General features: G+C 64.7%; 50 protein-coding genes and 2 rRNA genes (1 of these 52 running past the window's edge). 36 read left to right on the top strand and 16 right to left on the bottom strand.

Going from position 1 to position 57,671, the window contains the following annotated elements; all coding sequences use genetic code 11:
* From BM193_RS27135 to BM193_RS27120, 4 genes are all read right to left on the bottom strand, one after another.
* A protein-coding gene (locus BM193_RS27135) for an efflux transporter outer membrane subunit (protein ID WP_092804225.1) crosses the window boundary here: on the bottom strand, positions 1-680 show its 5' end (the start). Its footprint begins 829 nt before the window's first position; the window shows 680 of its 1,509 coding nt (coding positions 1-680); it begins with the start codon at positions 678-680; its stop codon lies beyond the left edge, outside the window.
* Positions 681-844: 164 nt separating this feature from the next.
* Positions 845-4,066 carry an efflux RND transporter permease subunit gene (locus BM193_RS27130; protein ID WP_092804222.1) on the bottom strand — a complete coding sequence of 1,074 codons (3,222 nt, stop codon included), beginning with the start codon at positions 4,064-4,066 and terminating at the stop codon, positions 845-847.
* 3 nt (positions 4,067-4,069) lie between these two features.
* Positions 4,070-5,239, bottom strand: a complete 1,170-nt coding sequence (locus tag BM193_RS27125; protein WP_092804219.1) for an efflux RND transporter periplasmic adaptor subunit — start codon at positions 5,237-5,239, stop codon at positions 4,070-4,072.
* 241 nt (positions 5,240-5,480) lie between these two features.
* The gene (locus BM193_RS27120; protein WP_092804217.1) at positions 5,481-5,906 is read right to left on the bottom strand and encodes a divergent PAP2 family protein; all 426 of its coding nucleotides are present in this window, start codon (positions 5,904-5,906) and stop codon (positions 5,481-5,483) included.
* A gap of 241 nt (positions 5,907-6,147) precedes the next feature.
* Between BM193_RS27120 and BM193_RS27115 the strand changes: the two genes are divergently transcribed.
* From BM193_RS27115 to BM193_RS27065, 11 genes are all read left to right on the top strand, one after another.
* On the top strand, positions 6,148-7,227 hold the full coding sequence (locus BM193_RS27115; RefSeq protein ID WP_092804214.1) for a DUF475 domain-containing protein: 1,080 nt from the start codon (positions 6,148-6,150) through the stop codon (positions 7,225-7,227).
* Between the two features lie 99 nt (positions 7,228-7,326).
* Entirely contained in the window at positions 7,327-7,902 is a 576-nt protein-coding gene (locus tag BM193_RS27110; protein ID WP_092804211.1) for a TerD family protein, read from the top strand.
* 133 nt (positions 7,903-8,035) lie between these two features.
* A complete protein-coding gene (locus BM193_RS27105; protein ID WP_092804208.1) occupies positions 8,036-8,755 on the top strand; it encodes a TIGR00266 family protein in 720 nt (239 codons plus the stop codon).
* Positions 8,756-8,985: 230 nt separating this feature from the next.
* Complete coding sequence (locus tag BM193_RS27100) at positions 8,986-10,023, top strand: ATP-grasp domain-containing protein (RefSeq protein ID WP_092804205.1); 1,038 nt, start codon at positions 8,986-8,988, stop codon at positions 10,021-10,023.
* Positions 10,020-11,177 carry a phosphoribosyltransferase domain-containing protein gene (locus BM193_RS27095; RefSeq protein WP_092804202.1) on the top strand — a complete coding sequence of 386 codons (1,158 nt, stop codon included), beginning with the start codon at positions 10,020-10,022 and terminating at the stop codon, positions 11,175-11,177. The genes BM193_RS27100 and BM193_RS27095 overlap by 4 nt, the downstream gene beginning before the upstream one ends.
* The gene (locus BM193_RS27090) at positions 11,155-11,907 is read left to right on the top strand and encodes an HAD family hydrolase (RefSeq protein WP_092804199.1); all 753 of its coding nucleotides are present in this window, start codon (positions 11,155-11,157) and stop codon (positions 11,905-11,907) included. Before BM193_RS27095 ends, BM193_RS27090 begins: the two co-directional genes overlap by 23 nt.
* Positions 11,904-13,010 (top strand): cysteine protease StiP family protein, encoded by a 1,107-nt coding sequence (locus tag BM193_RS27085; RefSeq protein ID WP_092804196.1) that lies wholly within the window; start codon positions 11,904-11,906, stop codon positions 13,008-13,010. The genes BM193_RS27090 and BM193_RS27085 overlap by 4 nt, the downstream gene beginning before the upstream one ends.
* Positions 13,003-13,989 (top strand): HpcH/HpaI aldolase/citrate lyase family protein, encoded by a 987-nt coding sequence (locus BM193_RS27080; protein WP_092804193.1) that lies wholly within the window; start codon positions 13,003-13,005, stop codon positions 13,987-13,989. Before BM193_RS27085 ends, BM193_RS27080 begins: the two co-directional genes overlap by 8 nt.
* Complete coding sequence (locus BM193_RS27075) at positions 13,986-15,233, top strand: TerD family protein (protein ID WP_092804190.1); 1,248 nt, start codon at positions 13,986-13,988, stop codon at positions 15,231-15,233. The genes BM193_RS27080 and BM193_RS27075 overlap by 4 nt, the downstream gene beginning before the upstream one ends.
* A gap of 33 nt (positions 15,234-15,266) precedes the next feature.
* Positions 15,267-15,641: a hypothetical protein gene (locus BM193_RS27070; protein WP_092804187.1), complete on the top strand. Its 375-nt coding sequence runs from the start codon at positions 15,267-15,269 to the stop codon at positions 15,639-15,641.
* A 268-nt stretch (positions 15,642-15,909) separates the two neighbouring features.
* Positions 15,910-16,863, top strand: a complete 954-nt coding sequence (locus BM193_RS27065) for a hypothetical protein (RefSeq protein WP_092832574.1) — start codon at positions 15,910-15,912, stop codon at positions 16,861-16,863.
* A gap of 82 nt (positions 16,864-16,945) precedes the next feature.
* On the opposite strand, the gene BM193_RS27060 is transcribed toward BM193_RS27065, so the two are convergent.
* Together BM193_RS27060 and BM193_RS27055 are read right to left on the bottom strand one after the other, a co-directional pair.
* Entirely contained in the window at positions 16,946-19,384 is a 2,439-nt protein-coding gene (locus tag BM193_RS27060; protein WP_092804185.1) for a coiled-coil domain-containing protein, read from the bottom strand.
* A 249-nt stretch (positions 19,385-19,633) separates the two neighbouring features.
* A complete protein-coding gene (locus BM193_RS27055; RefSeq protein ID WP_092804249.1) occupies positions 19,634-20,647 on the bottom strand; it encodes a serine/threonine protein kinase in 1,014 nt (337 codons plus the stop codon).
* A gap of 103 nt (positions 20,648-20,750) precedes the next feature.
* Here BM193_RS27055 and BM193_RS27050 point away from each other — a divergent pair, with 103 nt between their 5' ends.
* The 6 genes from BM193_RS27050 (at position 20,751) to BM193_RS27025 (ending at position 27,143) form a co-directional block, all read left to right on the top strand.
* Positions 20,751-21,449, top strand: a complete 699-nt coding sequence (locus BM193_RS27050; RefSeq protein WP_076570639.1) for a UPF0149 family protein — start codon at positions 20,751-20,753, stop codon at positions 21,447-21,449.
* Between the two features lie 80 nt (positions 21,450-21,529).
* The gene (locus tag BM193_RS27045) at positions 21,530-22,465 is read left to right on the top strand and encodes a LysR family transcriptional regulator (RefSeq protein WP_092804182.1); all 936 of its coding nucleotides are present in this window, start codon (positions 21,530-21,532) and stop codon (positions 22,463-22,465) included.
* A gap of 190 nt (positions 22,466-22,655) precedes the next feature.
* The gene (locus BM193_RS27040; RefSeq protein WP_092804180.1) at positions 22,656-24,179 is read left to right on the top strand and encodes an MFS transporter; all 1,524 of its coding nucleotides are present in this window, start codon (positions 22,656-22,658) and stop codon (positions 24,177-24,179) included.
* 26 nt (positions 24,180-24,205) lie between these two features.
* Positions 24,206-25,276: an HlyD family secretion protein gene (locus tag BM193_RS27035; protein WP_092804177.1), complete on the top strand. Its 1,071-nt coding sequence runs from the start codon at positions 24,206-24,208 to the stop codon at positions 25,274-25,276.
* Positions 25,273-26,712, top strand: a complete 1,440-nt coding sequence (locus tag BM193_RS27030) for an efflux transporter outer membrane subunit (RefSeq protein ID WP_092804174.1) — start codon at positions 25,273-25,275, stop codon at positions 26,710-26,712. The genes BM193_RS27035 and BM193_RS27030 overlap by 4 nt, the downstream gene beginning before the upstream one ends.
* A complete protein-coding gene (locus BM193_RS27025; RefSeq protein WP_175533436.1) occupies positions 26,709-27,143 on the top strand; it encodes a hypothetical protein in 435 nt (144 codons plus the stop codon). Before BM193_RS27030 ends, BM193_RS27025 begins: the two co-directional genes overlap by 4 nt.
* A gap of 19 nt (positions 27,144-27,162) precedes the next feature.
* Here BM193_RS27025 and BM193_RS27020 read toward each other — a convergent pair whose 3' ends face one another.
* The 5 genes from BM193_RS27020 to BM193_RS27000 all read right to left on the bottom strand — a co-directional run bounded on the left by BM193_RS27020 (position 27,163) and on the right by BM193_RS27000 (position 32,151).
* Positions 27,163-27,951 carry an ATP-binding cassette domain-containing protein gene (locus tag BM193_RS27020; protein ID WP_092804171.1) on the bottom strand — a complete coding sequence of 263 codons (789 nt, stop codon included), beginning with the start codon at positions 27,949-27,951 and terminating at the stop codon, positions 27,163-27,165.
* Positions 27,952-27,962: 11 nt separating this feature from the next.
* Positions 27,963-29,015 carry a FecCD family ABC transporter permease gene (locus BM193_RS27015; RefSeq protein ID WP_092804168.1) on the bottom strand — a complete coding sequence of 351 codons (1,053 nt, stop codon included), beginning with the start codon at positions 29,013-29,015 and terminating at the stop codon, positions 27,963-27,965.
* The gene (locus BM193_RS27010; RefSeq protein WP_092804165.1) at positions 29,012-29,947 is read right to left on the bottom strand and encodes a heme/hemin ABC transporter substrate-binding protein; all 936 of its coding nucleotides are present in this window, start codon (positions 29,945-29,947) and stop codon (positions 29,012-29,014) included. The genes BM193_RS27015 and BM193_RS27010 overlap by 4 nt, the downstream gene beginning before the upstream one ends.
* Positions 29,935-31,026: a hemin-degrading factor gene (locus tag BM193_RS27005; protein WP_092804162.1), complete on the bottom strand. Its 1,092-nt coding sequence runs from the start codon at positions 31,024-31,026 to the stop codon at positions 29,935-29,937. Before BM193_RS27005 ends, BM193_RS27010 begins: the two co-directional genes overlap by 13 nt.
* A 213-nt stretch (positions 31,027-31,239) precedes the next feature.
* Positions 31,240-32,151, bottom strand: a complete 912-nt coding sequence (locus BM193_RS27000) for a DMT family transporter (protein ID WP_092804159.1) — start codon at positions 32,149-32,151, stop codon at positions 31,240-31,242.
* Positions 32,152-32,453: 302 nt separating this feature from the next.
* Here BM193_RS27000 and gcvA point away from each other — a divergent pair, with 302 nt between their 5' ends.
* The gene (gcvA, locus tag BM193_RS26995; RefSeq protein WP_092832572.1) at positions 32,454-33,398 is read left to right on the top strand and encodes a transcriptional regulator GcvA; all 945 of its coding nucleotides are present in this window, start codon (positions 32,454-32,456) and stop codon (positions 33,396-33,398) included.
* A complete protein-coding gene (locus tag BM193_RS26990; protein WP_092804153.1) occupies positions 33,395-33,739 on the top strand; it encodes a hypothetical protein in 345 nt (114 codons plus the stop codon). The genes gcvA and BM193_RS26990 overlap by 4 nt, the downstream gene beginning before the upstream one ends.
* Before the next feature lie 138 nt (positions 33,740-33,877).
* On the opposite strand, the gene orn is transcribed toward BM193_RS26990, so the two are convergent.
* Complete coding sequence (orn, locus tag BM193_RS26985; RefSeq protein WP_175533435.1) at positions 33,878-34,474, bottom strand: oligoribonuclease; 597 nt, start codon at positions 34,472-34,474, stop codon at positions 33,878-33,880.
* A 56-nt stretch (positions 34,475-34,530) separates the two neighbouring features.
* Here orn and BM193_RS26980 point away from each other — a divergent pair, with 56 nt between their 5' ends.
* The 15 genes from BM193_RS26980 to BM193_RS26910 all read left to right on the top strand — a co-directional run bounded on the left by BM193_RS26980 (position 34,531) and on the right by BM193_RS26910 (position 52,478).
* Entirely contained in the window at positions 34,531-35,811 is a 1,281-nt protein-coding gene (locus tag BM193_RS26980; RefSeq protein ID WP_092804150.1) for a M48 family metallopeptidase, read from the top strand.
* Positions 35,808-36,173: a 4a-hydroxytetrahydrobiopterin dehydratase gene (locus BM193_RS26975; RefSeq protein ID WP_092804147.1), complete on the top strand. Its 366-nt coding sequence runs from the start codon at positions 35,808-35,810 to the stop codon at positions 36,171-36,173. The genes BM193_RS26980 and BM193_RS26975 overlap by 4 nt, the downstream gene beginning before the upstream one ends.
* On the top strand, positions 36,170-37,075 hold the full coding sequence (gene rsgA / locus BM193_RS26970) for a ribosome small subunit-dependent GTPase A (RefSeq protein ID WP_092804144.1): 906 nt from the start codon (positions 36,170-36,172) through the stop codon (positions 37,073-37,075). Before BM193_RS26975 ends, rsgA begins: the two co-directional genes overlap by 4 nt.
* A 276-nt stretch (positions 37,076-37,351) precedes the next feature.
* Positions 37,352-37,801: a hypothetical protein gene (locus BM193_RS26965; RefSeq protein WP_092804141.1), complete on the top strand. Its 450-nt coding sequence runs from the start codon at positions 37,352-37,354 to the stop codon at positions 37,799-37,801.
* Positions 37,802-37,977: 176 nt separating this feature from the next.
* Positions 37,978-40,824 carry an ATP-binding protein gene (locus tag BM193_RS29330; protein ID WP_092804138.1) on the top strand — a complete coding sequence of 949 codons (2,847 nt, stop codon included), beginning with the start codon at positions 37,978-37,980 and terminating at the stop codon, positions 40,822-40,824.
* A gap of 285 nt (positions 40,825-41,109) precedes the next feature.
* On the top strand, positions 41,110-42,030 hold the full coding sequence (gene argF, locus BM193_RS26955; protein ID WP_092804135.1) for an ornithine carbamoyltransferase: 921 nt from the start codon (positions 41,110-41,112) through the stop codon (positions 42,028-42,030).
* 69 nt (positions 42,031-42,099) lie between these two features.
* A complete protein-coding gene (locus tag BM193_RS26950) occupies positions 42,100-43,335 on the top strand; it encodes an argininosuccinate synthase (RefSeq protein ID WP_034759383.1) in 1,236 nt (411 codons plus the stop codon).
* A gap of 190 nt (positions 43,336-43,525) precedes the next feature.
* Entirely contained in the window at positions 43,526-45,337 is a 1,812-nt protein-coding gene (locus BM193_RS26945) for a methyl-accepting chemotaxis protein (protein ID WP_092804132.1), read from the top strand.
* Positions 45,338-45,340: 3 nt separating this feature from the next.
* Positions 45,341-45,796: a chemotaxis protein CheW gene (locus BM193_RS26940; protein ID WP_092804129.1), complete on the top strand. Its 456-nt coding sequence runs from the start codon at positions 45,341-45,343 to the stop codon at positions 45,794-45,796.
* Positions 45,793-47,034: a CheR family methyltransferase gene (locus tag BM193_RS26935; protein WP_092804126.1), complete on the top strand. Its 1,242-nt coding sequence runs from the start codon at positions 45,793-45,795 to the stop codon at positions 47,032-47,034. The genes BM193_RS26940 and BM193_RS26935 overlap by 4 nt, the downstream gene beginning before the upstream one ends.
* A gap of 9 nt (positions 47,035-47,043) precedes the next feature.
* Entirely contained in the window at positions 47,044-47,730 is a 687-nt protein-coding gene (locus BM193_RS26930; RefSeq protein WP_092804123.1) for a chemotaxis protein CheW, read from the top strand.
* Positions 47,727-50,039 (top strand): hybrid sensor histidine kinase/response regulator, encoded by a 2,313-nt coding sequence (locus tag BM193_RS26925; protein ID WP_092804120.1) that lies wholly within the window; start codon positions 47,727-47,729, stop codon positions 50,037-50,039. Before BM193_RS26930 ends, BM193_RS26925 begins: the two co-directional genes overlap by 4 nt.
* Before the next feature lie 10 nt (positions 50,040-50,049).
* A complete protein-coding gene (gene cheB, locus BM193_RS26920; RefSeq protein ID WP_092804243.1) occupies positions 50,050-51,102 on the top strand; it encodes a chemotaxis-specific protein-glutamate methyltransferase CheB in 1,053 nt (350 codons plus the stop codon).
* A gap of 10 nt (positions 51,103-51,112) precedes the next feature.
* On the top strand, positions 51,113-52,138 hold the full coding sequence (locus tag BM193_RS26915; protein WP_092804117.1) for a diguanylate cyclase: 1,026 nt from the start codon (positions 51,113-51,115) through the stop codon (positions 52,136-52,138).
* 25 nt (positions 52,139-52,163) lie between these two features.
* Positions 52,164-52,478 carry a pyrimidine/purine nucleoside phosphorylase gene (locus BM193_RS26910; RefSeq protein ID WP_092804114.1) on the top strand — a complete coding sequence of 105 codons (315 nt, stop codon included), beginning with the start codon at positions 52,164-52,166 and terminating at the stop codon, positions 52,476-52,478.
* Between the two features lie 70 nt (positions 52,479-52,548).
* Here BM193_RS26910 and murB read toward each other — a convergent pair whose 3' ends face one another.
* Entirely contained in the window at positions 52,549-53,577 is a 1,029-nt protein-coding gene (gene murB / locus BM193_RS26905; RefSeq protein WP_092804111.1) for a UDP-N-acetylmuramate dehydrogenase, read from the bottom strand.
* 185 nt (positions 53,578-53,762) lie between these two features.
* Here murB and BM193_RS26900 point away from each other — a divergent pair, with 185 nt between their 5' ends.
* Together BM193_RS26900 and BM193_RS26895 are read left to right on the top strand one after the other, a co-directional pair.
* The gene (locus BM193_RS26900; protein WP_034759416.1) at positions 53,763-54,248 is read left to right on the top strand and encodes a YajQ family cyclic di-GMP-binding protein; all 486 of its coding nucleotides are present in this window, start codon (positions 53,763-53,765) and stop codon (positions 54,246-54,248) included.
* 186 nt (positions 54,249-54,434) lie between these two features.
* Positions 54,435-55,700: a nitronate monooxygenase gene (locus BM193_RS26895; RefSeq protein ID WP_092804108.1), complete on the top strand. Its 1,266-nt coding sequence runs from the start codon at positions 54,435-54,437 to the stop codon at positions 55,698-55,700.
* Between the two features lie 55 nt (positions 55,701-55,755).
* On the opposite strand, the gene BM193_RS26890 is transcribed toward BM193_RS26895, so the two are convergent.
* The 3 genes from BM193_RS26890 to BM193_RS26880 form a co-directional block, all read right to left on the bottom strand.
* A complete protein-coding gene (locus tag BM193_RS26890) occupies positions 55,756-57,054 on the bottom strand; it encodes a leucine-rich repeat-containing protein kinase family protein (RefSeq protein WP_092804105.1) in 1,299 nt (432 codons plus the stop codon).
* Positions 57,055-57,164: 110 nt separating this feature from the next.
* Positions 57,165-57,277: ribosomal RNA gene (rrf, locus tag BM193_RS26885) — 5S ribosomal RNA — on the bottom strand.
* Between the two features lie 136 nt (positions 57,278-57,413).
* Positions 57,414-57,671, bottom strand: a 23S ribosomal RNA gene (locus BM193_RS26880); the annotation flags it as partial.

The following is a 57,671-nucleotide window of genomic DNA, read 5'->3' as shown; positions in this document are numbered from 1 at the left end:
AACTGGAATTGCAGCTCGATCACGTCGAGCTGCTTCTGCTGCGCATCGAGCACCTCGCCCGTCGCCTGCAGTTGTCCGCGCAGCGACGCTTCACGGATCGCCGTCGTCACCAGGTTGGCCGTCAGGGCCAGGTAGGCCGCTTCGAGCTGGTACTGCTGATAATCGACCAGCGCCTGCAAGCCTTCCAGTTGGCGCTTGTTGCCACCAAACACGTCCAACGCATACGATACATTCACCGAGGCGTTGTACAAATTGAAGACGCCGCCCTGTCCCTCCAGGCGGCTGGTCTTTTCGCGGCTCACGCCCAGCCGGGCGTCCACCTCGGGATACAGCAGGCTGCCGGCCAGGGCCCGATAATTTTCATCGGCCTGGCGCAGCGCCGCCTGGGCCGACGCCAGGCCGGGGCTGCGCGTCAGGGCATCGCGCACCAGCCGGTCCAGGGCCGGCGATTGAAACAGCGCCCACCACTGCGCGGGAATATCCTGGCCCGGCACAAAGCGCTGCGCCTCGCCGCCGGGGCCCGGCGCCGACGCCGTTTCCAATGGCAAGGGCGCCGGCGTGTAGCGCTCGTCACCAGCCGGCGCCGCGGGATGCCGGAAGTCAGGCCCGACGGCGCAGCCAGCCAGCAGGCACAGCGTGAAGACGATGCCGGGACGGGGCTGCCGTTTGCTGGAGAGCATGATTCTTATCCGATACCTTGCAGTAGCACAGCGTGAGCGGATGGAAGAACATCGCGGAGGCGCCGCCATCCGCTCTACGATTGTAGAGCACCAGACGTAAAAAGAGCCTTCCGAAGAAGGCTCTTTGACTTGGCACAAGGATTGCGCAGCCGAGGCTGCCTGGCTTACTTTTGCAGGCTGACGGAGCTTGCCTTCGGCGCGCGGCGTCCCATCAGGAACAGCACGGCTTTCTTCAGCATGCGGTAGACGAAGCGCACCATCAGCAAGGTCAGCACGCATTCGAGCAAGGTCAATATCATGGCCACGGCCACGGGCATGCGCGCGGCGCGGCGGTGGAACTTGGCCACGGCGGCATCGCGCGCGATCTCGATGCTGTCATAGAAGGTCGGCACCACCAGCAGGGTCAGGATGGTCGAGGTGATGGTGCCGCCGATGATGGCGATCGCCAGGGGACGGTAGAACTCGCCACCCTCGCCCAGGCCCAGCGCCACGGGGAACATGCCGGCGATCAGGGCAAACGTGGTCATCAGGATGGGGCGCAGACGCATGCGGCCCGCATACATCAGCGCGTCTTCGCGGCCATGTCCCTCTTCCTCGCGCTTGCGCGCCGCGTCGAGCAGCAGGATGGCGTTCTTGGCGACCAGGCCCATCAACATGATGATGCCGATAAAGCTCATCAGGTTGAGGGTGTTCTCGGTGATCACCAGCGCCACCACCACGCCGATCAGGCTCAGCGGCAACGACATCATCACGGCCACGGGCGCCGTGAAGGAACCAAACTGCATCACCAGGATCAAATACATCAGGCCGATACCCATCACCAGCGCGATCAGCATTTCCGTGAACAGCTCTTGCTGGTCCTGGCCGGCACCGCCCAGCGCCAGGCCGTAGCCGGGCGGGAAATCGATGGAGTTGGCCAGCTTCATGGCATCGGTGGTCACTTCGCCGTTCGAGCGGCCCTGCGCATTGGCCGACACGGTGATCGTGCGCTTGCCATTCTTGTGCTCGATGCCGGAGGGTCCCTTGCCCATGGTGATATTGGCGATCTGGTCCAGCGGCACCATTTGCGACGTGCCCGTCACGCTGATCGGCAGGCGCTCGATGTTCTCGGACGCCACGCGGTCGTCGGGATGCAGGCGCACGGCCACGTCGCGCGTTTCGCCCGTCGGATCGACCCAGTCGCCCACTTCCACGCCGGCAAAGGCCACGCGCAACGATTGCGCCGCATCATTGACGGAAATGCCCATCGAGTTGGCCAGGCCACGGTTGAGCTCAATCTGCAGCTCGTTCTTCGGATCCTGCTCGGACAGGCCCACGTCGACGGCGCCGGGAATGGCGCGCAGCTTGTCCATGTAGGCGTTGGTAATTTCCATGAGCTTGCGCGAATCCGGGCCCGTGAATTCCACCTGGATCGGCTTTTGCGCGCCGTTGCTCAAGTCGTCGAGCACCACGTATTCGGCGCCCACCAGGCGCGACATCTTCTCGCGCAGTTCGGTGGCGATTTCCTTGGCCGAGCGCTTGCGCGTGTTGCGCTTGCCGATGTCGACATACACGCGGCCACCGCCCGCATTGATGGAGCTGTTGGTGTCCTTGGTTTCAGGCAAGGTGCGCGCCAGCACGGCCGCCGCTTCCAGTTTCAAACGCGAATACTCGATGCTGCTCGACGACGGCGTGCGCACATTGATCATCAGATTGCCTGAATCCGATGCCGGCAGGAAGCTCGTGCCGCCGTGCGTGGCGTGCAGGGCGATGGCGCCCACCAGGCTGCCGAAAGCGATCACGGCCATCCAGCGGCGGTGATGCAGGGCCCAGGCGATGACCCTGCCGTAGCGGTCGGCCTGGTGGTCGAACCAGTGGTTGAATTTCTCCAGCACGCGGCCGATGCCCTTTTTCGGCGCCGCATGCTCCTCCACCGGGTCGCCCCAGTAGGCCGACAGCATGGGGTCGAGCGTAAACGAGATGCCCAGGCTGACGAGCACCGAGCACGTCACGGTGAGAGCGAACGGACGGAACCATTCACCGGAGATCCCCGGCATGAAGGCCACGGGAATGAACACGGCGATGATGGAAAACGTCGTCGCCGCCACGGCCATGCCGATCTCGGCCGTGCCTTCCAGCGCCGCCGTGCGGCGGTCCTTGCCCATCTGCATGTGGCGCACGATGTTTTCGCGCACCACGATGGCGTCATCGATCAGCACGCCGATGGCCAGCGACAGGCCCAGCAAGGTCATGAAGTTCAGGGTGAAGCCGCACAGCCATACGGCGATGAAGGCGGCGATCACGGACGTGGGCAGGCTCAGCGCCGTGATCAGGGTCGAACGCCACGAGTTCAGGAAGGCATACACGACGAAGATCGTCAGCACGGCGCCCAGCACCAGCGATTCGATGACGTTGTTCAGGCTATGCTGGGCATTTTCGCCCCCGTCGCGCGTCACTTGCAGGATCGTGCCTTTTGGCAAAGTCTTGTTGATCTCCGCCACCATGTCGCGGATCTTGTTGGCCACGCTGACGGTGGACGCGTCGCGCACGCGGGTGATCGAAATGCCCACGTTCGGCTTGCCGCTGCGCACGCTCAAGCTGTTGACTTCGGCAAAGCCATCCTCGATGGTCGCCACTTGCGCCAGGCGCACGATTTCCTCGCCGCGGCGCTTGATCACCACTTGCTCGAAGTCCGATGGCGATTCGATGCGGCCCACCAGGCGGATGCTTTTCTCGTCCAGGATGCCGCGCACCTTGCCCACCGGCGCATTGGTGTTCTGGTTGCGCAAGGCGGTGACGACGTCGCTGACGGACACGTTGTATTCGCGCAGCTTTTCCGCGCGCAGCAGCACGGACAGCTCGCGCTTCAGCGAGCCGCCCACGTTCACCAGCGCCACGCCATCGACGGCGCGGAAGCGGTCCGACAGCACGTCTTCGGCCAGGCGCGAGATTTCCGCATGGCTTTGCACGCTCGACGACAGGGCCAGCTGCATGATCGGCTCGGCGCCCGGATCGATGCGCTGCAGGATCGGTTCGCGCATTTCCAGCGGCAGCTTGTAGCGCACGGCGGCGATGGCGTTGCGGATATCGTCGGACGCTTCGATCAGATTCGTCTTGAAGGAAAACTTCAGGAAGATGCTGGCCGAGCCTTCGTTCGAATCGCTGTTGATTTCCGTTACGCCGGAAATGCTCTGCAAGGATTTTTCCAGGCGGTTGACCACTTCGCGCTCGACCGTGTCGGGCGAGGCGCCAGGGTAGGGAATGCTGACGACGATGAACGGTACTTCGACGTCGGGATTCTGGTTGACGCGCAGTTTCTTGAGCGCCAGCAAGCCGACGCACATCATCGCCAGGATCAGGACGATGGTGGCCGTGGGCCGCTTGATACTGAAATCGGACAGGAACATGGCTTAGTTTCCTTTACCGGCAACGGCGGTGCTGCTGCTGGCGACGGCTGCGGCCGGCACGGCCTTGGCCGCCGTCAGCTCCACTTTCTGGCCATCCTTGAAGGTCGAGCCCGGCGTGCGCAGCACGGTGTCGCCACTGGCCAGGCCGCTTTGCACTTCCCACTGGCCCGTGCGCACGTCGCGCGCGCCGATGCGCAAGGTGGCTTTATGCAGGGCCTTGTCCTTGACTTTCCACGTGTACGTCACGTCGCCAGCCTTCACCAGGGCCGAGTCGGGGATCATCAGCGCGCTGATGGTTTCCGTCTCGATGCGCCCTTCCGCATACAGGCCGGCCACGCGCGGCTGTTGCTTGTCGTTGAAATCGACGAGCACGGCCACCTGGCGCGTGACGGCGTTGGCGGCCGGATCGACGCGGCGCACCTTGCCCGCGAAATCCTGTCCCGGATAGCCATTGATGCGGAACAGCACGGGCTGGCCCACCTTGACGACGCCGATCTTGTCGGCCGACACCAGGCCCTCCAGACGCATGCTGGTCGGGTCGATGACCTTGATCAATTCCTTGCCGATCTGCGCCGTATCGCCATTCGATACCTTGCGCTCGCTGACGATGCCATCGAACGGCGCGCGCACGAGCGTGCGCTGCAACTGCTGGCGCGCCTGGGCGGCACGGCTCTTCGCGGCCGACAGGTCGCTCTGCGCATTGTTGCGGCGGATTTCCGCGTCTTCCAGCGCCTGCGTCGAGGTCATGCCCGAGGCGCGCAGGGTTTTCATGCGCTGGAACATGCGTTCCGACTGTTCCAGCACCTGGCCCGAGGCGCGGCTGGCTTCCTCGGCCGAATTGAGGCTGTCGCGGATGGCCGTCTCATCCAGGCGCACCAGCACGTCGCCGCGCTTCACGGCTTCGCCATTTTCCTTCATGACCTGGATCACCACGGCCGAGACTTCGGCGCGCAAGTCCGCATTGCGCTCGGGCTGCACCGAGCCGGTGATGACGGGACCCGACGCCAGCGCATTGCTCTGAATGGTCAGCACGTCTTCCGGGGATACCAGCAAATTGACGGCGGCGCTGGCCTTCTCGTCCTTGCCGCCGCCCTTGCCAGGATCTTTGGACTCTTTGCCACAAGCGGCCAAGGCAGAAGCGATTGCCAGAACGAACAGGGTTTTGCGCAACATGGGTAATTCTCCGGATAGATAGCACCGCCACCAGCCCGGCCACCCGGATAGGGCAGTCAGGCAATAGCAGGTAATTATTTTTATTAAAACCACAAGCGCCAAAGTATCCATGAGCGCCTCTGGCCATGTCAATCGGCGGTTTCCTGTAATGCTTTAATCGGTGGATGAAACGTAGTTTTTCCGCCCTGAAACGCAAAACCCCGCCTTCCGGCGGGGTTTTGCGTTTCAGCAAGAATGAAACTTAACGGCCAAACACATAGTTGACCAGGAAACCGATCGCCACGCCCGTGCACAGGCCGCCGGCGATTTCCACCAGGGTATGGCCCATGCGCTCGCGCAAGGTCTTGTGCGCGGCGCTGGACGCTTCCCCGGCCAGGCGGTTGATGGCGGCGGCCTGCTTACCCACGTGCTGGCGCAGGCTGTTGGCGTCGATGATGACGATGAAGGCCAGGGTCACGGCCACGCCGAAGGCGGGATGGCCGATGCCTTCGCGCAAGGCGATCAGGGTCGCCATGCTGGAAACGACGGCGCTATGGTTGCTGGGAAAGCCGCCATTGCCGACCAGGCCAAATGCCCATTGGCGCGTGCGGGCGCTGTTGATCAGGAATTTGATCGGTCCGACCAGGATCCAGGTGATCAGGGGCGTGACGAGGTAAGCGATATCCACGGGGTATTCCTTCTTATAGGTAGAGTGTGTGTCAGGGGCTGCGGCAGCCGAACTGGCGCGCCGCAATTATCGCAGATCGGCCGCGCCAGCAGAACTGTCCCTCAGCGCCGTATAAAACGCCGTCCCCGGCGGCAAGTAATATAAAATCATGGCATATACAACAATTGACGTATATCAACACTGGATGCGGCGCCAAGCGCCGCGCCGATAGTCAAACGTCTTTCCACACAACGGGGTATCCATGCGGCATTTCAGAATTTCTTTCTTCGTTACCTTCATCCTCATGGCGGTGTCCGGCTGGTGGGGTTACAGCCATGGCGGCACGGCGGGCATGATCCAGGCGCTGTGGATCACGGGCGTGCTGGGCATCATGGAAGTCTCGCTGTCGTTCGACAATGCCGTCGTCAACGCCTCGGTCTTGCGCCACTGGAATGAATTCTGGCAAAAACTGTTTTTGACGGTGGGTATCCTCGTGGCCGTGTTCGGCATGCGCCTGCTGTTCCCGCTGGTCATCGTTTCCGTGGCCACGGGCCTGGGCCTGGTCGATGTGTGGACCATGGCCACCACCACGCCCGACGTGTACGCCAAGCACCTGACGGACAACCACGCGCAAGTGGCGGCCTTCGGCGGCGCCTTTTTGCTGCTGGTGTTCCTGAACTTCCTGTTCGACGATGAGAAGGAATTGCACTGGCTGGGCTGGGCCGAGGAAAAAGTCAACGCGCTGGGCACCGAAAGCCTGGCCGTGCTGATCACCATGGGCGCCGTGGCCGCCTGCGTGGCCATGGGCCCTGCGGAAGCCAAATACAGCGTGCTGGCGTCGGGCATCGTCGGCATCGCCGTCTACATCGGCGTGAACTGGATCAGCGGCTTGCTGGAAGAAGGCGAACCGGACCTGCAAGGCGATGACGACGATGCGGCGCCGGCGAAAAGCGGCAATGGCGACCTGGTGAAAACCGTGGCGCGCGGCAGCATCGGCGGGTTCTTGTACCTGGAAGTGCTGGATGCCTCGTTCAGCTTTGACGGCGTGATCGGCGCCTTTGCCATCACCAACGACGTCGTCATCATCATGCTGGGCCTGGCCATCGGCGCCATGTTCGTGCGCTCGATGACGGTGTTCCTGGTGCACAAGGGCACCCTGGACGAGTTCGTCTACCTCGAGCACGGCGCCCATTATGCGATCGGCATCCTGGCCTTGATCATGCTGGGTTCCGTCAAGTACCATATTCCAGAGTGGTTCACGGGCCTGTCGGGCGTGGCCTTCATCCTGGTCTCGCTGTGGTCATCCTTGCGTTATCGCAAGCGGCACGCGGCACAAGCTTGAAATCGGGGGTTCCGCCCCCAATTGAGAGAGTGATGGCACGAGCGCCTTGCGCTCATCCCATGAAGGCATGATTAAGTTTAATTATTTAAGGAGCACCACATGGCAATCAGTTTGCAAAAAGGCGGCAACGTCAACCTGAGCAAGGAAGCACCGAACCTGAAGAAGATCATCGTCGGCCTCGGCTGGGATCCTCGTTCGACCGACGGCGCCACCTTCGACCTTGACGGCAGCGCCTTCCTCCTGAAAAGCGACGGCAAAGTCCGTGGCGACTCTGACTTCATCTTCTACAACAACCTGAAGTCGACCGACGGTTCCGTCGTCCACACGGGCGATAACCAGACCGGCGAAGGCGAGGGCGACGATGAGCGCATCGAAATCGACCTGACCCGTGTGCCGGCCGACATCGACCGCATCAGCATCACCGTGACCATCCACGACGCCGACGCGCGCCGCCAGAACTTCGGCATGGTCTCGAAAGCCTTCATCCGCTGCCTGAACGCGGAAGGCGAACGCGAAATCGCCCGCTACGACCTGTCCGAAGACAGCTCGACGGAAACGGCGATGATCTTTGGCGAGATCTACCGCTACAACGGCGAATGGAAGTTCAAGGCCATCGGCCAGGGCTTCAACGGCGGCCTGGGCCCCCTCGCCCGCTCCTTCGGCGTGAACGCTTAAATTCACGCCCGGTAAACCTGCCGCGCCGCGCATGCGGCGTGCCCGCGACGGTTTTCCGAGGTGAATGGTACTTTTGTCATATCATTACTGCCGCCTGCACAGTTCAGGCGGCTTTTTTTTTGGGAGATTTATCATGCCGGTATTTAGTGTCACGGGCGACGTCGATCCTTTCCTCCACGTCAGCATGAAACAGGGCGAAACCATCTATTGCGAATCCGATGCGATGGTGATGATGGAAACGGCGCTCGATTTGAAGGGCAAGATGACAGGCGGCCTGGGCAGCGCCATCATGCGCCGTTTCGCGAATGGCGAATCGTTCTTCCAGCAGCACATCGAAGCGGTGCGCGGCAGCGGCGATTGCCTGCTCTCGCCCACCCTGCCGGGCGCCATCGAAGTGGTCGACGTGGGCGCGCGCCAGTACCTGCTCAACGACGGCGCCTTTGTCGCCGCCACTTCGGGCACGGAAATGAAGGTGCGCACGCAAAGCATCGGCAACGCGCTGTTCGCCCAGTCGGGCGGCTTCTTCGTCATGGAGACGGCCGGCACGGGGCAAGTGGTGGTGTCGGGCTTCGGCTCCATGTTCCAGCTCGACGTCGAGCCGGGCAAGGACGTCGTGATCGACAATTCCCACGTGGTGTGCTGGGACAATAGCCTGAAATACGAGATTTCCGTGACCACGGGCGGCGGCGCGGGCGGCGGCGGCGGTATCGGCGGCTTCCTCGGCAATATCGTCAACAGCGTGACCAGCGGCGAAGGCATCGTGCTGCGCTTTTCCGGCTCGGGCAAGGTCTTCATCTGCTCGCGCAACCGCGACGCGTTCTTAAAATGGACGGCCAGCGGCAAGGCTGGCTAGAGGCACCTGACCAAACCTACTACGCGTCGGCATAGGCGGCCTGCGATGCTCACCGTACTTTAGTACGGTTGCGCTTCTCGGCCACCTCTTCCTTCCGCTCGCTACGGTTTTGTCAGGCGCTGTCAGTTTTTTGTTCAAAAAACTTCTAAGGCCAGGTTAAGTCTGCCTGGCTAGAATCCCCGCGCGCGCACCTGCGCGCGGCTTCCCCTTTCTTTACCCGGTCCCCGTACATGCAAAGAGTCTGGTTCAACAAAACATTTTCCTCCGTCGGCACGGCCATGCGCCTGATCCGCGAAGCCGACAGCGCCGCCACGGGCGGTGCGCCCCGCTACCACATCGTGTGCAGCAATACGAACGCGCATGCGGCCGCCTTTTTGTCGGCGCATGACTATGCGGTTGAACCGGCGGGGCTGACGGGCCTCAATTATGTGGAATGGTGCCTGGAATTTTGCCGCGACCGCGAGATCACGATTTTCTGGCCCGGCAAGGAAGCGGGCCTGATCGGCAGCGCCAGCGCGCGCTTCGCCGCCATCGGCACGCGCGTGCTCAGCGTGGCCAGCGAAGATACCCTGGCCCTGATGCACGACAAGGCGCGCTTTTGCGACGGCCTCGACCTGCCCATGGCGCGTCCGGCCGACTACCGCGCCGTCACCACCATCGCAGAATACGACGCCGCCTACGCCGAACTGCGCCCACTGCACCGCAAGCTGTGCATCAAGCCATCCGAGTCCGTGTATGGCCTGGGCTTTGCCGTACTCGATGAAGAGCGTTCCAGCGCGCAACTGCTGCTGGCCGGCGCCGCCTACCAGGTCAATGCGCAGGAGCTGCGCAGCGGCCTGGCGCAGATGGGGACATTTAAAACCCTGCTGCTGATGGAATACCTCGATGGCCACGAATACAGCGCCGACTGCGTGGCCGACCAGGGCACGCTCATGTGTGCCGTGCCGCGCAAGAAGCTGCACGCGGGCGGCAGCGGGCAATTGATCGAACTGCGCGCCGACTTGCTGGCCGCCTGCGACAAGCTGGCGCGCGACTACCGCTTGAATGGCGTCTTCAACATCCAGTTCCGCGAAGGCGCGAACGGCCTGGCGCTGCTGGAAATCAATCCGCGCATGTCGGGCGGCATCGGCATGGCCTGCGCGGCCGGCCCCAACCTGCCTTACCTGGCGCTGGCCGGCTTCGACCAGGGCTACGACAAGCTCAGCGTGCCCGCCATCCGCGAGGGCATGCGCGTGGCGGAAGCCGCCTACGCCGTGGAGCTGCCATGAACCTCGTCAAGCAGCAGATGCCCACGGGCGAACTGACCCTGAAGGTGGACGAGGCGCGCTTCCCGCTGGACTGGCTGATCGGCTTTGCCGCGCGCGCCAACGCCAAGCGCGGCTTTTTGTTCCTGTCCAAGGTGCTGGGCAAGCATTGGCCCGTCACGCCGCGCGCCATGGAAGCCATCCACGACGACCTGGCCGCGCAGATTCCCCCCAGCCTGCCCGGCCCCGTCGTCTTCATCGCCATGGCGGAAACGGCCGTCGGCCTGGGCCAGGGCGTGTTCGAAGCCTGGCTGCGCGCCAACCCGAATGGACAAGCGCTGTTCCTGCACAGTTCGCGCTACCGCGTCGGCAGCGTGCCCTTCTTCGAATTCGAGGAATCGCACAGCCACGCGCCGCGCCAGTTTTTGCATTTGTCGGACGCGGCCAGCGCCCTGTTTTCCACGGCCCGCAGCCTGGTGCTGATCGACGATGAAGCATCGACCGGCAACACCTTCGGCAACCTGGTGCAAGTGTGCCGCGCGCGCTATCCGCAGCTGGAAAAGCTGCACCTGGGCGTCATCACCAATTTCATGGGCCAGGCCGCCAACGGGGGCCTGAGTGAGCGTTTCGGCCTGCCCACGACCATCGGCGCGGCGCTCTCCGGCCACTACGCCTTCCAGGCCGGCGCCGCGCCCGCTCCAGTGGCGGCCAGCGCGCAGCGTTTCGAGGCGAACGAGGAACGGGGCGCCAGTCCCGCCTTCGGGCGCATCGGCGTAGGCCGCGCATTGAGCCCGCCGCAAGGGCTGGCGGTGCAGCTGGCGCAGGAAATCGGCGCCGGCGACTCCGTGCTGGTGCTGGGCACGGGCGAATTCATGCACCCCTCGTTCCTGCTGGCGCGCGAACTGGAAAACCTGGGCAAGAACGTCGTGGTGCAATCGACCACGCGCTCGCCTATCCTGTCGTGGGGCGCCGTCGGCCATATCGTCCGCTGCGACGACAATTACGGCGAAGGCATCGCCAACTACCTGTACAACGTGGCGCCTGGCCAGTACCAGCACGTCTTCATCTGCCATGAAACCCCGGCCAGCCCGGCCCTCATGCAACTCGCCGGCCAGTTGAACGGCCGCCTGTTCCACTTTCAGTCAGAGACCAAAATTGAAGAAATTCCTGTTTGTTGATCTGGACGACACACTGTTCCAGACCCCGAAAAAATGCCCTGGCGAGACCGATCTGCAAGCGGCCGCCTATTTGAAAAATGGCGACGCCTGTTCGTTTACGACGGCGCGCCAGCGCGCCTTCTTTGAATTCGCCCAAAGCGGCATGACCCTGATCCCCGCCACGGCGAGGAATGGCGACGCGTTTCGCAGAGTCGACCTGCCGTTTACCAGCTACAGCGTGCTCGATTACGGCGGCATCGTGCTGCAGCCGGGCGGCGCGCTCGACGCGGGCTGGCTGGCCCTGATGCAGGACGACATGCAGACGGCCCTGCCCGGCCTGCGCGACGCCATGCGCATCATCGACGATTTCCAGGCCAAGGCCGGCATGCCTTCGCGCGCGCGCCTGATCGAAGACTACAACACGCCGTTCTACATCGTCGTCAAGGACCATGAAGCGCGCGGCGAGCGCCTGGCCGACATCGAGGAACAGGTGCTGCGCGAATGGATCGCCGGCGAAGGCGCCGACTACTTCATCCACCGCAACGGCAACAACCTGGCCGTGCTGCCCAAGACCTTGAACAAGGCGCGCGCCGTCGCCTACCTGCGCGCGGAGCTGGAAGCCGAACATGGCCCCATCCTCAGTTTCGGCATGGGCGACAGCCGCTCGGACGCGCGCTTCATGGCCGCCTGCGACTACGCCATCATCCCCAACGGCACCCAGCTGGCGGCCCTCACGGTGGCGGCGCTATGAGCGAAGCCACGCAGCATTTCAGCGGCAGCTACCGCCAGGAAGACGTGGAGTTTCTGCTCACGCCGATGGCGCTCGAACCCATCCTCGACCTGGCTGAAAAAGAGCGATTGATCCAGTCGGGCCAGCGCCACTACAGCGAGATGCTGTCGCCCGAGTCCCTGCCCTCGCCCGCCTACCTGGCGCTGTTCCAGAGCGCGTTCGCGGCCAACCGCCTGCAGATGGCGCGTGACTGCCTACGCCTGGCCGCCCTGATCGCGGCGCGCCGCACGGGCCCCATCACGCTGGTGTCGCTGGCGCGGGCCGGCACGCCCGTGGGCGTCATCCTGGGCCACCTGCTGCGCCAGGTGTTCCAGCGCGAGTGCAGCCATTATTCCGTCTCCATCATCCGCGACCGCGGCATCGACGCGAATGCCTTGAAACACATCCTGGCGCAGGGCCATGCAGCTGAATCCCTCGTCTTCGTCGACGGCTGGACGGGCAAGGGCGTGATTTCGCGCGAACTGCGCCAGACGGTCCACGATTTCAACGCGGCCAATGGCACGGTCATCGACGGCGGCCTGTTCGTCCTGTCCGACCTGGCCGGCACGGCCGCCTGCGCCGCCTCGTCGGGCGACTACCTGATCCCGTCGAGCATCTTGAACGCCACCGTCTCGGGCCTGGTCAGCCGCTCCGTATTGAATGATGCCATCGGCCCGGACGACTTCCATGGCTGCGTGTATTACGCGCAGTTCGAGCAGCACGACCAGTCGCGCGCTTTCGCCGACGGCCTGGTGGCCGACGCCATGGCGATCGCCGCCAGCAGCGGCATCCCGCTGGCCGAGGCGAGCGATGCGCCGGCCATGGCGGCCCGCTCGCAAGCCTACATGGCGCAAGCGCGGCAGCAGTACGGCATCAGCGACATCAACCTGATCAAGCCAGGCATCGGCGAAGCGACGCGCGTGCTGCTGCGCCGCGTGCCCGAGCGCCTGATCGTGCGCGACACGAATGCCCCGGACGTGGCACATTTGCTGCTTCTGGCGCAGGAAAAAGCCATACCCGTCACCGTAGAACCGGCGCTGCCTTACCAGGCGGTCGCCCTTATCAGGAGCGCAGTCGATGGATAACAACTCCCTACATCCACAAAGTGAACACAAGGCGGCGCTGGGCGCCTCCATGTATGTGCCGACCACGCACAAGGATCTGCTGGCGATCGCCAACGGCGACAAATTCAGCCATCTGCGCTCGGTCATCCTGTGCACCGAAGACGCCATCGCCGAACGCGACCTCAGTTATGCGCTGTTCAATCTGTCGCTGGCGCTGCAAAACATGGCCGCCGAATCGGATACCCTGCGCTTCGTGCGCGTGCGCAATCTCGACGTGCTGGCCCGCGTGCTGGGCATGCCCGGCGCCGACAAATTGAGCGGCTTCGTGCTGCCGAAATCCACGCGCCACAACTTCGCCGCGTATTTCGAGCTGGTGCGCCACACGCATCACTTGCTGATGCCGACGCTGGAAACGGCGGAAGTGTTCGACGACGAGGAAATGAAGCAGTTCCGCATCGTGCTGTCGGCGCCCGAGGTGCGGCGCCGCATCCTGGCCTTGCGCATCGGCGGCAACGATTTATTGGCCCTGCTGGGCCTGCGCCGCCCTACCAGCGGCACGATTTATTCAACGCCGCTGGGCCAGGTCATCGGCCGCCTGGTGACGATCTTCAAGCCGCACGGTTTCCAGCTGACGGCGCCCGTCTTCGAGCACCTGTCGCAAGGCGCCTGGCTCGATGCGGAAGTGGCGCAGGACATGGCGCACGGCATGATCGCCAAGACGGCCATCCACCCGGACCAGGTGCCGCAGATCGAGCGCCACTACCAGGTGGCGCAGTCGGACATCGAACTGGCGCTGCGCATCATCGACCCGGACAGCCCGGCCGTGTTCCGCATGCAGGAATCGATGTGCGAAGTGGCCACGCATAGCAGCTGGGCCCTGCGCATCATCGAGCAGGCGCGCCTGTTCGGCATCCGCCATGCGGCCGACGCGGCGCCGCCGCACCTGGCCACTACCTCATTGACTCAACTCTCAAGCGACGAAGGGATTGCACGACCATGACCAATTTCACACGCGGACAAAAAGGCAAACTGGCTGACCTGGGCTTGAATGGTCCGTTTGCCGTCACGCTCGATATCGTTTCGGGCTCGATGGAAGTGGACGTCAGCTGCTTCGGCGTCGATGCGGCCGGCAAGCTGTCGGACGACCGCTACATGGTGTTCTACAACCAGAAAAGCGCGCCGGACAACGCCGTCACGGTGGAGCTGAACGGCCCCCGTTCCACCTTCCAGGTGGACCTGGCGCGCCTGCCCGCCTCGATCGACAAGCTGGTGTTTACGGCGGCGACGGAACAGGGCAGCATGCGCGCGCTGGGCAACTCCAGCCTGACGCTGGGCCAGGCCGCCACCTTTGCCTTCACGGGCAATGACTTCCAGGACGAGAAAGCCGTCATCATCGGCGAACTGTATCGCCGCGACGGCAGCTGGCGCTTCGGCGCCGTGGGCCAGGGGTTCGCCGGCGGCCTGGCGGCGCTGCTCAAGCACTTCGGCGGCAGCGAGGCGGCGCAATCTGCCCCGGCGCCGTCTCCGGCACCGAGTCCCGTGCCCACGCCAGCGGCGCCGCCGGCGAACAAAATCTCGCTGTCGAAAATTCGCCTGGAAAAGCGCGGCGACAAGATCTCGCTCGACAAGCGCGACAGCGGCGGCTATGGCCGCATCCGCGTCAACCTGAACTGGAACCAGAACGCGTCGCAAGGCCAGGCGCCCGCCTCGAAGCTGGACACGGGCTTCCTCGGCAAATTGTTCAACAAGCCGGCCAGCCGTGCGGGCGGCATCGACCTCGATATCGGCTGCCTGTTCGAGATGAGCAATGGCGCCAAGAGCGCCGTGCAGGCGCTGGGCAACAGCTGGGGCGCGTATGACAGGCCACCGTACATCCACCTGGAAGGCGACGACCGCACGGGCAGCGTCAGCAGCGGCGAAAATATCTTCATCAACGGCACCCATTTCGACCAGATCAAGCGCGTGCTCGTGTACGCCTTCATCTACGAGGGCGTGCCGAACTGGGCCGCCACGGATGGCGTCGTGACGATCGAAATTCCCGGCCAGCCCACCGTCGAAGTGCGCCTCGACAGCGACAGCCAGCACGCCATGTGCGCCATCGCCATGCTGGAAAACCACGGCGGCAACCTGCAGGTGACAAAATTGGTGGAATACTTCGGCGGCCAAGGTAAAATCACGGCGCACCAGGCCATGGACGAGCGATACAGCTTTGGCCTGAACTGGAAAGCCGGACGGAAAGACTAACTCTTTCTCCAACTAAACAATTCACCCCTTAACATGACCCCTACGACCAAAAAAGTCACCTTCGCCTTCGTCATCTTCCTCGTGGCCGGCTTCCTGCTGCTGGCGGCCTACACGTGGATGGCCCTCAGCTTCTCGTACTCGGAAGGCGAACGGGCGGGCTACCTGCAAAAGTTCTCCAAGCGGGGCTGGATTTGCAAGACCTGGGAAGGTGAATTGCTGCTGACGGCGCTGCCGGGCACCATCCCGGAGAAATTCCAGTTCAGCGTGCGCGACGAGGAAGTGGCGAAGCAGCTGACGGCCGCCGCCGGCAAGCGCATCCTCGTCACCTACAGCCAGCACAAGGGCGTGCCGACGCAATGCTTCGGCGAGACGGAATACTATGCCGACAAGGTCGTGTTGAGCCAATAATCACCAGCATCTGCCAGCAGTACCGCGCCGGCCGGCCATTCCAGCCGGCGCGCTCCTCCCCTGCCGTTTCCTCCCCGTCGCTTGCCCCTCCCGTAATAAATTTCTAGCAAGAATTGTTACGCGCCTCACACATTCTCACTTTCTTATACACTGCAGAGTGTATTTCTGAATGAAATAATTTACGAATGTAAGCAATGTGCCGGATTCCTGCCTGATCGCATGACGCCCAGCCCACTTTCCGCGTGCCTCACCTCCATTGGGAAACACCATGCGCCTACGCCTCCCCCTCCTGGCCCTGCTGGCCGCCATCGCTCCCCTGTCCGCCCAGGCGCAGGATCTGTCCGGCATGGCCGGCGCCCTGAAAGTCAACTCGACCAATGAGCGCACCTTTGTCGCCGCCATCAGCTACACGCAGCCGGTCGGCACTTACAACGCCGTCAGCCTGTCGTACATCAATGAAGGCCACCCGGAAAACCACCACCGCGACGGCATGGGCGGCCAGTTCTGGCTGCGCACGCAAAACGTGGAGCGGGGCCTGATGCTGGGCGCCGGCGCGGGCCGCTATTTTTTCTTCGACACGGCCAAGACGGACCTGGCGCCGCACAATTTTGACAATGACCACGGCTGGGGCTCCATCGTCAGCCTGCAGGCGCGCTGGCAGTTCGACAACCGCTGGTATGCGCAAGCGCAGATCAACCGCATCAAGCCCGACGGCAAGGACAACACCACGCATTTCCTGCTCGGTGCCGGCTACCGCTATGACGGCATACCGGGCGCCAAGCTGCATCTGCAGAACTGGGCGCACGACGATACGCTCACCGTCTCGACGGGCCACACCATCGTCAACAGCTTCCGCTCGGAGACATCGACGCCCCTGACCCTGGAATACCGCCGGGCCATCGGCAAATACGTGGACTGGACGGTGACGGGCCTGAATGAAGGCAGCACCGACATCACGCGCCGGCGCGGCGTGGCCAGCCAGCTATGGCTGATCCGCTCGCTCACGGAAAAAGTGGAATTCGGCATGGGCCTGGGGCCCTACCTGGCCTTCGACCCGGAAAACAATGAAGAACCCCGCGCGCGCATGGCCGGCCTGCTGTCGGCCGTGGCCCGCTACCACGTCAACCGCCGCTGGGTGGCGCAAGTGGCGTGGAACCGGGTCATCACGGATTACCACCGCGATGCGGATGTGATTTTGGTGGGGGTGGGCAGGAAGTTTTGATCGGCATACAGGCGCAAGCCAACCCTGGGAGCGGGGTCGCGCCTTGAGGTCCGACCCCGGCTGTTATCGGGTTTTCAGGCTCTCAGCGCGAACGCCAGACGGCACCCACCGGGGCGTCATTCGGCTGCGTCAGGCGCTCGATCACTTCGCGCGTCAGGCTGGCCGAACTGACCTGCTCGGCCTTGGCGCGGGCGGCGACCAGCGAGCTGGCAAAGGCGCTGGACGGCTGTTCCAGGCTGGCGCGCAAGGCGGCCAGTTCGCTTTCCTGCTGCTGCGCGCGGGCCACGTCCAGCGCCAGCAATTGCTGCTTGGCGGCGGCCATGGCGCGCGTCGTGTCGGCGGCCTTGCGCTGCAAGGCGGCGTGGGCCTGGGCACTGGCCAGCAAGGCTTGCTGCGCTTCCAGCTTGTCGCTGGCGGCCTGCTGCGCCGCCAGTTCCAGCTGCTCGCGCTGGCGCATGGCATCGAGCGCCTGCTGCTCCATCGCGGCGCGCGCTTCGGCGGCGGCCGTCGCCTGCTTTTCCGCGTCCAGGCGGCCGGCGATGGCGTTCGATGCGCGTTCCTCGGCCGCCGTGGTCTGGCGCTGCTGCACCAGCTTTTGCGCGATCAGCGCCAGCGACTCGCGCTCGGCGGCGACGAAATCGCGCTCGGAGGCCAGCAGCGCTTCCGCTGCCTGCGCCTTGTCTTCCTCCACGCGGGCCCGCTCGCTGTGCACCTGGCCCAGTTCCACGGCCAGGCGCGCCTGCGCCTGCACGGCTTGCGCGGCCGCCGCTTTCTGTTCGCCTTCGACCAGCGCCTGATCCATCAGGATGCGGATGGCGTTGGCTTCTTTTTCAGCGGCTTCCTTCAAAGCCTGTTCGGCCGCGTGCTGGCCGCGCAGCAGTTCCGCTTGCGCCGCTTCGGCATTGATGCGTTCCTGCGCCGCGTTGAAGGCCTGCGCTTCCGCTGCGAGCTTGTCTTTCAAGGCCGCGATGGCGGCCTGTTCGGCGGCCGCGCGTTCCTGCTCCGCCTGCAGCAAGCGCGCTGCCTCATGGGCTTTTTCCTGCGCCAGTTGGGCCGCCTGTTCCTGCGCTGCCAATGTGGCCGCGCCGGCATGGACCGCTGCCTGCTCGGCGTCGTTCTGGCTGGCGGCCAGCTGCGCCGCCTGGCGTGCCTGTTCGGCGCGTTCGTGCGCCAGGCCGGCGGCGCGGCGCTGCTCGTCCAGTTCCAGCGCGGCGGCAATGGCGGCAGCCTGCTCGGCCGCTTCGCGCGCCCTGGTTTGTTCCAGGGCCGCCGTTTCCGCTTCCAGCTTGGCGTGGCCGGCGATTTCCGCATCCTGTTCGGCGCTGACGCGGGCCAGCGCCACGGCGCGCAGCTGGCGGTCCACTTCGATGCGCGCTTCCGTGGCGGCCAGGATGCGCACGTCGGCATCGCGGCGCGCCTGGGCGCTGGCCACGGCCACCATCTCCAGGCGTTCACGGTGGATCGCCGCGTCGCGCAATTCCTTTTCCGTCTGCAGGCGCAGGTGCAGCGATTGCGCCGCATGGCGTTCCGATTCCGCCTGCGCCAGGGCGATGGCTTCGCGTTCCTGCTCCAGGTGCGCCAGCGCGCGCGCTTCTTCCAGGGCGCGCACTTCGGCGGCGGCGCGGTTGAAGGCCGATTCCAGCGCGATCTGGTCGGCGCGCTCGCGCTGCACCGTCAAGTCCAGCGCCTCGCTTTCCGCTTCGGCCAGCATCTGCGCCGTCTGGCGCGCTCCGTGGGCGTGGCGCTCGCGTTCGCGGGCCAGCACGGCGACACGGGCATCGGCCGAGGCGATGCCCACCATTTCATCCTTGGCCGCCTGTACGGCGGCGACGCGCTCGACGGCCTGCAGGCGCGCCTGCTCCGTCTGCACCTGCAATTCCTCGGCGGCGCGGGCGGCCTGCTCGGCCAGTTCCGACTGCACCGCCACCTGCTCGCTGGCGCGCAGGCGGCTTTCCTGCTCGGCGCGGGCGCGCTGTTCGGCGGCCAGGCGGATTTCATTATCGGATTCCACGCGGGCGCGCAGTTCGGCCGTCTCCTGCTTGACGGCTTCCAGGCGCGCCACGCTGGCTTGCGCGGCGGCGCGCATGGTGTCGAGGCGTTCGCGGTTGGCGGCAATCGCCTCTTCGGCGGCCTGCGCATTCTGCTGCGCGGCGGCAGCGGCGGCCGCATCGATGGCGGCGCGGTCCTCGGCCAGCGAGCGCACGCGCGCCTCGGCCAATGCCCGGCTTTCGGCGGCGCAGGTGGCCTTCGCTTCCGCTTCCACGCGGGCAATCGCCTCGTGGATGGCTTTCAGTTCCATTTTCTGGCGGTCGGCGGCGGGCGCCTTGACCTCGGCTTCCGCGTCCGCCTCGGCCTGCGGCTCGGGTGCCGCGACGGGGGACGCTGGCGCCGGCGCTTCCGCCTTGCGCTCCAGGTCCTTGAAATCATGCAGCGAGACGATGCTGTCCTGGTCGAACTCGTCGTCGGCCGAATACGCGACGGTGAGGGAAGCGGCCTGGCGCTGATTTTGCTGTGCTTGCATGATTTCTCGCTTATTCGGGTGAATTCCGTTGCTTATGGGAATTTATTACCACCATTATCGAACAGGCATGCACAAATCAGCGCGGCAAGAAGAGCCGCTTTTACCGGTCTTTTCATCATTTCACCAATCAAACTGCGCTACTGCGCGTCGCGCTTCGCGGCCGGCGATGCTCACTGGGCTTCAGCCCAGTTGCGCTTCTCGGCCACAAATCACTGCCGCTCGCTACGGTTTTATTGGCAAAATATGCATTCAGATGGGCCAGAGCGGCGCTTCATCCATCAGCGCCACCTGCTCCCTGAGTTCCAGGATGCGGTCCTGCCAATAGCGCTGCGTGTTAAACCACGGGAAGGCGACGGGGAAGGCCGGGTCGTCCCAGCGGCGCGCCAGCCAGGCCGAATAATGGATCAGGCGCAGCGTGCGCAGGGCTTCGACCAGGTACAGCTGGCGCGGGTCGAAATCGCAGAAGTCCTCGTAGCCGGCCAGGATGTCGCTCATCTGGCGCACCATGTCGCCGCGCTCGCCCGACAGCATCATCCACAGGTCCTGGATGGCCGGACCCATGCGGCTGTCGTCGAAGTCGACGAAGTGCGGGCCGGCGTCCGTCCACAGCACGTTGCCGCCATGGCAGTCGCCGTGCAGGCGCAGCACGGCCACGTCGCCGGCGCGGTCGTAGCAGCGCTTCACGCCCTCGAGCGCCTGCTGCGCCACGCTGGCATACGCGGCCAGCAGCTCGGGCGGAATGAAGTCATTCGCCAGCAGGAAGTCGCGCGGCTCCACGCCGAAGGTGGCCGGATCGAGCGCCGGGCGCTCCTTGTAGGCGGACAGCGCGCCGACGGCGTGGATGCGGCCGATGAAGCGGCCTATCCATTCCAGCGTGTGCGGGTCGTCCAGTTCCGGCGCGCGGCCGCCGTGGCGGGGGAAGACGGCGAAGCGGAAACCCTGGAACCGGTGCAGGGTGCTGCCATTGATCTCCAGCGCGGGAACGACCTGGATTTCGCGCTCGACCAGCTCCGAGACGAAGGCGTGTTCTTCCAGGATGGCCGTATCGCTCCAGCGCGCGGGGCGGTAAAACTTCGCCACCAGGGGCGCGCTGTCCTCGATGCCCACCTGGTAGACCCGGTTTTCATAGCTGTTCAGGGCCAGCAGGCGGCCATCGCCGCGCAAGCCCACGCTGTCGAGCGCGTCGAGCACGCAATCGGGGCTCAGGGCGGAAAAGGGATGGACGGGCCGGTCGTCCTCGTGCGGCTGGTTTTCATTGTGCATGAGCGACATTGTAAGGCGCGCGCGCGCCGCCGGTGCAAACACTTCGGTGATGAAGCGCCGCAAGGCGTATACTGGCGCCTTACATTTCATCAAAGAGCAAGCCATGTCACTCGAACAGCCATTATCAGAAAAAGAATTTGACGAATTAGACCAATTCCTGTTGTCGGACCGGTGCTCCGAAGATGCCATGACCATGGATATGCTGCACGGCTATCTGACGGCCGTGGCCATCGGTCCGGAACCGATCATGCCGGCAGAGTGGTTGCCGCGCGTGTGGGGCGAAAATGCCGAAGATGCGCCGAAATTCAAGAACAGCAAGGAAGAAGAGCGCATCGTCAACCTGATCATGCGCTTCATGAACGAAGTGCTGGTGACGTTTGAAGTGGCGCCCAAGGAATTCGAAGCCCTGTTCGTCGAACACGACTACGAAGGCCAGACCCTGATCGACGCCGAAGCCTGGTGCTGGGGCTTCTGGGACGGCATGGAACTGCGTCCGGGCTCGTGGAACGAAATCTGGGATTCCGAAGTGGCCGCGCTGATGCAGCCGATCTACCTGCTGGGCGCCGACGAAATCAAGGAAGAAGAGCTGAAGCTGGTGGAAGACCCGGTCAAGGCGCACAAGCTGGCGCAGGAACTGGAAGCGAACCTGCCGGCCATCCACCGTTTCTGGGTCCCGCGCCGCAAGGCTCCCGTGCAAACGCTGAAGCGCGACGAGCCGAAAGTGGGCCGCAACGACGACTGCCCTTGCGGCAGCGGCAAGAAGTACAAGAAATGCTGCGGCGCCGAGCCGGCAGCCGAGTAATACCGCAGTAGCACTCCCCTGTTGCGCCGGCGTCCTGCCGGCGCAGCGCCGGCGCCCGCCCCCCGGGCTATAATCGCCGCATGAAACTCCCGGACCTGAACCTGCTCGTCGCCCTCGACATCCTGCTCGAGGAAGGCAGCGCCGTGGCCGCCGCGCGGCGCATGAACCTGAGCGCGCCGGCCATGAGCCGCACCCTGGCGCGCATCCGCGACGCCATCGGCGACCCCGTCTTCGTGCGCTCGGGACGGGGCCTGGCGCCCACCCCGCGCGCGCTGGAGCTGCGCGAGCAGGTGCGCGGCGTGGTCGAGCAGGCGCATGCCATCTTTACCTCGGGCCGTGAAATCGACTTGCGCACGCTGGAACGCACCTTCAGCCTGTGCGCCAACGACGTGTTCATCGGCGCATATGGCGGCAAGCTGCGCGACCTGCTGGCCAGCCACGCGCCGCACACGGTGCTGCGCTTCGTCCCGGAAGGCGATGGCGTGGCGAATGGCGACGCCCTGCAGGCGGGCCGCATCGACCTGTATATCAGCGCGCGGCGCGCCTTCGCGCCCGATATCAAGCTGCAGCAGCTGTTTACCAGCACCTTTGTCGGCATCGCCCGCAGCGATCACCCGATCTTCGACGGCCCCGTCAATCTCGACAGCTTTACGGAATACGAACACATCAGCGTGTCGCGCCGCGGCCTGGCGCGCGGCCCCTTCGATATCGCCCTGGCCGAGCGGGGCTACACGCGCCGGGTCTCGCTGATCAGCCCCAATTTTCAATCCGCCATCTTCGCCGTGGCCGATTCCCGGCTGCTGCTGCCGCTGATGCCCACGCCGCTGCTGCCCATCGTCGAGCGCCTGGGATTGAAACTGCGCACCTTCCAGCTGCCGATTCCCGTCGACAGCGTCGACGTGATGCAGGCCTGGCACCCGCGCCTGGACCACGACCATGCGCACCGCTGGCTGCGGCGCATGATCAAGGACTTGTGCACGGGCTCAGACCCTTGCGGGTCTGCCCCCAGCATTTGATTGGGGGAAGTTTGATTTGAACTCACCCGCCAGATGCCAAACCCAGCGACAAAGACCGGGATCAGACCCATAGGGTCCGACCCCACTCATCATTGCGCCAGACGCAATTCAGACTTCACGAATTATCAATTTTCACAAGATTAACGGCTACCTATACTGCGTGGACTGATTCTCATCCACGGAGTTCCCTGTGTCCGCTGTCCCCTTACCCGGCGCCGCCCCCGCAGCTGCGCCTCCCACCCCGCCGGTCTTTGGCCCGCGCCTGGCCACGGGCCTGGCCGGCGTGCTGCTGGCCGTGCTGGTGGCCGGCCTGAATGAAAACATCACCAAGATCGCGCTGGCCGATATTCGCGGCGCCATGGGCATTTCGCGCGACGACGCCAGCTGGCTCGTCGCCCTGTATGCGGCCGCCTCGGTGTCCGCCATGGCCTTCGCGCCGTGGTGTTCCGTCACCTTCTCGCTGCGGCGCCTGACGGCGGCGGCCATCATCATCTGCATGGCGGCCGGCCTGCTATGCCCGTTCGCGCCGAACCTGTCCGTGCTGCTCATGTTGCGCGTGGTGCAGGGCGCGGCCGGCGGCGCCCTGCCGCCCATGCTGATGACGGTGGCGCTGCGCTTCCTGCCGCCCAACATCAAGCTGTATGGCCTGGGCGGCTATGCGCTGAGCGCCACTTTCGGTCCCAGCCTGGGCACGCCGCTGGCCGCCTTCTGGACCGAGTACCTGGGCTGGCAGTGGGCCTTCTGGCAAGTCATCCCGGGCAGCATCGTCGCCCTGCTGATGGTTTCCTGGGGCTTGCCGCAAGACCCGCTGCGCCTGGAGCGTTTCCGCCAGTTCGACTGGCGCGGCCTGCTGCTGGGCCTGCCCGCCATCAGCATGCTGGTGGTGGGATTGCTGCAGGGCGATCGCCTGAACTGGTTCCACTCGCCCCTGATCTGCGTGCTGACGGGCGGCGGCGCCGTGCTGCTGGCGCTCTTCCTGATTAACGAGTGGTCGCACCCGCTGCCCTTCTTCAAGCTGCAGCTGCTGTCGCGGCGCAACCTGAGCCACGCCCTGCTGACCCTGGGCGGCGTGCTGTTCGTGCTGCTGGCCGTGATCCTGATTCCTTCGTCCTACCTGGCGCAGGTGCATGGCTACCGACCGCTGCAAACGGCGCCCGTGATGCTGATGGTGGCGCTGCCGCAACTGATCGCGCTGCCGCTGGTGGCGGCCCTGTGCAACCTGCGCGCCGTCGACTGCCGCTGGGTGCTGGCCCTCGGCCTGGGCCTGCTGGCCGCGTCCTGCGTGCTGGGCGCGCGCATGTCGCCGGACTGGATCCGCGCGCATTTCTTCCTGCTGCAAGCGGTGCAGATCTTCGCCCAGCCCATGGCCGTGATCCCCTTGCTGCTGCTGGCCACCACGGGCCTGGCGCCGCAGGATGGCCCGTTTGCCTCGGCCTGGTTCAACACCATCAAGGGCATGTCGGCCGTCGTCGCCGGCGCCGTGCTGGAAACGCTGATCACGCGCCGCAACCATTTCCATTCGACGGTGCTCAGCGACCGCCTGGGCAACCTGCCCGGCGCCGTGGACATGGCCGGCTTGAGCGCGCGCATGCATGCGCAAGTCGTCACCCTGACCTCGTCCGACCTGTACCTCACCGTGGCCGCCATCGCGCTGGCCATGATCCTGATCATTCCCGTCATGCCGACGCGCGTCTTCCCGCCGCGCGCAGCCTGAGTTTATTTTTACGAAAGAGTATCCCCATGCAAAAACCCCTACTGCGCTCGCGCGCCTTTCTGCTCGGCCTGGCCCTGCTGGCCTGCGCCCTCGCCTTTTGCGCCTGGCAGCTGCTGTTTTCCCGCGGCGAAGAGCAAGCCACCGACGACGCCTTTGTCAGCGCCGACTACACCGTGCTCTCCCCCAAGGTGGGCGGCATCGTGCGCGACGTGCTGGTGGAAGACAACCAGGCTGTCAAGGCGGGTCAGCTGCTGGCGCGCATCGACGACCGCGACTACCAGGCAGCCGCCGCCTCGGCCCGCGCCGACGTCGCCGGCGCCGAGGCGCAGCTGGCGAATGCCCGCGCCACCTTGCAGCGCCAGCAATCGGTGATCGACCAGGCCACCACCCTGGTCGAGGCCAACCAGGCGGAAGACACGCTGGCGCAGCAGGAGCTGGCCCGCTCGACGCACCTGGCCGGCCAGGGCGCCGGCAGCGTGCAGAACGCCCAGCAGGCGCAATCGCGCTTCGACGTGAGCCGCGCCCGCCTGGCGCAGAACCGCGCCGCCCTCGTCGCCACGCGCAAGCAGACGGACATTTTGCAGGCGCAGCTGGGCGCGGCCGACGCGGCCCTGCTGCGCGCGCAAGCCAGCCTGCGGCGCGCCGAACTTGATCTGTCGCACACGCAGCTGCGCGCCCCCATCGACGGCGTGGTGGGACGCCGCGCCGTGCGCGTCGGCGCCCTGGTAGCGCCCGGCGCCAGCCTGATGGCCGTGGTGCCCTTGAACCGCAGCTTCGTCGTCGCCAACCTGCAGGAAACCCAGCTCACGCACGTGCGCCAGGGACAGCGCGCCAGCATCGCCATCGACGCCTATCCGGGCGCCACGCTGCGCGGCACCGTGCACAGCATCTCCCCGGCAACGGGCGTGACGTTTTCCGCCATCGCGCCGGAAAACGCCACCGGCAACTTCACCAAGGTGGTGCAGCGCATCCCCGTCCGCATCGCGCTCGATCCCGGCCAGGATGACGGACACCGCCTGCGCGTGGGCATGTCGGCCGAAGTGCGCATCGATACGGCCATGCGCCGCCAACAGCAGCAACAGGTGAGCGCGCGATGAAAGCACTGATACTCATCACGGCCCTGGGCCTGGCCGGCTGCGCCAGCGTCGGCAGCGATTTTCAGCGTCCGCACAGCGCACTGGGACAAGCATGGCGCCAGGCGGAAGATCCCCGTTTCGCCGCAGGCCAGGATGCGGCCATCGAGCAGCGCTGGTGGGACAGCTTCGGCGACGCCACGTTATCGTCGCTGGTGCGGCGCGCCGCCGGCGCCAACCTGGACGTGCTGGCGGCCGGCAGCCGCCTGGAACAAAGCCGTGCCGCGCGCGGCGTGGCCGGCGCCGCGCAAGGCCCGTCGCTGGGCGCGAATGGCGGCTACAGCCGCGCGCGCAACAGCGAGCAGGGTTTGAGCGACCCGTCGCGCCTGAACGGCCAGTCCGCCTACAACCTGTGGCAAAGCAACCTTGACGCGGCCTGGGAGCTGGACCTGTGGGGCCGCGTGCGGCGCGAAGTGGAGGCGGCCGATGCGCGTGTCGACGTGGCGCTGGAAACGCAGCGCGGCGTGCTGCTGGCCGTGCTGGCCGAGACGGCACGCGACTACATCGAGCTGCGCGGCGCGCAGCAGACCCTGGCCATCACGCAGCAGGTGCTCGACATCGCCCGCCACACCCTGTCGCTGACGCGCATCCGCCTGCAGGAAGGCGCGACGACGCAGCTCGACGTGGCCGAAGCGGCGGCCCACGTGGCCACCATCGAGGCGCGCCTGCCGCCGCTGCAGCAGCGCGTGGCGCGCCTGGGCAATGCCCTCGCCCTATTGCTGGCCTTGCCGCCGCAAGCGCTGCAGGCGGAACTGGCGGCGGGCAAGGACATTCCGGCCGTGGCCATGCAGGTGCAACTGGGCGTGCCGAGCGGCCTGGCCGAACGGCGTCCCGACATTCGCCGCGCCGAAGCGCTGCTGCACGCGGCCACGGCCGATGTCGGCGTGGCGCACGGCGATTTTTATCCGCGCATTACCCTGTCGGGCAGCATCGGCCTGCAAGCCATGCAGCTGTCCGACATCGGCTGGGACGCCAAACGCTTCGCCTTCGGTCCCGGCTTCAGCGTGCCCCTGTTCGATGGCGGCCGCCTGCGCGGCAATCTGCAATTGCGCGAGGCGCAGCAGCAGGAAGCGGCCATCGCCTACCGCCATACCGTGCTGGCCGCCTGGCACGAAGTGGAAGATGCACTGTCCGGCTACCAGGCGAACCAGCGCCGCCAGGCCAGCCTCGATGAAGCCGTCAGGCAGGGACGCCGCGCGCTGGGCAGCGCGGAACTGCAGTACCGCCAGGGCGGCGCGGACTTGATCAACGTGCTGCACGTGCAAAACACCTTGTTGAACAACGAGGCGGCGCTGGTCGACAGCCGCGCCACCGCATCACTGTCGCTGGTCCAGGTCTACAAGGCGCTGGGCGGCGGCTGGCAATCCCTCTCATCCACAACGGAAGGCAATACACCATGAAACCGCATCCCTCGCACTTTTCCATCCACGACGTCAGCGATTTTCCCATCGTCCGTTTTCGCCCTGAAACGGCCGTCGAAGGCTATGCGCCCCTGTGGGAAAACGACATGGACGCCCTGCTGCGCCATGGCGAACCGTTCGTCATGCTGTTCGAAGAGGAGCGCAGCGACGAGGCGCATGTCGACCGCAAGCGCCGCGGCCTGTGGCTCAAGCATCACAAGCTGGCGCTGGCCGCCATTTGCCGGGGCCTCGTGTCGATCGAGCCGGATGCGGCGCAACGCGCGCGCCTGCAAGCGATGGCGGCCGGCGCCATGAAAGCCTTCGGCATCCTGCAGGAAGTCGCTGCCACGCGCGAGGAAGCCGATGCGCTGATGGTGTGGCTGCTGGGCAGCGGCCAGATGGCGCGGCCGCGCGCGGCGGACGTCTGGTAAGTTTGATTGAGTGAGTGAGTCAGGCTGCCCGGCGTACCACGCTTCTGGCTGGGATGACGCATACATGACCATCGCTGCTGGTCGCCGTCGTCAAGGCGATGCCGTACAGCGCGGCCAGTGCGGGCACGGCATCGGCATTGCCGGGAATATCGGCGATCAGCTGGCCCGAGCGCACCAGCAGCAGCCGGTCAAAACCGAGCAAGGCGTGGTTGATGTCATGCAGGATGGCGATGACGGCGTGGCCGCGCGTGGCGCAAAACTGTTCCAGGCTGTCGAGCAGATCGAACTGCAGGCCGGGATCGAGCGCGGCCAGCGGTTCGTCGACGAGGATCAAGCCGTCCTGCACATCCCACATCTGCGCGAAGATGCGCGCCAGCTGCACCCGCGCCTGCTCGCCGCCGGACAGGGTGTCCAGGCGCCGCCCCAGCAGATGCGTGGCATGCGCCAGCGCGGCCGCCTCCTGCACGATGCGCTCCAGCTGCGGGTCGACCAGGCGCGCCACCCGCCCCAGGCCGATCACCAGGTCCGACAGCAGGCCGAAGGCCACGTTCGAGCCTTGCGGCAGCACGGCGCGGCGCAGGGCCAGCTGCGCCAGCGGCCACTGCGCCAGCGGCCGGCCGGCGAAGAGCACCTGGCCCGCCTGCGGGCGCAGTTCGCGCGCCATCAGTTTCAGCAAGGTCGACTTGCCCGCGCCGCTGGGGCCGAGGATGGCGATGCGCTCGCCCGCCGCCACCCGTACGTTGAAGGGACCAAAATACTGCGGGCCCAGTTGTGTGGTGGCGAAGCGCAGTTCGAGTAAAGGCGTCATGGTCGTCACGGCTAGGCGCTGCGGTGGCGGAAGCGCCGCAGCAGCATCAAAAAGAATGGCCCGCCCAGCAGGGCCGTGAACATGCCGACCGGGACTTCCGCCGGCATGGCCACCGTGCGCGCCAGGGTATCGGCCGACAGCAGCAGCAAGCCGCCCGCCAGCATGCCCAGGGGCAGCACACGGCGCTGGTCGGCCCCCAGCCAGGTGCGCACCAGGTGCGGCGCGATCAGGCCGATGAAGCCGATGCCGCCGCACCACGCGACGGCAAAGCCCGTCAGCACTGCCACCAGCACGATGACCTGCGTGCGCAGGCGGCCCACGTCGACGCCCACGTGCAAGGCCTGTGCCTCGCCCAAGGCCAGCGCATTGAGTGAGCGCATGAGCAGACGCGTGGCCCACAAGGCGCCCGCCAGCACCAGCAGCAGGGCCGCCACCTGGCGCCAGCTGCCCGCCGACAGCGAACCGAGGGTCCAGAAAGTCAGGGTGCGCAACTGGTCGTCGCTGGCCATGTAGATGCACAGGCCCATGACGGCCACCGTGATGGCGTTCAGCGCCACGCCCGTCAGCAGCAGGCCGACGATGGACCCTTGCGTGGCCCAGCGGGCGACCCGGTCGAGCAGCACGCAAATGAGCATGGCGCCGGCAAAGGCGGCGGCGGGCAGCAGCCACACGCGCAGCTCGGGCGCCAGGTGCAGGCTGGCCGCAAAGACGATGGTGGCCGCGCCCGCGCAGGCGGCGCCGCTGCTGATGCCCAACAGGCCGGGGTCGGCCAGCGGATTGCGGAACAGGCCCTGCGTCAAGCCGCCGGCCAGCGCCAGCGCGGCGCCGATCAGGACGGCGAACAGCGCGCGCGGCAGGCGGATATGCCACAGCACGTAGGCGCCGCCGGAGAGCGCCGCGTCGCCCGCTTGAAACGGCGCCAGCCAGTCGGCCACAGTGACGGGCACGGCGCCCGCCTGTACGGCGATGAGCAGGCCGCCAGCCAGGGCGGCGGCCAGCAGCCCGCCGGCGCCCCGGCGTGGCCAGCGCCACGGCGCGGCGGCAACCAGGGAAGCGACATTCATGCGGCCATGGCTTTGTCAAAGGCGGCGTCGAGTGCCGCCAGCGCCTGCGGCATGCGCGGGCCAAAGCCCAGCAGCAGCATGGCTTCCTGCGAGACGATGCGGTGCTGCCTGCCGGCCGGCGTCTGCGCCAGGCCCGGCAATTTGAGGATGCCATCCACCCCGCCCGAAGCCTTCAGGCCCTGGTCCGTGACCAGCACGATGTCGGGCCGCGCGGCGATCACGGCTTCGGGCGTGAGCGGCTTGTAGCCGGCGAATCCACCCTGGCCGCCCTGCCCGCCCATCACATTGACGGCGCCCGCATAGGCCAGCATGGCGTCGGCGCCCGTCTCGCGCCCGCCCACCATCACCTGATTCGGCGCATGCGCGAGAATGAACAGCACGCGCACGGGCGCATGCTGGCGCTGGCGCACCTTGGCCAGGGCGCCGCTCCACTGCTGCTGCAGGCTGTGCGCCAGGCGCGCGGCCGGTTCGGCGCGGCCCGTGATCTGGCCCACCTGTTTTACCCGTTCGAGCAAGCCCTCGAATTGGTTATTCGCGCTCAGCACCGCCACCGGCACGCCCGCATCGCGCACCTGGCGCAGCACCGTTTGCGGTCCCGCTTCCTCGGTGGCGATCAGCTGCGTGGGCGCCAGCGACAGCACGCCTTCGGCCGACAAGGTGCGCGCATAGCCCACCTGCGGCAGCTGTTGCGCCGTGGCCGGATACAGCGACGTCGTATCGACGCCCACCAGTTCCGCCTGCGCATCGAGCGCGTAGACGATTTCCGTCAAGGCCCCGCCCACGCTGACGATGCGCCGCGCTTTTGCCACCGGCTTGCCGGCGTCGGCGACGGCGGCAAGCACCTGCATCGGCGCGGCCAGGGCCAGGGCCCCCGCGCCCATTTTTTTCAGCGCGATGCGGCGCGCCACGCTGGCGGCGATCATGCGGCGCATAATTCGCCCTCCTGCGCCACGCGCTCGACGATCTGGCGCCATTCGCACAGTTCATGCATGCCCGGCTTGCGCTCGCCAAAGAACATGACGATGGTGTCGCCCTTGGCGTCGAACAGTTCCACGGACGTCACCAGGCCATCGACGGTGGGCTTTTTCACCACCCAGGCGCTGGCGATATGGTCTTCGCGCAAATGCAGGCTGAAGCGCGCATCGAGGATGTTGATCCACGGTCCCATCACGGCGATCTTGTGCACGGGTCCCGAGTGGATCTGGATCATGCCGGCATTGCCGACGAAGGCCATGATGGCGACCTTTTCAAGGGCCGCGTCATTGAGCAGGTCGAGCACGCAGGATTTATCCAGCGGCTGCACGAAACGCGATTCGGCCAGGCGCAGGCCCTGCAGGCGCGAGACCGAAAATTTTTTCAGCAAAGTGAAGAATTCGTGCGTGTCGCGCAAATCGGCCCAGGCGGCGCGAAAGCCGGCCACGTCGATCTGCGCGTCGGGCAGTTCCGCCGGCGGGGCCGCCGGCGCCGTCACGGCGATGCCGGCCGCCTGGTTGGCGGCGGCAAAGCGCGTCACCAGCGCATCGTAGGCGGCAATATCGCTTTGCGGCTTGAGGAAAATCTTGTGCACGGCGTGGCCGGCGGCGTCGAAGAACTGCAGGCTGCGCTGCACCTCGTTCGCGCCCGCGTTCACCTCGCGCACGGCAAAGCCATGCGCCCACTGGCGGTAGAACACGCGCAGGTCGATCTCGCCGCCCAGCACCAGGCCCACGTGATTGTTGTGACTGGCATTGCGATAGACACCCGTCTTTTCATGCACGCACGAGGCGTTGCGCGTCAGCGCCATGACGTCACCCAGCGGCTCGAGCGCCTGGACGATGGCGGGCCAGTCGGCCTGCAGGCGCTCGGCGCCCAGCAAAGCGCCATCGGCGAGCTTCAGGCCCGCGTGCGCGGCGATCAGCTCGCCTTCGGAAATGGCCAGCTCCTCGGCGATATCGCGGTGGCGGGCTTGCTTTTCGCGCCGCAGGCGGGCGAATTCGCCGGCGATCAGCTCGGTATTGCAAATAGGGGGCATGCTCGACACGGTGTCTCCTTTCAAGGCGAACACTGGCTGGCATGGGGACGGGCTGGCTGGTGGTGGGGGAATCTTGCCATCGATTATAAATGAGAATCATTCGCAATCAAGCGTTATTTGCGCGCAGCCCAAAAAAAGCGCCGCGGCAGGAAACCCGTCGCGGCGCAAAGGAGACCGATCGGTATTGCCGATCAGTTCAGGAAAAAACGGGAATCAGGCGCTGGCCTGCGCGCCCGGCATGGACGCCGTCTGCGCCGCCGGTTTCGGGCTGGAACGCTGGGCCAGCAAGATCACGGCCGTCAGCACCATGGCGCCGCCGAGCAGCTGCGTGCCGCTGACGGACTCCTTCAGCAGGGTCACGCCGAAGGCCATCGTGATGACGGGTTCGAACGTGGAAATGATCGATGCCTTGGCCGCGCCGATGTGCGCCACGCCGGCAAAGAAGGCGGCAATGGCGATGGCCGTCGAAAACAGGGCGATGGCGCTGACGGCCAGCCAGCCCGTCGGCGTGCCCGGCAAGGAAACGCCCTGCCACACGGCAATCGCGCTGTTCGCCAGGCCGGCCGTGCCCAGGATCACCACGCAGGCGGCCAGCGGGTGGATATTCTCGGGGCTTTTCGACAGGCTGTTGCCAAACAGGATATATACGGCATACACGCCGGCCGCCATCAAGGCCAGGGCGATGCCGACCGGCTGGCCCTGCAGCTTGCCGCCCAGGGTGGTGGCCATGCCGGCGATGGCCAGCGCCAGCAGCACCAGCATGCGCCGGTCCAGCTTTTCCCAGCCCAAGGCCAGCGCCAGGATCGTCACCAGCACGGGATACACATACAGCAGCATGCCGCACAGGCCGCTGCTGGCATACATCAGCGCATTGAAATAACCTTGCGACTGGGCCGTGTACATCAGGCCCATCAGCATGTAGCCGGCCAGCAGGCGGCCGCGCGGCAAGCGCCAGCCGCCGAGCCACACGAGCGGCAGCAGCAGCATGGCGGCGATGACGAAACGCAAGGCCAGCATGGTCGACGGGTTGACCCCGGACGCATAGGCCGCCTTGGCAAATACGGCGGAACTGCCGAAACCGGCAGCCGACAACAACACCAGCGCAACGGCGCGGCGATCAGACATGACTAAACCTCTTTGAGTACGCCAGGGCAAACCTGCTGCGCGTCGCGCTTGGCGGCCGGCGATGCTCACCGCACTGGAGTACGGTTGCGCTTCTCAGCCACAAATCACTGCCGCTCGCGACGGTTTACCCAGGCGTTGTAAATATTAATGAATGGCAAGACTGGGGGATACCGCATGCGTGAATCCTATTGCGGGTCACTTCATGCAGTGACGGCATCATATTCGCTTGCGCAAAATGAAACAAACCAATATTCTTCACGGATAGGCCGAATATTACTGAGGCTCAATTCTTGAAGAGTGCCATGTCACGTCCCCTGCCCCCACTTGCCGCCCTGCACGCCTTCGAGGCGGCCGCCCGCCATGAAGGCTTCCAGCGGGCGGGCGAGGAATTGCACGTCTCGGCCGGCGCCATCGGCCACCATGTGAAACAGCTGGAAGCGTGGCTGGGCATCGTGCTGTTCCAGCGCCTGCCGCGCGGCGTGGTGCTCACCAACGCCGGCCAGCGCTATGCGGCCTCGCTGGGGCCCATCCTCAACCAGCTGGCCGACGTTTCCGAGCAGGCGCGGCGCCAGGGCGACGACAAGGTGGTGACGGTGACGGCCACCAGCTCGCTCGTCTCGCGCTGGCTGATGCCGCGCCTGGGCCGCTTGCGCGACCGCTACCCGCAGATCGAGCTGCGCGTGCTGGCCTCGATGCATCCGGTGGACCTGGCGCGCGACGGCGTGGACGTGGCCATCCGCCTGGGGCCGGGCCGCTATCCGGGCCTGAAAGTGGATTTATTGATGGAAGAATGGTTTTCCGCCGTCTGCAGTCCCGATTTCCGCGCCAACGCCGCCAGCCTGCGCCAGCCCGCCGACCTGCTGCGCTACCCGCTGCTGCACGACGAACCGGAAGTGCACCTGCCCGGCGAGATCGACTGGACGCGCTGGCTGCACAGCTGCGGCGTGCATTACAGCGGCAATAGCGGCAACAGCGGCGCGCGCTTTTCGCACACCTATCTGTGCCTCGACGCGGCCGCCAGCGGCCAGGGCGTGGCGATTGCCGCCAGTCCCCTGATCGGCGACGATCTGCGCTCGGGCCGCCTGGTGCGCGTGTTCGACCACGCCGTGCGCGGCCCGCACTGCTATTATTTGCTGCGCTCGCCCCAGGCGGAAACGCGGCCCCTCGTGCACCTGTTTTGCGAATGGCTGATCGCCGAGGCGCGCGCCGACCAGGAAACCGTCTGGCCCACCGTGGAGGCAGCATGACTCAGCAGGAACTGGCGCGCAGCGCCCAATATCTCGTCCAGCACGAATACGAACATGCCAGGGTGACGCGCGCCGATGGCCGGCAAGCGAGCCTGGGCGAATTCTATGGCGATCCGGCCGTGGCCCTGATCGATGCCGATGAGCAATGGTGCGCCGTGGCGGGCGAGGGATTGGTGCTGTGCCGGCTGGGCCAGCTGTTCGGCCAGTGCACGACCTATTTCCGCCAGCCGGGCGAAGTACGCTGGATCACGCACTTGCGGCAAACGGGACCGTTTGCGCTGGAGTGGCGGGATGAAGACGGCGTTTGGCACACCCTCGATTTTGACTTTGATACGATGTAACAGAACCTTCGCGACGCCTCACAAAACCGTAGCGAGCGGAAGGGAGAGGTGGCTAAGAAGCGCAACCGTACTCTAGTACGGTGAGCATCGCAGGCCGCCTATACCGACGCGCAGTAGGTTTTGTGAGGCGTTTTCAACTTACAATTTGATGAAGTGCTCGCGGTAGTACTTCAATTCTTCGATCGATTCCAGAATATCGGCCAGCGCCGTGTGCTTCTGGTGTTTCTTGAAGCCGGTGGCGATTTCCGGCTTCCAGCGCTTGCACAGCTCTTTCAGTGTCGACACATCAACATTGCGATAGTGGAAGAACGCTTCCAGCTTCGGCATGCCGCGCACCATGAAGCGGCGGTCCTGGCCGATGGTGTTGCCGCACATGGGCGACTTGCCTGCCGGCACATATTTCTTCAGGAAGGCGATCAGCTCCGCTTCCGCCTGCGCTTCCGTCACGGTCGACGCCTTGACCTTGTCGATCAGCCCCGAGCGGCCATGCGTGCCCTTGTTCCAGGCATCCATCTTGTTCAGGGTTTCATCCGACTGGTGGATCACGAACACAGGGCCTTCGGCCAGCAGGTTCAAATGCATGTCCGTCACCACCACCGCCACTTCGATGATGCGGTCGGTATCGGGCTCCAGGCCCGTCATTTCCATGTCGACCCAGACCAGGTTCATCTCATTGGGACGTGCCGGGACGACGGGAGCGGAGGTGGATGTGGTTAAGTCGGTCGCTTGTGACATAATTCTCTCTTGGCCTAATCAAACTAAATAATCAGCCATTTTCTCACAGGCACAGAATGTATTCACTCGCGTTTTCGATTTTGTTTGTATCCGTCCTCGTTTTGACCCTGGCCGTGCGCTTCTGGCTCGCCTCGCGGCAGATCCGCCACGTGCTGGCGCACCGCGCTGCCGTGCCTGCCGAATTCGCGGAAAAGATCCCCCTGGCCGCGCACCAGAAGGCGGCCGACTACACGGTGGCCAAGACCAAGTTCGGGCTGCTGACCCTGCTGGTCAACTATGCCGTGCTGATCGGTTTTACCCTGCTGGGTGGCCTGCAATGGCTGGCGCTGTACTTGCACGAACTCACGGGGCCGGGATCGCCGATGCTGTACCAGATCGGCCTGATCGCCGCCTTTGCCGCCATTTCCGGCCTGATCGACCTGCCCTTCGACTATTACCGCCAATTCGTGCTGGAACAGCGCTTCGGCTTCAACACCATGCCGCGCAAGCTGTTCTTCACGGACATGCTCAAGGGCGTGGGCCTGGGCGCGGCCATCGGCTTGCCGCTGATCTGGGTCGTGCTGACCCTGATGGCGAAAAGTGGCGGCCTGTGGTGGCTGTACGCGTGGTGCGTCTGGAGCGGCTTCCAGCTGCTGATGATGGTGCTGTTCCCCACCGTCATCGCCCCGCTGTTCAACAAATTCACGCCGCTGGCCGACGAGGCGCTGAAAAGCCGCATCGAAGGCTTGATGCAGCGCGTGGGTTTCGCCTCGAAAGGCCTGTTCGTCATGGATGGCTCGAAGCGCAGCGCCCACGGCAATGCGTATTTCTCGGGTTTCGGCGCCAACAAGCGCATCGTCTTCTTCGACACCTTGCTGTCGCGCCTGGCACCGCAGGAAATCGAAGCCGTGCTGGCGCATGAACTGGGGCACTTCAAGCTCAAGCACATCGTCAAGCGCATCGCCATGATGTTCCTCATCTCGCTGGGCTTCCTCGCGCTGCTGGGTTTCCTGAAGACCCAGCCGTGGTTCTATGCGGGTCTGGGCGTCGACCCTGTCGCGCTGGCGCTCACTGGCCAGCCGACCGATGCGCTGGCCCTGCTGCTGTTCATGCTGGCCTTGCCCGTCTTCACTTTCCTGCTGGGACCGTTGACCTCGCTCAGCTCGCGCAAGCACGAATTCGAGGCCGACGCCTTCGCCGCCACGCACACGCAGGCGGACGACCTGGTTTCGGCTTTGGTAAAAATGTACGAGGACAATGCCTCGACCCTGACGCCCGACCCGCTGCACTCGGCCTTTTACGACTCGCACCCGCCGGCCAGCGTGCGCATCCGCCACCTGAAAGGGGCTGCCGCATGAATACGCCATCCACATTGCAAGACTTGGCCCAGCTGCGCTGCGCGCCGCGCCAGCAGGCGCTGGGCGACACGGATATCGCCACCCTGCATGCCCTGCTGCCCCAGTGGACGCTGCAAAACGGCAAGCTGTGCCGCGACTTCGGCTTCAAGAATTATTACCAGACCCTGGCGTTCGTGAACGCCCTGGCCTATATGACCCATACGCAAGATCACCATCCGGAGCTCATCATTACTTACAAAACCTGCGCCGTGCGCTACGACACGCACTCGGTCAACCAAGGCGCCGGCGGCCTGTCCGAAAACGACTTTATCTGCGCCGCCAAGGCGGACCTGCTCTATCAAAGCAGCCAGGTGGCCCCATGAGCGAAGGCAAGTTGACGGGCATCATCATCGCCGCCCACGGCCGCCACTACCTGGCCGACGTGGATGGCGCCAAGCTGCAATGCGTGACGCGCGGCAAGAAAACCAATGTGGCCGTGGGCGACATCGTGCACCTGACGCGCACTTCCAACGACCAGGCCGTCATCGACCGCATCGAGGAACGCAAGACCCTGCTGTACCGCTCGGACCAGTACAAATCGAAGCTGCTGGCGGCCAATTTGACGCAGCTGTTCATCGTCGTGGCGACGGAACCGGGCTTTGCCGACGACCTGATCTCGCGCTCGCTGGTGGCGGCCGACGCGGCCGGCATCGAGGCGCGCATCATCCTCAACAAGACGGACGTGACGGCTTCGCTGGAACGGGCCCGCGAACGCCTGCTGCCATATTCCTCGATGGGCTATCCCGTCGATGAAGTGTCGGCGCGCGCCGCACCGGAACACGCCGTGGCCACCCTGGCGCCCCTGCTGGCGGGCCAGTCGTCGATCCTGATCGGCCAGTCGGGCATGGGCAAGTCGTCGTTGATCAACCTGCTGGTGCCGGACGCCGACATCGCCGTGCGCGAAATCTCGGCCGCGCTCGACACGGGCAAGCACACGACGACCTTTACGCGCCTGTACAAGCTCGATGAACTGGGGGCCAACAGTTCCATCATCGACTCGCCCGGCTTCCAGGAGTTCGGCCTGTACCATCTGTCCGAAGGCATGCTCGAGCGGGCTTTCCGCGAGTTCCAGCCCTATCTGGGCGGCTGCAAGTTCTATAACTGCCGCCACCTGATCGAGCCGCAGTGCGCCATCCTGCAAGCCTTGTCTGAAGGCAAGATCACCAAGATGCGCCATACCCTGTATGGCCAGCTGCTGCACGAATCGGCGCAGACCCTGTACTGATCCCGCATCAGGAGGCAGGCAGCCTGTCGAACTTCACGATAGCCATCGGCAAACCGGCAAAATATAATTTTGCCGTCGAGCCTGCTTTCCACGTTTAATCCCAAAAACCATTCAATGCCGGTTTTCTGCAGTTCAGCGCATGAAACCGGCCGTTCATCGCCTGGCGCTGGCGATGACGCGGGGCGCTTGCTACCTTGGCATCAGTCCCTGCAGGAAACCTCGCAGTGACGCCACGGTCTAATCCCCTATCCTCAACCCTGATTGAAGGTGAATGTCATGCCAAGCGTACGTTTTTTCCCGATTGCCGCCATCCTGTTGTCCCTTGCCAGCGCCGGCGCCCTGGCGCAAAGCCCTCCCGCCACGCCTGACAGCGTCAGAGTCAGCGTCAACTCGCCATATCGCGTCACGGCGGAGGAAGCACAGCAGATCGAACAGCAGTATTTACTGTCGAATGATCAAATCCTCATCGTCCGCGAACAGAGCCAGCATTTCTTTGGTCGCCTGAGCGACAAGAACCAGCGCCGCGACAAGGCGGAAGTGGAACTGTTCCCGCAGGCGCCAGGAAAATTCGTCACCCGGCGCGGCGCCGCCTTCGCCTTCAGCGATGCCGGCGAACATGTGGTCATCGACGACGCCCAGGTACTGCCCGGCTTGCGCATACCCGCCGACAGCCGTAGCGCCATGCGCGAGGACGGCGCGACGTCGATCCGCCTCGTCTCGCGCTGAGCGAAGCCGCCTGCGCACGGTGCCGCCGCCGCGGCAGCTGACGCTGCGCGGCGCCGCGCCGCCACATGAAATCTGTCCAGCGTACTGAACAATTCCCCCCGTTTGCAGCTTACAATGCACGACAATGGAGTACGGCCTGATCCCTTGCAGGCTGACGCCGCGGGGAGATTTGTCGAATGGAAATGTTCGCGCTCGAACACGAAATAGCGCAGTGGGAAAATGCGCTGCAGCCCTTGCGCGGCGCCGAGCGCATCCCGCTGCTGCTGTTGCTGTCGTGGCACTTGCGGCAACGTGATTGTGCGCGGGCCATCCGACTGGGCGACGAAACGCGGTTGCTGCTGCCGCTTGCCGACCTCGGATCTGTGGCGCGGGAACAGGCATGCGCGCGCCTGCAACTGGTGCAGGCGGAAGTGGCATGGCTGCAAGGCGCGCTGGACGCGGCCGAAGCGCTGGCCCTGCAGGCACGCGCCACCCTGTGCGCGCACGGCGACGGTGCCGGCTGTGCCGACGCGCACTGGCTGCTGTCGTCGATCGCCGTCGACCGTGGCGACCATGCGCGCTGCGATGCCGAACTGCAGGCGGCAAGCGAACAGGCGCGCAGCGCCGGCGACAGCATGCGCGCCAGCCTGGCCGATGCGGCCACGGCGCGCTGGGCCGTCCTGCGCGATGCGCCGGCCGCCCTGGCCCGCTGGGGCACCCAGTTCATGGATGACAGCGCAAAGCGGCCCGCGCCGCTGGCCGCCTGGGTGCACGACTTCCGCGGCTTGCTGGCGCATACCTCGCGCGACCTGGGCACGGCCGCCGGCCACTACATGCAAAGCTATGAAGCGGCGCTGGAAAGCGGCCAGCTGCGCGGCGCCATCACGGCGGCCATCAATATCGGCGACTGTTTCGGCAGCCTCAACGACCACGAATCGGCGCTCGAATGGATGCAGTGCGCGCTGGACCTGGCGCGCCCGACGGGCTGGCCGCGCAGCATCGGCGCCGGCCAGACGCACACGGCCGAAACCATGCGCAAGCTGGGCCGCCTTGGCGCCGCCGAGGAATTGCTGCGCGAAGCGCTGCACATCCTGGCCCCCGTGTCCGGTGCGCGCACGTATGCCAACGCCCTGTTCCACTTGGGCGAGCTGAGCCTGGACAAGGGCGACTACGACACGGCGCTCGACGCCTTCAGCCGCCTGGCGCAACGGGCCGAGGCGCTGGGCCAGGCCGATTTCCGCAGCATGGCGCAGCGCGGCAGCGCGCATGCGCTGTCCTATCTGGACCGCCCGGACGAGGCGCACCAGGCGGCGCAGCGGGCGCGCCAGCTGGCCGCCGCGCAGGGCGACGCCATGCACCAGGTGGCGGCGCTGCGCGTGCTGGCGATGTTGCATGCGCGCCATGAACTGCCGCCGCCGGCGGGCATGCAGGAACGCAATCCCGCCCTGCACTTCCTGCACCAGGCGCTGCAGGTGGCCGCCTCCATCGACGGCTATGTGCCGCCGGGCGAGCTGCTCGACGCGCTGGCGCGCGAATATGCGCATGCGGGCGACTACGCGCGCGCCTACGATATCGCCCTCGATGCGGGCGTGGCGCGCGAAAAGAGCCATACGCAGCAAGCCACCAACCGCGCCATCGCCATGCAGGTGCATCATCAGACGGAACATGCGCGCTCGGAAGGCTACCATCACCGCGAACTGGCCGCCTCCGAGGCGCGCCGCGCCGAAGTGCTGCAGCAGACCAGCGACACGCTGGAGCGCCTGTCGGCCATCGGCCAGGAAATCACCACCCACCTCGACGCCAGCGCCGTGTTCCAGGTGCTGGACCGCCACGTGCACGCCCTGCTGCCCGTGAATACCTTCGCCGTCTACATGCTCGATCCGGCCGGCACGGCCCTGCGGCGCGCGCACGGCATGGAAGCGGGACGCCCCCTGCCCGACAATGCCATTCCGCTGAGCAATCCGCGCGCCTATTCCGTGCGCTGCCTGCTGGGCCGGCGCGAAGTGTATATCGCCCAGGTGCCCCCGCGCCGCCACGCCTACACCGTGCCCGGCACCCTGCATAACCAGAGCGTGCTGTACGTGCCGCTGATGGTGGGCGAGCGCGTGCTGGGCGTGATGACCGTGCAGGCTTGCCAAGCCAACGCGTATGGCGAACGCGAGCGGCTGATCTTCCGCACCCTGTGCGCGTATGGCGCCATCGCGCTCGACAACGCCAGCGCCTACCGCCAGCTGCAGGATGCCCAGGCGCAGTTGGTGTCGCAGGAAAAACTGGCCGCCCTCGGCTCGCTGATGGCGGGCGTGGCGCATGAACTCAATACCCCGATCGGCAACAGTTTATTGATCGCCAGCACCATGCAACAGAAAACGGAAGACGTGGAACGCCTGATGAACGGTCCCGGCCTGCGCCGCTCGGACCTGGCCAGCTATATCGAGGATGCGGGCAAGGCGTCGGCGCTGGTGATGCGCGGCCTGCACAGCGCCGCCGACCTGGTCAACAGCTTCAAGCAGGTGGCCGTCGACCGCACCACCGAGCAGCGGCGCCAGTTCGACCTGCAGCAAGTGAGCAATGAAATCATCGCCACCGTCATGAACCGCATCCGCAGCTCGGGCCACCGCATCGAGATAGAGATCGACTTCGGCATCGCCATGGACAGCTATCCGGGCCCGTTCGGCCAGGTGATCACCAACCTGATCAACAATGCCCTGCTGCACGCCTTCGACCAGCACAACGATGGCAGCGCCAGCACGGGCCGCATGCGCCTGTCCGCCACGGTGGAGGGGGCGCGCGTGCAGATCGTCTTCGAAGACAACGGCGGCGGCATCGCGGAGCAGCATCTGTCGCGCATCTTCGACCCCTTCTTCACCACCAAGCTGGGCCAGGGCGGCAGCGGCCTGGGTTTGTCGATCAGCTACAACATCGTCACGGCCCTGCTGGGCGGCGGCATCCAGGTGGCCAGCAGCCCCGCCGGCACGCGCTTCACGCTCGACCTGCCGCTGGTGGCGCCGCGGATCGATGCGGCCACGCCGGCCAACATCTATTGAGCCGGCAAGACCCGGGCTGGACGCGGCCACTTGTCTACACAAGTCCCCATCCGGCCAGTCTTTCCAATCTAAAAGCAAAACCCTTATAATTGAATGGCTGAAGTCCCTGCCATTGCACGATTTACAACTTGGCAAACCGCATCGACCCGCGCGGCATACCGGCACGGGCACCGATCAACACAGCAGCGCGCCGGGCAAGGCAAGCATCAGCAGGCAGTCTGACGCTGATGCAACCCGGCGGGAAAGGCACGCCGCCGGCGGCCTGCGCATCTTCAAGTGGTCATTATGTCGACAAAAAAACCGATCAAGCATTACCTCCAGTTCTCCGATTTCACGTTGGAAGAGTACGAATATGTGATCGAACGCGCCCATCTGATCAAGCGCAAGTTCAAGAATTACGAAATCTACCATCCACTGATCGACCGCACCCTGGTGATGGTCTTTGAAAAGAACTCGACCCGCACGCGCCTCTCGTTCGAGGCCGGCATGCACCAGCTGGGCGGGGCCGCCATCTACCTGAACACGCGCGACTCGCAACTGGGCCGCGGCGAGCCGGTGGAAGACGCGGGCCAGGTCATGTCGCGCATGTGCGACATCATCATGGTACGCACGTTTGGCCAGGAAATCATCGAACGCTTCGCCGCCAATTCGCGCGTGCCCGTGATCAATGGCCTGACCAATGAACACCACCCGTGCCAGGTCTTTGCCGACATCTTCACCTATATCGAACACCGCGGCTCGATCGCCGGCAAGGTCGTCGCCTGGATCGGCGACGCCAACAACATGCTGTATTCGTGGCTGCAGGCGGCCGAAGTGTTCGGCTTCCACGTCAACGTATCGACGCCGAAGGGCTATGACATCGACCTGTCGCAAGTCAAGACCGAGCGCTACACCTTCTTTGCCAACCCGTCCGACGCCTGCGCAGGCGCGCACCTGGTCAACACGGACGTGTGGACCAGCATGGGTTACGAAGCGGAAAACGCGGCACGTATCGCCGCCTTCGACGGCTGGATCGTCGATGGCGCGAAGATGGCCCGCGCCGCGCCGGACGCCCTGTTCATGCACTGCCTGCCCGCCCACCGCGGCGAGGAAGTGGCCGCCGAAGTGATCGACGGCCCGCAATCGGTGGTGTGGGACGAGGCGGAAAACCGTTTGCACGTGCAAAAAGCGCTGATCGAATACCTGTTACTCGGTAAAATCCAATAATTCGCCTGGCACTGCATAAAACCTGGCAGCATCGCAACACATACATCGACAACGACAACTGGAAGCAATATGAGCGACATTAAAAAAGTAGTCCTGGCCTATTCGGGCGGACTCGACACCTCCGTCATCCTGAAATGGCTGCAAGATAACTACCAGTGCGAAATCGTCACCTTCACGGCCGACCTGGGCCAGGGCGAAGAACTGGAACCGGCACGCGCCAAGGCCATCAAATTCGGCATCAAGCCGGAAAACATCCATATTGAAGACGTGCGCGAGGAATTCGTGCGCGATTTCGTCTTCCCGATGTTCCGCGCCAACACCGTCTACGAAGGCGAATACCTGCTGGGCACCTCGATCGCCCGTCCGCTGATCGCCAAGCGCCTGATCGAAATCGCCAACGCCACGGGCGCCGACGCCATCTCGCACGGCGCGACCGGCAAGGGCAACGACCAGGTGCGTTTCGAACTGGGCGCCTATGCGCTGAAACCGGGCGTGAAAATCATCGCCCCATGGCGCGAGTGGGATCTGCTGTCGCGCGAAAAACTGCTGAAGTACGCGGAAGACGCCGGCATCGAAATCGACATGAAGCACAAGAACGGCGGCGCGCCGTACTCGATGGATGCCAACTTGCTGCACATCAGCTTTGAAGGCCGCCACCTGGAAAACCCCAGCGCCGAAGCGGAAGAGACCATGTGGCGCTGGACCGTCAGCCCTGAAAAGGCGCCGGACGAAGCGGAATACCTGGACATCGAATACGAAAAAGGCGACATCGTCGCCATCAACGGCGTGCGCATGTCGCCCGCCACCGTGCTGGCCGAACTGAACAAGGTTGGCGGCAAGCATGGCGTAGGCCGCCTGGACCTGGTGGAAAACCGCTACGTCGGCATGAAATCGCGCGGCTGCTATGAAACCCCGGGCGGCACCATCATGCTCAAGGCCCACCGCGCCATCGAATCGATCACCCTGGACCGCGAAGTGGCCCACCTGAAAGACGACCTGATGCCGCGCTACGCGTCGATGATCTACAACGGCTACTGGTGGGCGCCCGAGCGCGTCGCCCTGCAAACCCTGATCGACCACACGCAGGAAACCGTGAACGGCTGGGTACGCATCAAGCTGTACAAGGGCAATGTCATCGTCGTCTCGCGCGATTCGAAGACCGATTCGCTGTTCGACATGAACATCGCCACCTTCGACGAAGACGGCGGCGCCTACAACCAGGCCGACGCCGGCGGCTTCATCAAGCTGAACGCCTTGCGCATGCGCATCGCCGCCATCGCCCGCGAAAAGCGCGGCCAGAAGTAAGCCGGACGGGAGGCGGCAACGCTTCCTGTACTCCCGGCAAAAGCCGCCTGCGGGCGGCTTTTTTGCATTTACAGCGCACTCGGCCGCGATTTACGCCCCGGCACGCCCCGAGATTGCCCCCCTTTTGCGGTACGCATGGCAAAATGCTACAGTGCAATTATGCTGACCTTCCCGCTTCCGGAGCCCTCCCATGTTCAAAGACCTGAGTATCAAGAATAAACTGTACCTGGGCTTCGGCTCGATCGTGGCCATCATCCTGATACTGCTGGGTGTAGCCTACAACAGCTTCACGCGCCTGTCGGAAGCCAATGCCTGGGACCGGCACACGATGGAAGTGCTGGTCGAGATCGACAAGATTCATAATTCCATCCTGCAAATCCAGGTGGAAACGCGCGGCTACATCCTGAGCGGCAATGAAGTCTCGCTGAACCCGGAAACGGACGAGACGGCCGTGCTCACGCAGCACACGCAAAAAGCCATGACCATGACGACCGATAACAAGGCGCAGGCGGAACGCTTCCGCAAGATCGACCAGCTGGCCACGGACTGGGTCAAGGAATGGATCAACCCGCTGATTGAAAAACGCCGCGCACTGGGCAATACGCCGGGCGCCACGGAAGCGGTGGCGCGCCTGGTGCCTGCCGCCGGCTCGCCCGGCATCCTGCAGGCGAACAAGCTGCTCGACGAAGCGGCCGCCGAGGAAAACCGCCTGCTGGCCGAACGCACCGCCACCTCGGCGCGCCTGCAGGAAACCATGCTGCTGACCCTGGCGCTGGGCGGCGTGCTGTGCATCGTGCTGGCGCTGGGCATTTCCTACATCCTGGCCAAGTCCATCCTCGGCCCGCTGAACAACCTGACCGATGCCGTCGGCCGCATCGCCGGCGGCGAGCAAGGCGCGCGCGCCGCCATCGTCTCCGGTGACGAGCTGGGCAAGGTCACGCAAGAATTCAACCGCATGGCGCAAACCATCCAGGACAACCAGGCCAATGAACTGGCGGCCACGAATACCCTGCGCGCCAAGGTCGACTCGCTGCTGGAAGTGGTGTCGAAGGCCGCCTCGGGCGACCTGACGGGCAAGGTCAGCATCACGGGCAGCGACGCCATCGGCCAGCTGGGCAATGGCCTGGCGAAGATGTTCGAAAACCTGCGCAGCCTGCTCAACAACGTGCAAAAGGCCGGCATCCAGGTGACCACCTCGGCCACGGAAATCGCCGCCTCGGCGCGCCAGCAGGAAGCCACGGGCATCGAGCAGGCGCAAACCAGCGTGGAAATCCTCAGCACCACCAAGGAAATCTCGGCCAATACGAGCCAGTTGCTGAAAACCATGGAAGACGCCACCGCCGTGGCCGACTACACGACGAACGCCACGGCCGAAGCGCAAAACAACCTGAAACGCATGGATTCGACCATGCAGCACATGGTCTCGGCCACCGATTCCATCAACGCCAAGCTGGCCGCCCTGTCGGAAAAGGCCAGCAATATCAACAGCGTGCTGATCACCATCACCAAGGTGGCCGACCAGACCAACATCCTCTCGCTGAACGCCGCCATCGAGGCGGAAAAGGCGGGCGAGGCGGGCCGCGGCTTCTCCGTGGTGGCCACCGAGATCCGCCGCCTGGCCGACCAGACCTCCGTCTCCACCTGGGATATCGAACAGATGCTCAAGGAAATGCAGTCGGCCGTGTCGGCCAGCGTGATGGGCATGGATAAATTCTCGGAGGAAATTCGCCGCAGCGTGGGCGAGGTGCGGCAAGTGGCCGAGCAGCTGTCGTCCGTGATGGACCAGGTGCAAAAACTCACGCCGCAATTTGACGCCGTGCTGCAAGGCATGCAGTCGCAGGCCATCGGCGCGTCGCAGATTTCCGACACCATGATGCAGCTCAATGACGCCACGCAGCAGACGGTGGAGTCCTTGAAGGCCACCAGCGAGGCGGTGCACCAGCTGCAATATGCGGCCGGCGACCTGCAATCGAGCGTCTCGACCTTCGCCGTGACCATCTGACCCATGAAAGTACTGCTTTTTCACATCGGACGCGACCGCTATGGCTTGCCACTGGCCGGCATCGTGCGCGTGCTGCCGCTGCTGGAACTGAAGCAGTTGCCGCTCACGCCAGACTATGTGGCCGGCCTGATGGACTTGCATGGCGCGCCCGTGCCCGTGATCGACCTGTCGCGCCTGGCCGGCCTGGCGCCGGCGGCGGCGCAGTTCGACACGCGCATCGTCGTCGTCGACTACCGCGCGCCCGATGGCGCCACGCATGCGCTGGGCTTGCTGGCCTCGCAGGTACGCGGCATCGCCGACATCGACCCGCAAAAACTCGATGACAGCGGCGTGGCCACGGCGCCCTTCCTGGGCCAGGTGGCCAGCGACGCGGACGGCATCGTGCAACTGGTGGAACTGGAGCACTTGCTGCCGCCGGACGTGCGCGCGCTGCTGTTCCAGCGCGGGAGCGCGGCATGACGGCGCAAACCCTGCTGCGCCGCGCCACCGGCCTGTCCGTGTCGAAATCGGTGGCCGAGCGGGCCGTCGGCCAGCGCATGGAGCAAACGGGATTTGCCGATAGCGAAGCCTATCTGCAGGCCATCACGCCGGCCGAAATGACGCAGCTGATCGAGCTGGTGGTGGTGCCCGAATCGTGGCTGTTCCGCGATCCGCAGGCGTTTTACGCCACCGTCGAACTGGTGCAGGAACGCTGGGCGCGCGGGCGCGCCACGCGCATCCTGTCGATCCCGTGCGCGGGCGGCGAAGAACCGTATTCGATGGCCATGGCGCTGCGCGACGGCGGCGTGCCGAAGCAGGCCTTCAGCATCGACGCGTATGACCTGAGCCCCGGCTGCATCGAGCGGGCGCAGGCGGGCATCTATGGCCGCAACGCCTTCCGCGCGCAGGACGTGGCCTTCCGCGAGCGCTATTTCACGCACGTGGCCGACGACGCCTACCGCATCATCGACGCCTTACGCGAGCAGGTCACTTTCAGGCAGGGCAACCTGCTGCAATTCGACACGGCCACCTACAAAAAGCACTACGACGTCATTTTCTGCCGCAACCTGCTGATCTATTTTGACAAACCGACCACGCGCGCGGCCATCGCCAACCTGTCCGCCCTGCTGGCCGACGATGGCATGCTGCTGGCCGGTTACGCGGAAGTGCCGTCGTTCTGCCAGAATGGCTTCGCGCCGCTGCAGTTCCGCCAGGCCTTCGCGCTGAAGAAGGAGGCGACGCCGCCTGCGGCCGTGATCCAGGTGGCCGCCTTGCCGCCGGCGCGCGCGCTGCGCAGCGTGCCGCCCGCGCCCCGTCCCGCGCCCGCCCGCACCACTGCTGCGCCATTGCCGGCGGCGCCACGCCCCCGTCCCGTGCCCGTGCAGACACCGTCCGCGCCAACGGACCTGCTGGCCGAGGCGCGCCTGCTGGCCGACCGCGGCCTGCTGCGCGAAGCGGGTGAAAAATGCCATGCCCACCTGGCCAGGGTGCCCGAGGCGGCGGAAGCATATTTCATGCTGGGCATCATCAACGAACTGGCCGGCAAGATGGACCTGGCCGACGACTACTGGCGCCGCTGCATCTACCTGCAGCCCGACCATTACGAGGCGCTGTGCCACCTGGCCCTGCTGGCCGAACGCAATGGCAACCACACGGCGGCCACCACCCTGAAGGCGCGCGCGGCGCGCATCTACCAGCGCCGCCAGGCGTCCAACTAAGGGGAACGCATGACAACCATCATCGGCAGCGAGTCCCCTGACGCCATCGAGGATTGCTGGAACCATATCGGCGTGGTCGGCGACCAGAGCTGCCCCAAGCTGCCGGCCAACGTGCATTGCCGCAACTGCGACGTGTATGCGGGCGCCGCCCAGCGCAACCTGCAGCGCCCCGTGGACGCGCACTACCAGCAGGACTGGGCCAGCCACTTCCGCCAGCTCGGCGCGGACGGCGACGTGCGCGACAGCTCGGTGCTGGTGTTTCGCATCGGCCGCGAATGGCTGGCGCTGCCCACGCGCGTGTTCGATTCCGTCGCGCCGCAGGCCGCGCCCCATGCGCTGCCGCACCGCGGCGGGCGCGGCCTGGCCGGCATCGTCAACATCGGCGGCAAGCTGTATCCGTGCATGTCGCTGGCGCAGCTGCTGGGCATCGACGAACAGGGCGCGCCGGCGGCCAAGGGCCGCCACACGTTTGCGCGCCTGCTGCTGATGCGCTGGGAAGAACAGGCGTATGCCCTGCCCGTGGCCGACCTGCACGGCATCGTGCGCTTTTCCTCGGCCAAGGTGCAGGCGCCCGCCGCCACCATCAACAAGGGCCTGTCGCGCTTCCTGTCGGGCGTCATCACCGAGGGCGACATGCGCATCGGCTGCCTGGACACGGCGCTGATCGGCTTTCAACTTGCGAGACTACTACGATGAGCCAGGACCAGCAGGGCGACCTGAGTGCCTTTTCCATGCTGGACCTGTTCCGCATGGAGGCCGACAGCCAGACGCAGATACTGACCGATGGCCTGCTGGCCATGGAACGCCATGCGGGCGATGCAGCCGCCGTCGAATCGATGATGCGCGCGGCGCACTCGATCAAGGGCGCGGCCGCCATCGTCGGCCTGCAAGTGGTGGTGCAGCTGGCGCACGGCATGGAGGACAGCTTTGTCGCCGCCCAGCACGGCCGATTGAAACTCACGCCGGAACGGGTCGACGTGCTGCTGTCGGGCGTCGACCTGATCGTGCAGCTGTCGCGCCTGGACGACGCGGGCGCCGAAGCCTGGCTGGCCGCCAACGCGGCGCAGATCGACCAGACCCTGAACGCCATCGCCGGCATCGCCGACCTGCCCGAATTGCCGGCCCTGCCTTCGGCGCCAGCAGCGGCAGCTGCGCCAGTTGCGCCAGCGCCTGCGCCATTGCCGTCCGAAGCCGAGCCGCAAGCCCCCGTGGCCAGCGGCCTGGCGGGCGAGGAGCCGGCCGCCGCGCCGCGTGCCGGCGGTGCCGCGTCGGCGGCCAAGGCGCCGGCGCAAAATTTCGATAAATTGCTGTCGCTGGCCAGCGAATCGCGCATCAATGCGCACCAGATGCACCCGTTCATCGGCGCCCTGCAGCGCTTCAAGCGCAACCAGAGCAGCCTGTTTTCCGCCATCGAGCACCTGCACGAAGCCATTTCGCGTTCCGGCGACGCGGGCCTGATGGAAAAATCCCTGCTGGCGCTGCAAAAGACGCAGCCGCTGAAGCAGTTCATGCTCGAACACATCGCCGACATCGAAACCTATGAACGGCGCCTGCTGGCCGTCTCGCAGGGCATGGTCGATGAAGTGCTGGCGCTGCGCATGCGCCCTTTCCGCGACGGCATCCACGCGTTTCCCCGTATGGTGCGCGACCTGGCGCGCAGCCTGGGCAAGGAAGTGCAGCTGGAGATCGACGGCGAAGACACCCTGGTCGACCGCGACATCCTGGCGAAGATCGAAAGCCCGCTGAACCACATGCTGCGCAACGCCATCGACCACGGCATGGAAGGCCCGTACGAGCGCATCGAGGCGGGCAAGGAGGCGCTGGGCACGATACGCATGGAAGCGCGCCACCGCGCCGGCATGCTCAGCATCGAGATCAGCGACGACGGGCGCGGCGTCGACCTGGAAAAAATCCGCCAGTCCGTGATCGAGCGCAAGATGGCCAGCCCCGCGATGGCGGCCGCGCTGTCGCCGGGCGAGCTGCTGGAGTTTTTATTCCTGCCCGCCTTCAGCCTGAAGGCGACGGCGAATCAGCTATCAGGGCGCGGCGTGGGCCTCGACATCGTGCACGAGACGATACGCCAGCAAAACGGCACGGTGCGCCTGGAGTCCGAGCCGGGACGCGGTTTCCGCGCCCTCATCACCCTGCCCCTGACGCAGTCGATCGTGCGCGCGCTGGTGATCGACATCCAGGGCGAAGCCTATGCCATCCCCATCGTCAAGGTGGAAAGCGTGGTGCGCGTGCCGCAGGCGGCCATCCATACGCTGGAAAACAAGCAGTTCTTTGAACTCAAGGGCGAGCACCTGGGTCTCGTCTCGGCGGCGCAGGTGCTGGAACTGGGCGAGAGCGCCAGCAGCGCCGATGATTTGCCGGTGGTGGTGATCGGACGCGGCAAGCAAAGCTATGCGCTGGTGGTGGACGCCATCCGCGGCGAGCAAAGCCTGGCGGTGCAGGCCATCGACCCGATCTTCGGCAAGATGCGCGACATTTCCGCCGCCGCCCTGCTGGATAACGGCGAACCGGTGCTGATCCTCGACGTGCCCGACCTGCTGCTGTCGATCGACAAGCTGCTGCACGAAGGCGGCCTGCACCAGTTGGCGCAGGCGGGCCAGGCGCAGCAGCGCCGCGCCAAGCGTATCCTGGTGGTCGACGATTCGCTGACGGTGCGCGAGATGGAGCGCAAGCTGCTGCTGGGGCGCGGCTTCGAGGTCGACGTGGCCATCGATGGCATCGACGGCTGGAACGTGGTGCGCAGCGGAGAATATGACCTGGTGATCACCGACGTCGACATGCCGCGCATGGATGGCATTGAACTGGTGTCGCTGATCAAGAAGGATCTGCACCTGCACAAGCTGCCGGTGATGATCGTGTCGTACAAGGATCGCCCGGAGGACCGCGCGCGCGGCCTGTCCGCCGGCGCCGACTATTATCTAACCAAGGGCAGCTTCCATGACGAGACCTTGCTCGACGCGGTGGCCGACCTGATAGGAGATGCGCGTCTATGAGCTGTGTTTCATGAAAATTGCCATTGCCAACGATGTCGCGATGGCCGCCGAGGCCTTGCGCCGGGTGGTGGCCAGCACGCAGGAACACCAGGTGCTGTGGATCGCCCGCACGGGACTGGAAGCGGTGCGCATGTGCCTGGACAACCGTCCCGACCTGATCCTGATGGACCTGAACATGCCGGAGATGGATGGCGTCGAGGCCACGCGCCTGATCATGGAACAAAGCCCGTGCGCCATCCTGGTCGTCACGGGCCGCCCGCAGGACAATGTCAACCAGGTCTTCCGCGCCCTGGGCGCCGGCGCGCTCGACGTCACCGCCACGCCTGTCCTGCAGGGCAAGGTGGGCGGCGACAGCGAGCTGCTGGCGAAGATCAAGACCATCGGCAAGCTGATACGCCACAGCGCCGAAGCGCCGCCGCCGCGCCAGGCGCCCGCGAATGGCGCGGAACGGGGCGACGGCCAGGTGACGTCGCTGGTGGCCATCGGCGCGTCGACGGGCGGTCCTTCGGCCGTGGCCAGGGTGCTGTCCGGCTGGAACGCGCCGCCCGGCTGCGCCATCGTGGTGGTGCAGCATATCGATGAAACCTTCGCCTCGCACTTCGCCAAATGGCTCGATGACCAGCTGGACATGCCCGTGCGCGTGATCGCCGACGGCGACGAACTGGTGGCCGGCACGGTGCTCGTCGCCAAGACCAATGATCACTTGCTTCTAGATCAAAATTATCGTTTGAGTTACGATGCAGCACCACGCGAGTATGTTTACCGTCCGTCGGTCGACGTCTTTTTCCATTGCGTGGCACAGCATTGGCGTGGCGATGCCATAGGCGTCTTGCTGACCGGCATGGGCCGCGATGGCGGCGACGGCTTGCTGGCCATGCGCCGCGCGGGCAAGACGACCATGGCGCAAGACCAGGCCAGCAGTGCCGTGTATGGCATGCCGCGCGCGGCGGCTGAACTCGATGCGGCACAGCAAATTTTGCCTCTGGATAAGATCGGCGCCAGCCTGCGCAGCCGCCTGGGCGTCAAACTCAACAATGGGGGGGAGCCCTCCCCTAACATCTGAAAAGAATGCAATGCCAGAATTTTCCTCCAGTTTCATCCAGCACGAGCCTGCGCTGACCGAATTCAAGGTCAGCGTCCTGCTGGTGGACGACCAGTTGATTATTGCTGAGGCAATCCGGCGCATGCTGAGCGACCAGCAGGATATCGAATTCCATTACGTGACCGACGCCAGCCAGGCGCTGGACACGGCGCTGCGCCTGCAGCCCACCGTCATCCTGCAAGACCTAGTGCTGCCCGGCATCGACGGCTTCGCCTTGATCCAGCTGTACCGCGAACACGAGGCGCTGGCGCACGTGCCGGTGATCGTGCTGTCGGCCAAGGATGATCCGAAACTCAAGGCGCACAGCTTTGCCGTGGGCGCCAATGATTACGTGGTGAAATTGCCGGACCGGCTGGAATTGCTGGCGCGCATACGCTACCACTCGGCGGCCCACATCAGCCGCTTGCAGCGCGACCAGGCATTCCGCTTCCTGCGCGAAAGTCAAAAGAATCTGGCCGACGCGAATATCGAGTTGCAGAAACTGGCCGCCCTCGACGGCTTGACGGGCATCGCCAACCGCCGCCGCTTCGATGAAACCCTGCATTTCGAATGGCAGCGGGGCCAGCGCGACAAGGCGCCACTGAGCCTGCTGTTCTGCGATATCGACCATTTCAAGAGCTATAACGACCATTTCGGCCACCTGGCGGGCGACCTGGGCCTGAAGAAAGTCGCCGCCGTGCTGACAGAACACCTGAAACGCCCCGCCGACCTGGCGGCCCGCTACGGTGGCGAGGAATTTGCCCTGATCCTGCCCGAAACGGAGGCGCCAGGCGCGCTGATGATCGCCGAAGCGTGCCGGCGCCACCTGGAAGGCTTGCAGATCGAAAACCCGGCAGCCAGCACGGGCATCGTCACCATCTCGATTGGCGTGGCCACCGTCGTGCCCTCGCCCGATTCGACCATCGAGCAGCTGATCAACCGCGCCGACCGCGCCCTGTATGCGGCCAAGCGTGGCGGACGCAACAGCGTGCTGAGCGCCGATGACGTCAATGACTGATTTTTAACCGCAAGGAAAGTGAAGCATGAGCACACAACTGGACAATGTCAGCGTCGTCAAGAAATCGAATATCTACTTTGATGGCAAGTGCGTCTCGCACAACGTCATCCTGGCCGATGGCACGAAGAAAAGCGTGGGCGTGATTTTTCCGTCATCGCTGCGCTTCAATACGGGCGCGCCGGAAATCATGGAAGTCGTCGGCGGCCTGTGCAAGGTGCGCCTGGCCGACGCGACGCAATGGAACAGCTATGGCGCGGGTACGGAATTCAACATCCCGGGCAATAGCTATTTTGATATCGAAACGGTCGAAACTGTCGACTACGTTTGCCACTTCGGCTAATCTGCGCAGAAAAAACGTCCATGGCTGCATTGCACTGCCCTGAACATTTTTTCAAGCACGGATCGACTATCTAGATAAACACAGGCTCGGGCGACAGGCGCACGCCATATTTCGCCTCTACATCATCCTGTATCGCTTCCGCCAGCCGGGTAATGTCCGCGCCACGAGCGCCGCCATTATTCACCAGAACCAGCGCCTGCTTGGGATACACTCCCGCGGGCCCCAGGTTTTTCCCCTTCCAGCCACACTGATCGATCAGCCAGCCGGCCGCCAGCTTTTCCGTGCCATCGGGCTGCGCATGGTGCACGAGGGTGGGAAAGCGTTCCAGCAGGGCCGCGCATTGTTCGCGCGACACCACGGGATTCTTGAAGAAACTGCCCGCATTGCCGATCACGGCCGGGTCCGGCAATTTTCGCCGGCGGATCGCCATCACCGTCTCGGCCACCTGCTGTGCTGTCGGTTCGGCAAGATTGCGCTCGGCTACGGCCTGCGCCAGTTCCGCGTAGCGCAAGTTCGGCCGCCACTCGGCGGGCAAGGCAAACGTCACTTCCAGCACGATCAGCTCGCGGCCGTCCGCCTGCTTGAAGATGCTGTCGCGGTAGGCGAAGCGGCAGGCGTCGCGGTCCATGTCGAAGACGATGCCGCTGGCGCTGTGCATGACGCTCACCTTATGCAGATAATCCTTGATTTCAACGCCATACGCGCCAATATTCTGGATAGGCGCCGCGCCCACCGTGCCGGGGATCAATGACAGGTTTTCCAGCCCGCCCACGCCTTGGGCCAGGGTCCACTGCACGAAGTCGTGCCAGTTTTCGCCGGCCGCGGCCGTGACGAGTATCGTCTCGAAGTCCGCCTGCGCCAGGCGCATGCCGCGCGTGGCCATGTGCAGCACGGCGCCGGGAAAGTCGCCCGTCAGCACGATGTTGCTGCCGCCGCCCAGGATCAAGTGCGGCATGGCGGACAAGGCGGGGTCTTGCAGCGCAGCCTGCAATTGGGCCTGCGACGTGATGCGGACGTAAGCGGCCGCGTTGGCCGGGATGCCGAAGGTATTCAGGCGCTGGAGGGAGTAATTGTGTTCGATGGTGAGCTCTGGATGCATGGGATAGGGAAATTTTGCTCGATTATAGAGCGAAAGCGACAAAAAACCACCTCAGGACAAGGGCGACTTGCCCGTTGTCCGTTAAAATGTCGCATCTTTAACAGGGCCGTCCCATGGCGCAGAATCAGCCGCCAAGGCCCAGCGCGCCGAGCGTGCGCTCGCTTTAACAAGAAAAGGAACAGACCATGCCGTCATTTGATGTAGTCTCCGAAGCCGATATGATCGAAGTCAAGAATGCCGTCGAACAATCCAACAAGGAAATCACGACCCGCTTCGACTTCAAGGGTAGCGACGCGCGCGTCGAGCACAAGGAAAACGAATTGACCGCGTTCGCCGACTCGGAATTCCAGCTCAGCCAGGTGCGCGACGTGCTGACCAACAAATTGACCAAACGCAAGGTCGATGTGCGCTTCCTCGACGAAGGCGACATCAAGAAGATCGGCGGTGACAAGGTCAAGCAGATCATCAAGATCAAGAATGGCATCGAATCGGATGATGCGAAAAAGATCGTGCGCGTCATCAAGGACAGCAAGATGAAAGTGCAAGCGAGCATCCAGGGTGAAGCCGTGCGCGTCACGGGCGCCAAGCGCGACGACCTGCAGGCGGCCATGGCCATGCTGCGCAAGGACGTGCCGGACATGCCGCTGGAATTTAACAATTTCCGCGATTAATTTCGAGCAAGCGCGCGATCAGGCCTGCGTTCGCGCGGCATGATGGCAGGCTCCGCCTCGGAGAGCCTGCCCGCTTGGGGTAGAATTGAAGCTGTGCACAGCGACATGCACGCCCGCACGCCGGACCGGCAGCGGGCATGACCGTACATCTGGCTCAGTGATAACCACGGTAGTCTAAGGATAGCAATGAAACGTGTTGATGATTTCCGCCTGCGATTTGGCAAAAAAGAATATGTGCCCATCATGATAGGCGGAATGGGTGTGGATATTTCCACGTCGGAGCTGGCCCTGGAAGCGGCCCGGCTGAACGGTATCGGGCATATCTCCGATGCCATGGTGGAAGACGTGTCGGATCGCCGTTTCGACACCACTTTCGTCAAAGACAAGACGAAACTGTACAAGTTCAACATCAATAACAGCGACAAGGCCGTCGTGCAGTTCGACCTGGGCCGTCTGGCCGAAGCGCAGCGTCTGCATATCGGTCGCACCATGGAAGCGAAAAAAGGCGATGGCTTGATCTTCGTCAATTGCATGGAGAAGCTGACCATGAACGGCCCGCGCGAAACCTTGCGCGTGCGCCTGAACGCGGCGCTGGACGCCGGCATCGACGGCATCACCCTGTCCGCCGGCTTGCACTTCGGTTCGTTCGCCCTGATGGCGGACCATCCGCGCTTCCGCGATGCCAAGCTGGGCATCATCGTCTCGTCCGTGCGCGCCCTGCAGATTTTCCTGCGCAAGAACGCCAAGCTGGACCGTTTGCCCGACTTCATCATCGTCGAGGGCCCACTGGCCGGCGGCCACCTGGGTTTCGGCATGGACTGGGCCAATTACGACCTGCACACGATCACGGCCGAACTGCTGGCTTACCTGAAGGCGGAACAGCTGGACATCCCGCTGATCGCCGCTGGCGGCATTTTCACGGGCAGCGATGCCGTCTCCTTCCTGGAAGCGGGCGCGGCCGGCGTGCAAGTGGCGACGCGCTTTACCGTGACGAATGAATGCGGCCTGCCGCACAAGGTCAAGCAGGAATACTACAAGGCCTCGGAAGAAGACATCATCGTTAACGGCGTCTCGCCGACGGGCTACCCGATGCGCATGCTGAAAAACACGCCCGCCATCGGCGCCGGTATCCGCCCGGGCTGCGAATCGTATGGCTACCTGCTCGATGCGACGGGCAACTGTGCCTACATCAACTCGTACAACCGCGAAGTCGCTGCCCATCCGGAGCAAAAAACCGTCGTCGTGATGGACAAGACCTGCCTGTGCACGCACATGCGCAACTTCAACTGCTGGACCTGCGGCCACTATACGTACCGCCTGAAGGACACCACGCACAAGCTGGACAATGGCGAATACCAGATCCTGACGGCCGAACACGTCTTCAAGGATTACCAGTTCAGCGTCGACAACCAGATCGCCTTGCCGGAAAAAGAAATCCTGGCAGCCGGCTGAATCTGCTGAACTTGAAAACAAAAATGGCGCAGCCTTCGCAGGCTGCGCCATTTTTTTATGCCGGGAGCAGGTCCCGCAATGCCCGTTCGATGACGTCAAACGGTGGCCGCCGCAGCGGCTCTTCCTGCATGCAGGCATCCATCAGGGCCTGCAGGGCGGGCAATGGCAGCTCGGCATGCCCGATCAACTCACCGAGCAGCACGCCAAAGGCGCGCGCCTCGATGCCTTGCAACAAGGCCCCTTCAGGCGAGCCGGGCACGAACATCGAGGCGGCGCCAAAATCGCCCAGCAGGCAGGCGCCCGCGTCCGCATGCAGGATATTGTGGGCATACAGATCACCATGCACGATGCCGCGCGCATGCAGCTGGCGCACTGCCGAGGCGATGCCATGGGCAATCGCCAGCGCTTGCTGCGTACTGAAACGCAGGTCCTCGGCATACACATCACGCGTGCATGACTGCAGGCTGGGCGGACCAGCCAAGTTGCGGAAGGCCGCATCGATGAGCGGCATCACCAGCCCCATCGCCTGTTGCGGATGCGCGTCCAGGGTGCCCAGGATGGGAATCAGGCCTGCGTGGGCGCCCGCACTGACGCAGGCGGCCATCTCGCTGCGCGGCAAGCCATCGCTGGTCATCGCCCCCTTGAATACCTTCACGGCAACAGCATCCCGTCCATCCAGACGGGCCTGGTAAATGACGCCCGACGCGCCCTCGCCCAGTTGCTGCGCCAGCTCCAGCCGCGTCCAGGCCACGCCTGCGGTAGCCGCATCGGCCAGTGCCGCCAGTTCCTGCGCTTGCGTAAACGGATTGCCGGCATAGGCGAGCCAGCCCAGGCGCGGCAAGGACAACAGGACAGCGGGCAGCGCCGTGAAACGGTTGGCGGCGATGCGCACCAGTTCCAGGCGATGGCAATCGGCCAGCGAGGCGGGCAAGTGGCTCAGGCAGTTTCCCGCCAGCATGAGTTTCTGCAACTGCCCGCACTGGCCCAGCTCGTCCGGCAAGACTTCGATGCAGTTATCGGTCAGGGTCAGCCAGCGCAGCTTGGGCGGCAAGGCCGCGGCCGGCACGTGGCGGATGCGGTTGGCCTTGAAGCCGATCATGCTCAGCTCGCGGCAGGAACCGAGCACGGCGGGCAAGGTGGTAAACAAATTGTCCGAGCAGAAAATGATGCGCAGCTTGTACAGGCGCGGCAAGTCATCCGGCAGCATGGAAAGTGCGTTGCCGGACAAATCGAGAATTTCCAGGCTGTCGGCCAGGTCAAAGATCTCGGAGGGGAACTCGCTCAGGCCACACGACAGCTTCAGGCGGCGCACGCCGGCCAGTTGGCCAGCGCGTAATTGCTCCAATGTATGCACAGCAGACAAGATATCCCTTTCAAAAACCCGGCAAGCGCTGGTATCGCCAAATCCAGCGGACGTAAAAAAACCCCCACCGTATCAACGATGGGGGTTTTTTCGAATAACAAGCCTGACGATAACCTACTTTCACACTGGTTGCAGCACTATCATCGGCGCAAAGTTGTTTCACGGTCCTGTTCGGGATGGGAAGGGGTGGGACCAACTTGCTATGGTCATCAGGCATAACTTGTACGACATACTGTTCCCTGTAGGGCAACAACTGTCTGAATCTGGAAGAAGCAAAGATCGGGGTAATGAATGGTATCAACACACTCGCAACGTTGTACCGTCTTATCCTCTGTACCTGCTAAGGTTATAGGGACAAGCCGTACGGGCAATTAGTACTGGTTAGCTTAATGCATTACTGCACTTCCACACCCAGCCTATCAACGTCCTGGTCTCGAACGACCCTTCAAAGAGCTCAAGGCTCTGGGAAATCTCATCTCAAGGCAAGTTTCCCGCTTAGATGCTTTCAGCGGTTATCTCTTCCGAACTTAGCTACCCGGCAATGCCACTGGCGTGACAACCGGTACACCAGAGGTTCGTCCACTCCGGTCCTCTCGTACTAGGAGCAG

The organism is Janthinobacterium sp. 344, from assembly GCF_900112025.1.
Classification (GTDB): Bacteria; Pseudomonadota; Gammaproteobacteria; order Burkholderiales; family Burkholderiaceae_D; genus Janthinobacterium.
This window is presented reverse-complemented; position numbering and strand designations above follow the sequence as displayed.

Coding starts and splice junctions, on each gene's coding strand:
- BM193_RS26945 (WP_092804132.1), top strand. CDS start 43,526: ATGTTCAAAGACCTGAGTATCAAGAATAAACTGTACCTGGGCTTCGGC.
- BM193_RS27070 (WP_092804187.1), top strand. CDS start 15,267: ATGACCCCTACGACCAAAAAAGTCACCTTCGCCTTCGTCATCTTCCTC.
- BM193_RS27035 (WP_092804177.1), top strand. CDS start 24,206: ATGCAAAAACCCCTACTGCGCTCGCGCGCCTTTCTGCTCGGCCTGGCC.
- BM193_RS26975 (WP_092804147.1), top strand. CDS start 35,808: ATGAATACGCCATCCACATTGCAAGACTTGGCCCAGCTGCGCTGCGCG.
- BM193_RS27045 (WP_092804182.1), top strand. CDS start 21,530: ATGAAACTCCCGGACCTGAACCTGCTCGTCGCCCTCGACATCCTGCTC.
- BM193_RS26935 (WP_092804126.1), top strand. CDS start 45,793: ATGACGGCGCAAACCCTGCTGCGCCGCGCCACCGGCCTGTCCGTGTCG.
- BM193_RS27105 (WP_092804208.1), top strand. CDS start 8,036: ATGCCGGTATTTAGTGTCACGGGCGACGTCGATCCTTTCCTCCACGTC.
- BM193_RS26925 (WP_092804120.1), top strand. CDS start 47,727: ATGAGCCAGGACCAGCAGGGCGACCTGAGTGCCTTTTCCATGCTGGAC.
- BM193_RS27055 (WP_092804249.1), bottom strand. CDS start 20,647: ATGCACAATGAAAACCAGCCGCACGAGGACGACCGGCCCGTCCATCCC.
- BM193_RS27065 (WP_092832574.1), top strand. CDS start 15,910: ATGCGCCTACGCCTCCCCCTCCTGGCCCTGCTGGCCGCCATCGCTCCC.
- BM193_RS27095 (WP_092804202.1), top strand. CDS start 10,020: ATGAACCTCGTCAAGCAGCAGATGCCCACGGGCGAACTGACCCTGAAG.
- orn (WP_175533435.1), bottom strand. CDS start 34,474: ATGTCACAAGCGACCGACTTAACCACATCCACCTCCGCTCCCGTCGTC.
- BM193_RS26930 (WP_092804123.1), top strand. CDS start 47,044: ATGACAACCATCATCGGCAGCGAGTCCCCTGACGCCATCGAGGATTGC.
- BM193_RS27050 (WP_076570639.1), top strand. CDS start 20,751: ATGTCACTCGAACAGCCATTATCAGAAAAAGAATTTGACGAATTAGAC.
- BM193_RS27110 (WP_092804211.1), top strand. CDS start 7,327: ATGGCAATCAGTTTGCAAAAAGGCGGCAACGTCAACCTGAGCAAGGAA.
- gcvA (WP_092832572.1), top strand. CDS start 32,454: ATGTCACGTCCCCTGCCCCCACTTGCCGCCCTGCACGCCTTCGAGGCG.
- rsgA (WP_092804144.1), top strand. CDS start 36,170: ATGAGCGAAGGCAAGTTGACGGGCATCATCATCGCCGCCCACGGCCGC.
- BM193_RS27115 (WP_092804214.1), top strand. CDS start 6,148: ATGCGGCATTTCAGAATTTCTTTCTTCGTTACCTTCATCCTCATGGCG.
- BM193_RS26990 (WP_092804153.1), top strand. CDS start 33,395: ATGACTCAGCAGGAACTGGCGCGCAGCGCCCAATATCTCGTCCAGCAC.
- BM193_RS26980 (WP_092804150.1), top strand. CDS start 34,531: ATGTATTCACTCGCGTTTTCGATTTTGTTTGTATCCGTCCTCGTTTTG.
- BM193_RS26950 (WP_034759383.1), top strand. CDS start 42,100: ATGAGCGACATTAAAAAAGTAGTCCTGGCCTATTCGGGCGGACTCGAC.
- BM193_RS27125 (WP_092804219.1), bottom strand. CDS start 5,239: ATGTTGCGCAAAACCCTGTTCGTTCTGGCAATCGCTTCTGCCTTGGCC.
- BM193_RS27000 (WP_092804159.1), bottom strand. CDS start 32,151: ATGTCTGATCGCCGCGCCGTTGCGCTGGTGTTGTTGTCGGCTGCCGGT.
- BM193_RS29330 (WP_092804138.1), top strand. CDS start 37,978: ATGGAAATGTTCGCGCTCGAACACGAAATAGCGCAGTGGGAAAATGCG.
- BM193_RS27080 (WP_092804193.1), top strand. CDS start 13,003: ATGGATAACAACTCCCTACATCCACAAAGTGAACACAAGGCGGCGCTG.
- BM193_RS27005 (WP_092804162.1), bottom strand. CDS start 31,026: ATGCCCCCTATTTGCAATACCGAGCTGATCGCCGGCGAATTCGCCCGC.
- argF (WP_092804135.1), top strand. CDS start 41,110: ATGTCGACAAAAAAACCGATCAAGCATTACCTCCAGTTCTCCGATTTC.
- BM193_RS26900 (WP_034759416.1), top strand. CDS start 53,763: ATGCCGTCATTTGATGTAGTCTCCGAAGCCGATATGATCGAAGTCAAG.
- BM193_RS26965 (WP_092804141.1), top strand. CDS start 37,352: ATGCCAAGCGTACGTTTTTTCCCGATTGCCGCCATCCTGTTGTCCCTT.
- BM193_RS27020 (WP_092804171.1), bottom strand. CDS start 27,951: ATGACGCCTTTACTCGAACTGCGCTTCGCCACCACACAACTGGGCCCG.
- BM193_RS26895 (WP_092804108.1), top strand. CDS start 54,435: ATGAAACGTGTTGATGATTTCCGCCTGCGATTTGGCAAAAAAGAATAT.
- BM193_RS27015 (WP_092804168.1), bottom strand. CDS start 29,015: ATGAATGTCGCTTCCCTGGTTGCCGCCGCGCCGTGGCGCTGGCCACGC.
- BM193_RS27060 (WP_092804185.1), bottom strand. CDS start 19,384: ATGCAAGCACAGCAAAATCAGCGCCAGGCCGCTTCCCTCACCGTCGCG.
- BM193_RS27130 (WP_092804222.1), bottom strand. CDS start 4,066: ATGTTCCTGTCCGATTTCAGTATCAAGCGGCCCACGGCCACCATCGTC.
- BM193_RS27010 (WP_092804165.1), bottom strand. CDS start 29,947: ATGCGCCGCATGATCGCCGCCAGCGTGGCGCGCCGCATCGCGCTGAAA.
- BM193_RS26910 (WP_092804114.1), top strand. CDS start 52,164: ATGAGCACACAACTGGACAATGTCAGCGTCGTCAAGAAATCGAATATC.
- BM193_RS26915 (WP_092804117.1), top strand. CDS start 51,113: ATGCCAGAATTTTCCTCCAGTTTCATCCAGCACGAGCCTGCGCTGACC.
- BM193_RS27025 (WP_175533436.1), top strand. CDS start 26,709: ATGAAACCGCATCCCTCGCACTTTTCCATCCACGACGTCAGCGATTTT.
- BM193_RS27030 (WP_092804174.1), top strand. CDS start 25,273: ATGAAAGCACTGATACTCATCACGGCCCTGGGCCTGGCCGGCTGCGCC.
- cheB (WP_092804243.1), top strand. CDS start 50,050: ATGAAAATTGCCATTGCCAACGATGTCGCGATGGCCGCCGAGGCCTTG.
- BM193_RS27100 (WP_092804205.1), top strand. CDS start 8,986: ATGCAAAGAGTCTGGTTCAACAAAACATTTTCCTCCGTCGGCACGGCC.
- murB (WP_092804111.1), bottom strand. CDS start 53,577: ATGCATCCAGAGCTCACCATCGAACACAATTACTCCCTCCAGCGCCTG.
- BM193_RS27085 (WP_092804196.1), top strand. CDS start 11,904: ATGAGCGAAGCCACGCAGCATTTCAGCGGCAGCTACCGCCAGGAAGAC.
- BM193_RS27075 (WP_092804190.1), top strand. CDS start 13,986: ATGACCAATTTCACACGCGGACAAAAAGGCAAACTGGCTGACCTGGGC.
- BM193_RS26940 (WP_092804129.1), top strand. CDS start 45,341: ATGAAAGTACTGCTTTTTCACATCGGACGCGACCGCTATGGCTTGCCA.